Raw genomic sequence first — 57,501 nt, 5'->3', positions numbered from 1 at the left:
TCTTCATGCTTCGGGTGATTTTACTCGAAATGTGGCGTAGGGCGCGATATGGCGAAAGCTCTCTCGATGCCTTCGCCAGACGCGCGATTGAAACTTTCAGCGCCTTTTTGCAGTATAAACACAAACAGCTCCTAGAATTTTCCATCCTTTTTCGTTGAAGGAGAATCTGCCGATGCGAAGCAAACGCTTTACCGCCATCGTATTGCTTTGGGTCTTGCTCGTTTCGAATCTCGCGTTTGGGCGACAGAATTCGCCTTCGTCTGGGGCGACGCCGAAAGATCCAAACGATCCGATCGAGAGGATCAAAGATGAAGGGCTCAATCGTTCGCAGGTCATGCAGATCCTGAGCTATTTGACCGACGTGATCGGTCCGCGGCTGACTGGGTCGCCGCAGATGAAACGGGCCAACGAATGGACGCGCGATAAGCTCGCCGAATGGGGGCTGCAGAATGCGCATCTTGAGCCATGGGGACCGTTCGGGCGCGGTTGGGAGTTGAAGGATTTCTCGGTTGAGGTCATCGCGCCACAGACCATCCCGATCATCGCCTATCCCAAGGCGTGGTCGCCCGGAATCGATATCACCGCGGATGTCGTCTATGTCGATGCGAGGGATGAGAACGAACTACAAAAGTTCAAGGGGACTTTAAAGGGCAAGATCGTTTTGACTGCGCCCATGCGCGAGGTCAAGGCTCATTTCGAGCCGCTCGGCGCGCGTATGACCGAGAAGGATTTGCTCGAATTGGCCAACGCGCCGATGCCCGGACGACAGCCATCGCGGCGCTTCGATCTGAACGATCCGCGCACACGTGAGCGCATTCAGAATTCAATCTTCGCGGCAAAGAAGCTCCAATTCTTCACGGATGAAGGGGCCGCGTTGTTGATCGATCCGAGCGCGAACGGCGATGGCGGGACCCTCTTTGTCGGCGCCGCCAGCGTCCCACAGCCGCTCGATACCTCATCGCCCGCCGCCACCATGCGTAGTCTTTTCATGGGGCGCATCCGTCCATATGACAAAAACGCGCCGCCGATCATCCCTCAGATGGTTATGGCCATCGAGCATTACAACCGTCTGGCCCGCATGATCAAAGCTGGCGAGAGGGTGCGGATGAAGGTGAAGATGGACGTGCAATTTTACGATCAGGATTTGATGGCTTATAACACGATCGCAGAGATACCGGGCACGGACAAGAAGGATGAGATCGTCATGCTCGGCGCGCACATGGATTCTTGGCATGCCGGGACGGGCGCGACCGACAACGCCGCTGGCGTCGCCGTTTGCATGGAAGCGGTGCGCATCTTAAAAGCGTTGGGATTACAACCGCGGCGGACGATCCGCATCGCGCTGTGGAGCGGTGAAGAGCAGGGGCTGTTAGGATCGCGCGCCTACGTCGCGCAGCACTTCGGCAAGCTCGAGGAGTCGGAAGATAGCAGCTTCATGCGGATGGTCTCCGGTGGAAGCGGCGCGCCGCCGAAGATCATCCCAGGGCCTGAGTACGACAAGCTTTCGGTCTATTTCAATCTCGACAACGGGACCGGCAGGATCCGCGGCGTCTATTTGCAAGGCAATGAGGCGGCCCGCTCGATCTTCCGCGAATGGCTGATGCCGTTTCGCGAGATGGGGGCTGCGACTTTGACGCTGGCCAATACGGGCGGGACCGATCACTTGTCGTTCGATGCCATCGGGCTTCCGGGATTTCAGTTCATTCAGGACGAGATCGAATACGAGACGCGCACGCACCATTCGAACATGGACGTGTACGATCGCATTCAAGCCGATGACATGAAGCAGGCGGCGACGATCATGGCGGCCTTCGTCTATAACGCCGCGATGATGAACGAGCGCTTCCCGCGCAAGGCGATGCGGCAATAGGGCCGCGCGCCAGGGCGCCGAAAGGAGATGACGTCGGCGATCGGGTGGGCCGAGGGCGAAGCGCTGAGTAGAATCGCTCCTCAGCGCTTCGTTCTGATCACCTGTTCGCGGATGTATTGGCGAAGCTTGTCGCGGTTCGTCTGACGATAGCCGGCATAGTCTCTGGCGATGCCTTCATCGGCGCGCGCTAAGAGCACGTATGCTTCTATCAAGTTGGCCTTGTAAAGATTGAGGAGGTTGGCGAGCGTTGGATCAGCAGCGGCGCTCTTCCCGAGTTCGGGATCTCGGATGGCGACCTCGGCAGCCGCGCGAAGCGCCGCCGCTTCTTCGCGCAGGCTGTGGCGATAGGCTTTCTCGTTGGGGAACTCTTTGGCGAATTCGCTCTTCGCCCACGCCGCGCGCGTATCCTTGTAAGCCTTCCAATATTTGACCGATTCGTTTGCCGGCTCGACGCGCGGGTGGCCCAGTTGCGCCTGCGCTTCTTCGGCCCATTGAATCAACGCGCCCCACGTCGCGCGATTGTACGGCTCGGCGACGATCGCTTCGATGAATTTGTCGCGAGCTTCATCGAGTTTGCCTTGCGCCATGAGCGCATCGCCCCAGTAGCGATAGGCCGTTTCGCGGTCGGGATCGATCGCGATGGCGCGCCCGAACCATTCGGCGGCCTTGTCCCAGGTCTTCTTGCGATAGTGCATGTCGCCAGCGAAGAGGGCCGCTTCGTAAAGTTTCGGATCGAGTTTGAAGGCTCGCTCATAAGCTGCCAGCGCGCCATCTAGGTCGCCTTTGACGAAGGCGTCCTCGCCTTCGTGCATGGCCGCGTCGGCCTCCTTGTTCTCGGAGAATTTGGTGACCGGTTCGCTTCCATCAGGCGGGATGATCTCGATCAACTGTTCGAGCAGATCGTTTTTGACGCCCAACTGTTTCGCTCGCAGAAGCGCCGCGCGAGCTTGGAGGCGGGCTTGCCGTCGCGCCTCTTGATCGGGCAGCGTCCGCGCGTTGGCCAGTCTGGCGAAACCGAGATAGAACTGGACCTCGCCGTCAGACGGCTGGGCCAGCGCGAGTTTCTCTAAGACCTGCAGGGCTTCGGGGATGCGATTGTTTTGCAGAAGCTCGAGCGCGCGGCGGCGTTCCGTCTCATACACGCCAGCGCTTTGACTCTGTGCGGTCGGAGGCTGCGACGCTCTCTCTTGCGCGCTGGTCGTCTCAAGCAAAACGGCGCAAAGCGCAATGGCGATCAGATAGCGGGCGAGGGATTGGCTGGACATGGGTTGCTCCTTTCGATTTTCGGCACGGGGCGAAAGTTCGTTTGCGCTCGCGCCTGTCTCGAAGCGAGCATATGCCCTCCGCCGCGCGTAGTCAACTTTCCGCTCCAATCCTCTGCCCGTCTTGCTCGAGGGGGCGCGCGTAGCGAGCACGCAGTTCGACGGGTTGCGCCGCCCTCTTCCGCAGTTTGAGGTTGAGCATCTCGACGAAGACGGAGAATCCCATGGCGAAGTAGATGTAGCCTTTCGGGATGTGAAGCGCGAAACCCTCGGCGACCAGCGCGAAACCGATCAGGAGCAGGAAGCTCAGCGCGAGCATCTTGATGGTCGGATGGCGATGGACGAAATCGCTGACCGGTCCGGAGAAGATGATCATGATGATGACGGCGATGATGATCGCGGCGATCATGATGCCGATCTGATTGACCATGCCGACGGCGGTGATCACCGAATCGAGCGAGAAGACGATGTCGAGCAGCAAGATCTGGATGATGATGCTCGCGAAGGTCGAAGCGGCGCGCTGCGCCCGTAGCTCATCGCCGCCTTCCAGTTTGTCGTGGATTTCGTAAGTGCTTTTGCCGATCAGAAATAGCCCGCCCGCGAGAAGGATCAGATCGCGCCCCGAGAACTCTTGGCCCAGCAGTTCGAAGAGCGGATTCGTGAGGCGCGCGATCTGAGCGAGGAAAAAGAGCAGCGCGATGCGCGTCAGCATGGCGAGCGCCAAGCCGATCGTGCGCGCGCGCGCCTGTTGCGCAGCGGGCAACTTGCCGACGAGTATCGAGATGAAGATGACGTTGTCGATGCCGAGGACGACTTCGAGCGTCGTGAGCGTCAGCAGGCCGATCCACGCCTGCGGATCAGTCACCCAAGTCATGTGGCAGCTTCCTCCTAAAGGCGATCTGTCGAGACTTGGGCGGGGATCTTACTACGAGGTCGCGCGAGAGATGAAGCGAGCGGGTCCGCCGCCATCCCGCTTCGCTCATTCGACGGTGACCGATTTCGCCAGATTGCGCGGCTGGTCCACGTCGCAGCCGCGACGCACGGCGATGTGATAGGCGAGAAGTTGCAGCGGAATGATCGCTAAGATCGGCGAAAGCAGATCGCTCGCCGCCGGGATCTCGATCACATGATCGGAGACCTTCGATGACATCTCGTCGCCCTCGGTCAAGACTGAGATGACTATCCCTTCACGCGCTTTGACTTCGACGATGTTCGAGTGAGTCTTCTCATAGCGTAGCTCCGATGCGCGATTGCCCTGCTCGCGCGTGTTGATGACGACGACGGGGAGCCGTTCATCGATCAGCGCATTGGGGCCGTGCTTCATCTCGCCCGCCGGATAGCCTTCGGCGTGAATGTAGGAGATCTCTTTGAGTTTGAGCGCGCCCTCGAGCGCAATGGGGAAGTTGATGCCGCGTCCCAAGTAGAGGAAATCGGTCGCGCGGAAGAACTCTTTAGCCAGCTCCTCGACTCGATCGGTGTCGCTTAGAAGATGCTCGATCTTCACAGGCAGTTCGGCGAGCTGTTGCGCATGGCGGCGCGCTTCGTCGCTGCTGATGATGCCGCGCAGTTGACCCAAGTAGAGCGCGAACAGGTAGAGCGCGACCATCTGCGCGGTAAAAGCTTTGGTCGACGCGACGCCGATCTCTGGCCCAGCATGCGTCAGGATCGTGCCATCGGCTTCGCGCGTGATCATCGAGCCTTGGACGTTACAGATGGCGAGCACGCGCGCGTCGCGTTCCTTTGCCTCGCGCAGCGCGGCGATCGTGTCCGCCGTCTCGCCCGATTGCGAGATGACGATGAGCAGCGTCCGCTCATCGAGCACGGGATTGCGGTAGCGAAACTCTGACGAATAATCGACCTCGACGGGGACGCGCGCCAATTGCTCGATCATGTACTTGCCAGCTAATCCTGCGTGCCAGCTCGTGCCGCAGGCGGCGATCATCACGCGATCGAAGCGACGGAACTCCCCTTCCGTAATGTTCATCGGGTCGAGATAGACCCGCCCAGTGTCGAGCGAGATGCGCCCCTGCACGGTATCGCGCACGGCGCGCGGCTGCTCATAGATCTCTTTGAGCATGAAATGCTTGAATCCGCCCTTCTCGGCCATGATCGGATCCCATGTGATCCGCTGATGGACGGGTCGGACGGGATTGCCGTCGAAGTCCGTAACGCGCACGGCATCGCGCGTCAGCACGGCGATCTCGCCATCGCCGAGGAAGAAGACGTCGCGCGTGTGCTGCAAGATGGGCGGGATATCGCTGGCGACGAAATGCTCGCCGTCGCCGAGGCCGATGACGACCGGCGGCCCCTGTCGGACGGCGATGATCGTATCGGGTTCGTCCGATGAGATGATCGAAAGGGCGAAGATGCCGCGCAGCTCTTTGACGCTCTCGCGCACGGCCTTTTCGAGGCTATCGGTGCGCCGCAGCTTCTCCTCGATGAGATGCGCGATCACCTCGGTATCGGTTTCAGTGACGAAGCGGTGATCGCTCCGCCGCAATTGCTCTTTGAGCTGGAGATAGTTCTCGATGATGCCGTTATGGACGACGACGACGCGCCCCGTGCAATCGCGATGCGGATGCGCGTTCTCTTCCGTCGGGCGCCCATGCGTGGCCCAGCGCGTGTGCCCGATGCCATAGGTGCCATCGATCGGTTGCAGGCGAATCGCCTCTTCCAGATTGCGAAGCTTACCTTCGGCGCGCCGTATCTTCAGATTGTGGTGTTCATCCACAACGGCGATGCCAGCCGAGTCATAACCGCGATACTCGAGCTTGCGTAGACCGTCAAGGAGGACCGGCACCACCTGCTTGTTGCCAACATATCCAACGATTCCACACATGATCTTCAGTTGCACCTCGCGATTGCTAAGATTCTGCTGATCGCGCCCTCAGCCTCCACGGTAAATAAACCGTGAAAAGCGGCCACTTTCCGCGGAGACGATCGGGTGAGGCGCGCTAGACATCGCTGCTGACCGGGTTCATCTGCGGCGCCTCATCCCCTGCCGCGTTTTGATCGTCCGGCGCCGGAGCCGCTGAGCGGACATCTTTCGATTCGCTCGTCGCATAAAGATGCTTCTTGACCACTGCGGGTACGCCGGCCACGAGCGTATCGGGCGGAACGTCCCTGATGACGACCGATCCGGCGCCCGTCACCGAACGGGCGCCGACGCGCACCGGAGCGACGAGCATCGTGTCGGAGCCGATCTTCACATCATCTTCGATGATGGTCTCGTGTTTGCGCACGCCATCGTAGTTACAAGTGATCGTCCCCGCGCCGATGTTGGTTCGCTCGCCGATGGTCGCGTCGCCCAAGTAGGCGAGATGCATGGCCTTCGATTTGCGCCCCACGCGCGACTTCTTCACCTCGACGAAATTGCCGATGGCGGCGCCTTCGCCTAAATGCGCGTTCATGCGCAGATGCGCGAATGGACCGACGGAGCAGTCGTCTTCGATCTCCGATGCGACGATGATCGAGTGATCTTTCACCGTCACACGATTGCCGAGCCGCGAATCAACAATGCGCGCCCCCGGATAGATCGTGCACTCTTCGCCGATCATCGTGCGCCCCTCGATGTGCACGTTCGGGTAGATCACCGTGTCGCGCTCGATGCGCACGTCCGGCCCGATATAGGTGTTCATCGGATCGATGATCGTGACGCCATCGAGCATCAGGCGACGCAAGGTGCGCATACGAAGAATACGCTCGAACTCAGCGAGTTCGGCGCGCGTGTTGATGCCGGCGACTTCGCGCGCGTCGGTGTGAACGTAAATGCTGACATCCTCGCCTTCGGCGCGCAGTATGCCCGGAACGTCGGTCAGATAATACTCGCCTTGCGCGTTGGTCGGTCGTACTTTCTCCAATGCCCGGAAGAGGGCGCGCGTCTCGAAGCAGTAGATGCCGGCGTTGACCTCTTTGATCTGGCGCTCTTCGGGCGAGGCATCCTTCTGCTCGACGATGCGCTCGAAACGCCCATCCGCGTCGCGCACGATGCGACCGTAGCCGGTCGGATCCTCGAGCCGAACGGCCAACAAAGTGCATGTCGCTCCGTGGCCGCGATGCGTGCGATGCTGGTGGATGAGCGCGCCGAGCGTCTCGGGGCGCACCAGCGGAACATCGCCCGATAGCACCAGCAGAGTCGAGTCGGCCCCCTCCAGCTCGGCGCGCGCCGCCATCACGGCATCGCCGGTGCCGCGCTGCTCGGCTTGGAAGATGAAACGGACATCACCATCCAGCTCTTGGCGCACCGCCGCCTCTACCTCTTCGGCTTGATGACCGACGACGACGTAGATGTGGCGCGGACTGAGGGCCGCCGCGGTGCGACAGACATGGGCGATGAGCGGAAGTCCGCCGAGCTTATGCAGAACTTTAGCGGTACGCGAACGCATGCGCGTTCCGAGTCCTGCCGCCAGGATCAGAACATCGAGCGGAGCGTGCGTTTCGTTTGCCATCACCTTCGATCCCTCGTTCTCCATAACCTTCAAACCGATTGGGGCGCGTTCGCTCGTTCATAGCAGGCGATGATGACGCGAGCTAGCTTCTCCGGACTGTGGCGCACCTTTTCGCCTTCATCCAGTAGATCGGCACGGACGATCTCCGCCGCGTTATCGAGCGCCGGCCTCCATTCCTCCTCATCCAATCCGATTTGATGCGCTCCCTCGGCCGCATAGCGCGCCGCTTGTTCCTCGCTGATGGGACGATTATTGACGATGACGTAATCGAACTTGATGGCTGGCGCGTACTCGTTCACCTTCTCCAGATGTTGTCGCGCCGTGTAGCCATCGGTCTCCCCGGGTTGAGTCATCAGGTTGCAGACGAAGATCTTTATCGCGTGCGATTCGGCGATCGCTTCGGGCACGCGCGCAACCAGCAGGTTGGGGAGAATGCTCGTGTAGAGCGAGCCCGGACCGATCGTGATGATGTCTGCGGCGCGAATGGCGGCTAGGGCCTCCGGCAGAGGAAGACATTTCTCAGGTTCCAAGCGCAACCTTCTTATCGGTTTGCGCGAGGCGGTGATGTTCGTCTCCCCGCGCACGATCGTCCCATCCTCAAGTTCGGCCACCAGACGCACATCGCTCAAGGTCGCCGGATAGATGCGCCCCTTGATGGCTAAAACCTCGGATGAGAGGCGGACCGCTTCGACGAAATCGCCGGTGACCGCCGTCAATGCGGCGAGGAAGAGGTTGCCGAAGCTGTGGCCGCCTAATTCGCCATCGCCCGGAAAACGGTAACGGAAGAGCCGCGAAAGGAGCGTCGAATCTTCCGATAGCGCGACCATGCAGTTGCGTATGTCGCCCGGAGGCAAGATCTGTAACTCATCGCGCAATCGCCCAGAACTCCCACCATCATCCGATACGGTGACGATCGCCGCCAAACTCTCTAACCACGGACCGCCCTCCTCAGACGGCTTGCCGACAAACCGCTTGAGGCCGGAAAGGAGCGTCGAAAGCCCTGTGCCGCCACCGATGGCGACCAGCTTCAAACCGCGATCCGTCCTCATAGACACCTTGACTCGCTTTCAGTCATCGCCTCAGGCAGAACGATTTCCGGTCAAACCGCTCTCAGATCGACGCCGCAATCATACTGGCAAAGTGATGGGCTTTCAATCGGGAGGGCCCCTATGAAGCTCGGGTTTCAACGCGAGGCAAAGACCAGACGCTCGAAATCGGGCTCGTTCCGTAACGGGGCTAGGTCCTGATCTTGCTGGGCGCGCACGCGCAGGCTCGGTTGCAGATTGAGCGCGCGCTCAAGCGCCTCGAGCGCAGAGCTGATCGAACCGAGACGGGCCCGCGTCGCCGCAAGCCCGTAATGGATGTGCGCAGCTTCGGGCTGGCGCTTCAAAGCGCGTTCGAACATCTCTTGGGCGACTGAATAGCGCCCGCGATTCAGCTCGATGACGCCGCGATCATAAAGCGCATCCGGATCGCGCGGCAGATTGTTGTCCTTATGCAGCCGCGCCTCGGCAATGGCTAGGTAGGTGCGCGCACGCGCTGTCACCTCAGGCACGCTCGCATGTCGTTCGATCAGCGCGCGGAAGAGATCGCGCGCTTCGGCAAACCGCCCGCGAGCGAATTCCCGGTGCGCCCGCTCAAAAGCCCGGAGAGCTGCCGCCTCGGCGCTCAACGCGGAGCGGGTTTTGGTCGTTTGAACGAGCGTCGGCTTCTTGGCGCGGACAGCTTGAGTCCTCTTCCCGGCGTGCTTCATCTTGGGCTTTGCGGTCTTGGCCGCTTTCGCCCCTTTCCGCGCTGTGGAAGTCGCCTTCTTGTTAGCCTTGTTCGCTCGTCCCTTCGAGGTTGGGCTCTGCGAGCGTCGATTGGCCACCTTTCGCTCTCTCGCCGCGGCCTTGGCAGAAGCGGGACGGGGGGAGGATCGTTTGGTGCCCTTAGTGACGGTGTCGCTCATTATCGTCTCAAAGAAGCGGCCAGATAAAGGTCTACGCTTCAAGCCGATGCATGTTAACACAGGTTCAAGGCGCCGATCAATACCGGAACGCTAGTTGCATAACGAAGGAAAACAGTTGCAAAGATTATTTTATTGTGTTAAAAGGAGGGGCGGTGCTTCGCCCTTTTTCGCGAGGGTGAGGTTTTCGCACGATAGCGGACGACCTTGGCTCTCATGCCCCCGCCCTTGTCTTGTGGATTTTTCTCTAAAACCTTGTAAGAGCGGCTGGTTCTCTGATGACGGACACTCCAATCATAATGCGTGAGCAGCAGTACGAGCAGATCAACGCGGTGCTTCAGAAGCTGCGTGCGGATTCTCAGGCTCGCGTCGTCTTCCTTGTGGATAAGAACGGTCAGCCGATCGCCATTCAAGGCGAGATCGGTGGGCTCGACACGACGGGGCTCGCCAGTCTCGCGGCTGGTAATGTCGCGGCGACCGGCGGCATGGCGCGTTTGATCGGCGAAAAGGAGTTTCCGACCCTTTCGCATGAAGGCGAGCGCGAGAGCATCTACATCTCCGTTCTTGGGCGCACGCTGCTCGTCGTCGTCTTCGACGAGCGATCGAGCTTAGGGCTCGTCAAGCTGCGCGTGCGGCAAGCGTCGCAGGAACTGGCGGTGATCTTCGATGAGATCGCGCGCACCTCTGGTGAACGGCGTGCCGAAGATCTCTCGGCTTTTGCTGAGATTACGGACGAGGACATCGACAGCCTCTTCAGATAGCAAACGACGCCAGGATAGAGAATCGTTCTTCGACCATGACCTTCATTAACTACGCAGCACGTGAGATCAATTGCAAAATCGTTTACTACGGTCCCGGTCTGTGCGGCAAAACGACCAACTTGCAATACATTTACGATTCGACGGCGCCGGAGGCCAAAGGCAAGATGATCAGTTTGGCGACCGAGACCGATCGGACGCTCTTCTTCGATTTTCTGCCGCTCGATTTGGGGACGGTGCGTGGATTTCGCACGCGCTTTCATCTTTACACGGTCCCGGGGCAAGTCTTTTACGATGCATCGCGGCGGCTGATCCTGAAGGGCGTCGATGGAGTGGTCTTCGTCGCCGACAGTCAGGAAGAGCGCATGGATGCCAATATCGAATCGCTTTACAACTTGGAAGAGAACTTGCGCTCGCACGGTTACGATCTGATGAAGATCCCCTATGTCCTTCAGTTGAACAAGCGCGATCTGCCGAACATCTTGCCGGTCGAAGATCTGGTCGCTGAGCTACAGCGCAAAGGTGAACCGGTCATTGAGGCTATCGCTTCCAAGGGGATTGGCGTCTACGACACGCTCAAAGCGGTTGCTAAGCAGGTTCTGACCGAGCTACGCAAGGGCGGGACTTGAACTTCAGGGATAGGCATCGATCGGGCGATTGGATTCTGTAGAACTGAGACAACAGGCGCGCGAAAGATTCTTACATCAACGCATCGATCGGGCGATTTGATCTTGTAGGGCGAGCTGCCGGTGTTCGAACGTGAAGGCATCGAGCGTCAATCGAGCGATTTGATCATCAGTAGGCCGTCTCCCCCGTTGGAATAGTATTGCGGCAGTCTCTGAGTGACGACATAACCGAGGTTGCGATAGAGCTTTTGCGCCCCGGTATTGACGGCCCGGACTTCTAGGCGGACGGTGCGCACGCCGCGTCGGCGGAAGGCCTCTTCGATCTTTCGCATCAGGCGGAGGGCGATGCCGCGTCGGCGATGTTCGGGCGCGACGCCGACCGTCGTAATATGCCCAGTAAAATCCGGTTCGATCAATCCGATGATGAAACCGACCATCGTCCCATCGGCGGCGTTGGCCTGATAGCAGAGGGCTTCGGGCGCGGTCAGCAAGTAGTGGAAGGTCTCGCGGCTATAAGCTTCGCCGTCGGCGAAGCAGCGTTGGTCGAGTCGCCAACACTCTTCGAGTTGGGTGACGGTCAAAGGGCGGATGACGTAGGGCCATTCTGGATCGAGGGGCGGAGCAGGCGGCTCCTGTGCCTCATTCATCTGCCGCCAGCGTGAGCGTATCTTCCTCAAAACTCCCATCCTCTTCCCCTCTCGTCCCATTCCGCGCCTTTAGATTATAAGCATGCAATCGCCGTAACTGTAGAACCGATAACGCTCTTTGACGGCGTGGCGGTAGGCGGCAAGGATCAGTTCGCGCCCGGCGAAGGCGGAGACCAAAAGGAGCAGCGAGGAGCGCGGCAGGTGGAAGTTGGTCAACAGCGCGTCGACGGCGCGGAAGCGGTATCCGGGGACGATCGTCAACTGCGTCGAGCCGGCTGTTGGTTTGACGATACCGCGTTCGTCCGCGGCGCTTTCAAGCGCGCGGACGCTCGTCGTCCCGACGGCGATGATGCGTCCGCCGCTCCTACGCGCCTGCGCGATCTTCTCTGCGGCTTCCTGTCCGATCACGAAGCGTTCGGCGGCCACTCTGTGTTGTTGGACGTCTTTGACGCGCACCGGTTCGAACGTCCCATATCCGACGTGGAGCGTGATCTCCGCGATCTGCGCGCCGCGTTCGCGCAGTTCCGCGATGATGCGCGGCGTAAAGTGCAAGCCAGCGGTTGGCGCGGCGACTGCGCCGCGCTCGCGCGCGAAGATCGTTTGGTAGCGTTCGCGATCGGGCGCGTCCGCTTTGAATGGATCGCGTTTGATGTAGGGCGGAAGGGGCGTGCGCCCGATCTCATCGAGCAACTGATCGAAATTCTCCTCGCATTCGAATCGCACGAGGCGAAGACCGCCCTCGATCTCTTCGCGGATCTCGCCGCGCAAGCGCCCTTCGCCAAACGAGACGCGCGCGCCGACAGGCAGCCTCCTCGCCGGTCGGGCGAGGGCCTCCCATTCGAGCGCGCCCCGTTCGGTTAGGAGCAGCAGTTCGATCTTCCCGCCCGAAGGCTCGCGCCGCCCAATGAGGCGCGCTGGGAAGACGCGCGTATTGTTGATGACCAGAACATCGCCGGGATGGACCAGCTCTGGAAGGTCGCGGAAGGCGCAGTCTTGCCAGCAGGCGCGATGGCGATCGACGACGAGCATGCGCGAAGCGTCGCGCGGCTCAGCCGGTTGTTGCGCGATCAGTTCTTCGGGAAGATCGTAATCGAAGTCCGAGATGAGCACGGCGGAAAATGACGTTTGGAATCTCGACCCCAAGCGCCTCAATCTGCGATCCTTTCCTCAGGCTAGGGCAATCTTACTACAAGATCTTGAACATCCGCCACTTTCGCCCGAACCGTCACGGAAGGCGGATTGCGCGGATCATCCTTTGCGTGCGCGTCTGGCGATGCCGCATCGGTCTTCATCATCAACGCGTCTGGCGATGCCGCATCGGTCTTCATCATCAAGACGCTCGGGCGGCAAGGATCTGCGGCGCGATCCTTGATTCTGTATCAAAGGCGGCGAACTGCGCGCCGTGCGCTTCGTCAAACAGACTGCGGTGCGATCCTTATTCCGTATCGAAGAGGCTCGGTCTTTGCTGCGGTGGGGCGATGCCGAAATGCTTGTAAGCGAGCGGCGTCGCCATGCGTCCGCGCGGCGTGCGGTTAAGGAAGCCGATCTGGATCAAGTATGGTTCGATGATCTCTTCGATGGAGTCTTTCTCTTCGTGGATCGAGGCCGAGAGCGTGCCGAGTCCGACTGGCCCGCCGCCGAACTTCTCGATGATCGTCAAAAGCAGCTTCCGATCCATTTCGTCGAGGCCGAAGGTATCGACCTCCATGCGATTGAGCGCGTCGCGGGCGACGTCGCCTGTGATACGCCCGTCATATTCGACCTCGGCGTAATCGCGCACGCGCCGCAACAAGCGGTTGGCGATGCGCGGCGTGCCGCGCGCGCGGCGGGCGATCTCGCGCGCCCCTTCGCGATCGATCTCGACGCGCAGGATCTCCGCCGAGCGGCGCACGATCAACTCGAGTTCATCGTGGTTGTAGAACTCTAAGTGGAAGGCGATGCCGAAGCGTCCGCGAAGCGGCGCGGTGATCAAGCCGGCGCGCGTCGTCGCGCCGACGAGGGTGAACTTCGGTAGATCCAGTTTAATGGTGCGGGCGGCTGTGCCTTGCCCGATGACGATATCGAGTTGATAATCCTCCATCGCCGGGTAGAGCACTTCTTCGATGGCTGGATTCAGGCGATGTATCTCATCGATGAAGAGGATCTCGCCATCCTGCAAGTTGGTCAAAATGGCCGCGAGATCGCCGGGGCGTTCGATCGCTGGACCGGAAGTCGAACGCACGGGGGCGCCCATCTCGTTGGCGATGATGAGCGAGAGCGTCGTCTTGCCGAGCCCTGGTGGTCCAGTGAGGAGGACATGATCGAGCGCTTCGCGCCGCGCGCGCGCCGCACGGATGAAGACGGCGAGGTTGCGGGTGACGCGCTCCTGGCCGATGTACTCGGAGAGGCGCGTCGGGCGAAGCGATTTCTCGAACTCGCGCTCATCATCGTCGGCCTGTGCGTGCCGCATCTTTATCTCTTCCGTCATCTTCGCCCTTCCCTCTAGCTCGTTCATAGTAACTATGTCGCTGTTATCCTTAAGCTTTGGCGAGCAAGCGCAGGCTTCGGCGCAGGATCTCTTGGACGGTCAACTCGCCGCCATCGCGCAGCGCTTGAGCGATGGCCTTCTCTGCCGCCGCTTTGGGATAGCCCAAGTTCAAAAGCGCCGAGAGCGTGTCTTCGCGCAACGAATCTTCCGACGGCGACCCTGCGACGGGCGCTTCGGCTACCGTTTCGGCGAGCGTTGCGACCTTGTCGCGCAGCTCGATGATCAAGCGTTCAGCCGTTTTGCGTCCGACGCCGGGGACGGATGTCAAGCGCGCGAGGTTGTTGGTACGGATCGCCATGATGATCTCATCCGCTGTCAAGCTCGAGAGCATCGCGATGGCCAGTTTCGGACCGACCCCGTTGACGGAGATCAGACGAAGGAAGAGTTCGCGTTCGCGCGCCGTTTTGAAACCGTAAAGCTGCAGCGTATCTTCGCGCACGTAGGTGTAGATGCGTAAAGAGACGCGCGCGCCGGGTTCCTCCATCTCGTAGAAGGTCGAAAGCGGGATGATCACCTCGTAGCCGACTCCGCCGACGTCGAGGATCACGCTCGTCGCTTGTTTGGCCAGCAAAGTGCCGGACAGATGCGCTATCATCTCGTCAATGGCTCTTCGGCATGGTTATTAGGAGCATCGTTCGCCAATTGGGAGCCGCTTCAGGGATCATTAGGTCTTCGGGAGCGAAACCGCATTGTAGTTTATTCTCGCCGCTTCGGCAACGCGCCGCTTGAAGGCCTCATCCATAGAGCGCACGCTCTTTCAACAAACTCGGCTTGGCGTTATACTCTTGGCGGGGAACGATGAAAGCGGAGAAAGTCTCTGAGCTGACGACGAATCGGTTGAGCGTCTACCTTCGGTGCCTCAATCTGCTGGCCGAAGCGGGCGTCAAGACCATTTCGTCGCAAGCGTTGGCCGATCAATTCAACTTGAACTCGGCCCAGATTCGTAAGGATCTCGCCTATTTCGGCGAGTTCGGGGTGCGCGGCGTCGGTTACGACGTCGATGAGTTGCGCCGTCATCTGACGAAGATCCTCGGTCTGGATAGGCCGCATCGCGTCGGGATCATCGGCGCGGGCAATTTGGGGACGGCGCTTGCCAACTACACGGGGTTTGCCGCCTCGAATTTCACGGTCGTCGCGCTATTCGATAACGATCCGCAGAAGATCGGACAGCGTATCGGTCAGAATCAGATCCCGGTGTACGATGTGCGCGATTTGGCGAAGGTCGTGCGCGAGAAGGGGATCGATGTGGCGGTGATCGCCGTGCCGGCGCGCGTCGCCCAACGCGTGTTGAATCAGGTGATGGCCGCAGGGATCAAAGCCGTCTTGAACTTCGCCCCGGTCCGTCTTCATGCGCGTCTCGGCGTCAAGGTCAAGACGGTCGATTTGACGATCTCGCTCGAAAGCCTCTCCTATTTTTTGGCCCGACCGCAGGTGACATGCATTACCAATCCGCGGAGCATTCTTCCATACGAAGAGATCGCGCAACGCGAAGAACGTGAGCTAGCGAAGGAGTGAAGCCATGATGCCGATAGCGAAAAGGATCTTTCCCTTCATCGTGACGTTATTGCTCGGCCTGTTGCTTGCCGGCGCGTTCGATCTCCTGCGCTTCGCGCCGTGTGCCAAGCGCAAGGTCGCGCCGCTACCGAGCGGAACCCTCAGCGGGCTTTCATGCCCAAACGCCTCGAGGTTCGATGGGACGATGCCCGTCAGGATCCTATTCAAACCCGAACCGCGCTACACATCAAGAGCGATCGCCAATGGGACGACGGGCGTTGTGCGACTGCGCGCGCAGTTCAACGCCGATGGGACGATCTCGGATATCGAGCCGTTGGCGACTCTGCCTGATGGCTTGACCGAAGAGGCGATTCGCGCCGCACGACAGATCAAATTCCTGCCTGCGACCGAAAACGGGCGACCCGTTTCGGTCACTAAGCTCATCGAGTACAAGTTCGATCTTTATTGAGCGTTCTTCGGATGGATGAACGGACGGCGCGGCGTGAAATAGTCGAGATCGGACGCTTGCTCTACGAGCGCGGTTATGTCGTCTCGTCCGATGGCAACTTGAGCGTAAGGCTCGACGATGGGCGCATTGTGGCGACGCCGACCCAAGTGTGCAAAGGGAGAATGACTGAGGAGGCGCTCGCCATCACCGACCTAGAAGGGCGTTCGCTCAATGGTCGGCGTCCGTCGAGCGAATTGAAGATGCACCTGCTCATCTATCGTGAGCGCGAAGATGTGCGCGCCGTCTGTCACGCTCATCCGCCTCATGGGACGGCTTTTGCGGTCGCCGGTCTGCCGATCGATCAGCCGATACTCTCCGAAGTGATCCTCGCCCTCGGCTGCGTTCCGCTCGCGCCATACGGCACGCCTTCGACCGAAGAGCTGACTGAAGCGATGCGCCCATTGGTCAAGCATCACAACGCGCTCCTGATGGCCAATCACGGCGCTGTGGCTTACGGTGGCGATCTCTGGCAAGCGTTCGATCGCATGGAGACGCTCGAGCACACGGCGCGCATCGCCATCTTGGCGCGTCTTTTGGGCCGTCCGCAGCAATTGCCGCCCCGCGCCATCGAGAAGTTGATCAACATACGCGAAGCGGCGGGGTACTTGGACGAAAGGGCGCGTTGTCAGGCGTGCGGTTATCTGCACGATCTACAGATCGCTTGCCCCGTGACGAGCGAGCCGCGCCCGCCGGACGGCAAGATCAGCCTCACGCGCGAAGAGTTGATCCAACTGCTCTGCGAAGTCGCCAGCGCGTCATCGAACGGCTGAGCTGGGGGCTATGCGCCGTGCCTTCACGCGCGCGCTTCTTTCCATATCCAACCGCGCTTGATACGCGAGGCGAGCACGGGAAAGGGGACGTATTCGGCGCGCCGCCCCGCGCGCCGCAGCACTTCGACCATCCGCATCGCTCCATCGGCGTTCCGCGTGTGGACCATGATCTTGGCGGACGGTTGTAGATGAGGGTGTTCGGCGAGCCATGCCGCGACGGCATATCCTGTGCGCTCGTCATCCGGCGCGTCGCACTCGTAATGTTCGGGGAGAAGATCGTGATCGAGGAAGATCAGATCGTAAGCGTTGCTGCTGAGCAAGTCTTTGGCGGCGGCGACATCGCTGGCGATGTCGAGCGTATCGGCGTTGAATCGTCCTCTGAACCACCGATGTCGCTGCGCGTCGTCGTCGAGCAGCAGGATGCGGAGTCTCCTCCGAGACGCGCTCCCATCTATGATGCCGAATCTACCGAGTAGCCCTTTGATCAATCTCTTCATCCTAAAAGCCCTCTCCGAGACGAGGATTCGGGGGAGAAGCTGAGCGAACAATATATCATGCGGAACGCTGGCGGCGCTGGGCGGAGTCGTTCCGCCGCCCGAAAGCTAAGCGAACAATATATCATGCGGAACGGCGATCCCGCCCCATGCGCCGATCCTCCTTGCGGATTTGACTTGTGCGCATGAAGCTTTCAAACTTCTGCGTTGCTCCGCGCGGGTTTGAACTCCACTTCGACTCGGCGAGAGCCTCACAGGTTGCTTCGGGAGTCGTTTATGCGGTGTCCTTACTGCGAGAGGCCTCTGCACCGATGGGGGACCTACTGTCGAGCTTGTCGGCGCAACGTTTGGCGTTGGCCGCATCTTTTGCTGTTCGCTGTGCTGTTGGTCATCGGCCTGTTTGCGCTGTGGGAGATCTTCATCGCGCGATGACCTGGTTGCGGAGAGTCGGATGAAACAGGTCTTACAGGATCCGAAGGAGAAGCGGGTGCGCGTCGTCGATGTGCCGCCGCCGGTGGCGCAAAGAGGGCGTGTGTTGGTCCGCACCGCCGCTTCGCTGATCAGCGCCGGAACCGAGCGCATGACGGTCGAGATGGGCCAGAAGGGGCTGCTCGGCAAAGCGCGCGAGCGTCCCGATCTGGTCCGGCAAGTGATCCAGAGGGCGAAGAACGAGGGTCTGCTGAACACGCTTCGCGTCGTGCGGGCGCGGCTCAGCTCTTCGACGGCGCTCGGCTACAGCGCCGCTGGGACGGTCATCGCCGTCGGCGAGGAGGTCGCCGGAATCAGCGTCGGCGACCGCGTCGCCTGTGCCGGCGCTGGATTCGCGTCGCACGCCGAGATAATTTCGGTGCCGAAAAACTTGTGCGCGCGTGTTCCATCGGGCGTTTCGATGGAACATGCGGCCTTCGGCACGCTCGGGGCCATTGCTTTGCAGGGCGTGCGGTTGGCCGAACCGACTTTGGGAGAGGCTGTGGTCGTCATCGGGCTTGGACTGCTGGGCCAGTTGACCGTGCAACTTCTCAAAGCGAATGGATGTCGCGTCTTCGGCATCGATCTCGACGAAAGAAAGGTCGAACTAGCGCGTTCGTTGGGAGCGGACGAGGCGGCGGTGATGAACGCCGAAACGCGGCGCGCCGTGATGGACTGGTCGCGCGGGCGCGGCGCCGATGCCGTTTTGGTCACAGCAGCGACCTCATCGAACGAGCCCATTGAATTTGCCGGCGAAATTGCGCGCCTTCGCGGGCGCATCATCGCCGTCGGGCTTGTCGGCATGAACGTGCCGCGCAAGGTCTATTACGAGAAGGAGCTATCGCTCATCGTCTCGCGTTCCTATGGGCCGGGACGATACGATCCGGAGTACGAAGAACGCGGTCACGACTATCCTTTCGCTTACGTCCGTTGGACTGAGGGGCGCAATCTCGAAGCCTTTCTCGACCTCGCCGCCGAAGGGCGCGTCAAACTCGATCCGTTGATCACGCATCGATTCAAGATCGAAGAGGCCGAAGAGGCTTACCGTCTGATTACGGGCGAACGAGGCGAACCGTATCTCGGCGTTGTGCTCCTTTACGATGAAACGCGCCCGGTCGAGACGCGCATCGAAATCGCGAAGCGAAAGGTCACGACCGGAACAGGTCGCGTGCGCGTCGGATTGATCGGCGCTGGCAATTACGCCCGTTCGTTGCTCCTTCCCGCATTGAAGGCGGCTGGCGTGGAATTTCAAGCGGTGGCGACGGCGTCGGGCATTTCGGCGCGCGATGTCGCCGAAAAATATGGTTTTCGCTATTGCGTCGCAGGTGCGGATGAGATCTTGGATGACGATGATGTCGATCTGATCGTCATCGCGACGCGCCACGATCTTCATGCCGAACTGGCGAAGCGAGCTTTGGAACGCGGGCGACACGTGTTCGTCGAAAAGCCTCTGGCGCTCAGCGATGAGGAACTGGACCAGCTTCTCGCGACTGCGATGCGCAGCGCGGGAAACCTTGCGGTCGGATTCAACCGGCGCTTCTCGCCGCTGGCCCGCGAGGCTAAGGAGTTCTTCAAAGCTAGACGCGAGCCGCTTTCGATTCTTTATCGCGTCAATGCCGGACGTATCCCGCGCGAGCACTGGACGCAAGACGCGCGCGAAGGCGGCGGGCGCATCATCGGCGAGGTGTGCCATTTCATCGACTTGATGCAATTCCTGACCGGAGCGCGCCCTGTGCGCGTCTATGCCGAAGAGATCGAATCGCGCAATCACGAGATCGTCTGTGAGGATTCGATCTTCGTCACCGTTCGTTTCGCTGATGGGTCGAACGGTTGCATCGCATATCTAGCTGAAGGCGATCGCGCGCTTCCCAAGGAACGCCTCGAGATCTTCGGCGAGGGGCGCGCCTTTGTGCTCGATGATTTCCGCGCGGCGAGCGCTTATCATCGTGGACGGGAGCGGAAGATCAGACTGCGCAATCAGGATAAAGGACAGTTCGAAGAGGCCAAGGCGCTCTATGCGATGGTGGCGGAAGGAGCGCCGCCGCCCATTCCGCTCGCGGAATTGGAGGCGACGACGCGCGCGACGTTTCGCATCCGCGATTCGTTACGCTTGCGCCGCCCCATCGAGCTCTGATCGATTCGCGTGTGACTGGCACGCCTCCGATTCGAAGCGGAAAAATGGAAGCGCGCAGATCAACTCTTGCATTCCACGGAGCGAGTGCTATAATCCGCCGCGCTACCGATTCCGATCTGCTGAGTCAAAATCGAACACAGCATCGCGCGCTTCTCTCGCACGGCGCAAATTGAAACGGGCTATGTCGTCGGATAACGCCAAGATCCATCCTTTATTCTCCATCCCTGAATCGGAGGAGCGGAGTGCGGAGGTAAAAGCCCCTTCCGGCGGGAACGTCTGTCCGCACTGCTTTGGCACGGGGATGGAAGTGGTGCCGGGGAAAGGGGCACGACGTTGTCGTTGTCGGACGGAGGATCAGCAGAAGAGGTTATTCGAAGCGGCGCGAATCCCGCGCCGCTTCGCCAACTGTTCGCTGCAGAACTACTACCCGAGCAATCCCTCGCAATTCCGCGCCTTTCAATTCGCGGTCAATTTGGTTCGCGATTATCCGGCGGTGGATCGCGGACTTCTTTTCATCGGTCCTGTCGGGGTTGGCAAAACCCATCTGGCTGTGGCGATCATCCGCGGATTGATCGAGAAGGGCGTGCCGTGCCTGTTCTACGATTTCGGCACGCTGCTCAAAGAGATACAGGATTCTTACAATCCGATCTCGCAGACATCTGAATTGCGCATTCTTGCGCCCGTCTACCAAGCTGAGGTGTTGGTGCTCGATGAACTCGGCGCATCGAAACCGACCGATTGGGTGCGCGACACGATGATGCAGGTGATCGGCACGCGCTACAACGAACGAAAGTTGACCATCATCACGACGAACTACATGGACGCGCGGCGCAACCCGGTTGAAGAGACGCTTGAAGATCGCATCGGCGTTCGCCTGCGCTCGCGCCTGTACGAGATGTGCAAGGCGGTGGTGATCGAAGGCGAGGATTACCGCCGCCGCTTCGAAGTGCAGTAAGCACCCAATATCTTAAGCTGTTGGCGGCTTGAGAAAGCCTCTTTCTGTAAGGCTCATGCTTGCCGCTTCAGAGTTTCATTCGGATGTGAGGGTTTCGTACTCAAGCCTTCTTGTCGCGCCCCATCGTTTGCTTTAGCATTTTGCGCTTCGCTCGTACTTTAAATTCAGCCATTTCGAATCAGTCGCTCGCGGAACACTACACAATCGCCCGCAGCAGCATGTATAATGCCTTGAATTCTGTTTGTCGCGCTTCAATTCAATCATTCGGTTGACATTTCGCCATGCCGAAACGCACCGACATTCGCAAGATAATGATCATCGGTTCGGGCCCGATCGTCATCGGGCAAGCGTGCGAGTTCGATTATTCGGGCACGCAGGCTTGCAAAGCCCTTCGCCAAGAGGGCTACGAGGTGGTGCTGGTCAATTCCAATCCGGCGACCATCATGACCGATCCCGAGATGGCCGATCGGACCTACATCGAACCGCTCACGGTCGAATTCGTCTCCGAGATCATCGCGCGCGAGCGGCCCGACGCGCTGCTTCCGACCGTTGGCGGTCAGACCGGACTCAATCTGGCGATCGCGCTCGCTGATGAGGGCGTGCTCGACCGCTACGGCGTGGAGTTGATCGGCGCCAACCGCGACGCGATACGCATCGCCGAGGACCGCGAGCTTTTCAAGAAGGCGATGGATGAAGCCGGGTTGCCGATGCCGCGCGGCGGTTTCGCGCGTTCGTGGGAAGATGCGCAACGGATCGTCGAGCAGACGGGCTATCCGGCGATCATCCGCCCGTCCTTTACGCTCGGCGGCACGGGCGGCGGCACGGCTTTCAATCCGGAGGAGTTCGAAGAGATCGTGCGCAACGGACTCGCCGCTTCGCCCATTCACGAAGTCTTGATCGAAGAATCGATCCTCGGCTGGAAAGAGTTCGAGCTTGAGGTGATGCGCGATCTGGCCGATAACGTCGTGATCATCTGTTCGATCGAGAATTTCGATCCGATGGGCGTGCACACGGGCGATTCGATCACAGTCGCGCCGGCGCAGACTTTGACCGACGTCGAGTATCAACGCCTGCGCGACATGGCGATCCGCATCATCCGCAAAGTGGGAGTTGAGACCGGCGGCTCGAACATACAATTCGCCGTCAATCCGGAGAACGGCGATGTGCGCGTGATCGAGATGAACCCGCGCGTGTCGCGCTCTTCGGCGCTCGCCTCGAAAGCGACCGGATTCCCGATCGCCAAGATCGCCGCCAAGCTCGCCGTCGGCTACACGCTCGATGAGATCCCGAACGACATCACGAAGAAGACGCCGGCGAGTTTCGAACCGACGATCGACTACGTCGTGGTGAAGATCCCGAAGTGGAACTTCGAGAAGTTCCGCGAAGCGGAAGACGTGCTCGGCACGCAGATGAAGTCGGTCGGCGAAGTGATGGCGATCGGGCGCACTTTCAAAGAGGCGCTGTTCAAGGGCCTGCGTTCGCTTGAAGCCGTCAAGCCGCTGCGTTTGGCGAATGTGCCAGAAGATGAGTTGCAGCGGAAGCTTGCGCGCCCCAACTCGCAACGCTTCTCCTACATCACCTATGCGTTGCGAACCGGGTGGTCCATCGACGAGATCTATCGTCTGACGCGCATCGATCCGTGGTTCTTGGAGCAGATCAGAGAGGTGATGGACGTTCAAGCTCGCGTCGAAGGGCGCGCGCTCGAAGAGATCCCGGCTGATCTGTTGCGCGAGTTCAAAGAGGTCGCCCTCTCCGACCGCCGCTTGGCTTACTTGACGGGGCGATCCGAGTTGGAAGTGCGCGAGTACCGCAAGCGCTTGGGCATCATCCCCGTCTACAAACGAGTCGATACGTGCGGCGCCGAGTTCGAATCGCATACGCCTTACCTCTATTCGACCTACGAGGACGAAGATGAAGCGAATCCGACCGATCGCCCGAAGATCATGATCTTGGGCTCGGGGCCGAACCGCATCGGGCAGGGAATCGAATTCGATTACTGCTGCTGCCATGCCTCGTTCGCCCTACGCGAAGCCGGTTACGAGACGATCATGGTCAACTGCAATCCCGAAACCGTTTCAACTGACTATGACACGTCGGACCGGCTCTATTTCGAACCGCTGACGTTCGAAGACGTGATGAACATCATCGACGTCGAAAAGCCGACGGGCGTCATCGTGCAGTTCGGCGGGCAGACGCCGCTCAATCTGGCCGTGCGTTTAGCTGAAGCGGGCGCGCCGATCATCGGCACGTCGCCTGATTCGATCGATCTGGCGGAGGATCGCCAACGTTTCGGCGCGTTGCTTCGCGAGCTCGGCATCCCGCAACCCGAAAACGGCACGGCCACGTCGAGCGAGGAGGCAAAGGCGATCGCGGCCAAGATCGGCTATCCGGTGCTCGTGCGCCCGAGCTACGTTCTCGGCGGGCGCGCGATGGCGATCGTTTACGACGAGAAGAGCTTGGACGAATACATGCGAACGGCCGTCGACGCTTCGCCGGAAAAGCCCGTCTTGATCGATAAGTTTCTTGAGCGCGCAGCGGAGTTCGATGTTGATGCGATCGCCGACGAAACCGCCTGCGTCATCGCCGGGATTCAAGAGCACATCGAAGAAGCCGGGATCCATTCGGGCGATTCATCGTGCGTGCTGCCGCCCGTCAAAATTGAGCCAGAGCATCTCGAGACGATTCGCCACTACACGCGGCTGCTGGCGCGCGCGCTCGGCGTCCGCGGGTTGATGAACGTGCAGTATGCCGTCAAGGATGATCGCGTCTATGTGCTTGAGGTCAATCCGCGCGCGTCGCGCACCGTGCCCTTCGTCTCGAAAGCGACGGGCGTGCCGCTAGCGCGCATCGCGGCGCTCGTGATGGCCGGAAAGCCGCTCAAGGAGTTCGGGCTACCGGATGACTTAACGGTTAATCGTTTCTTCATCAAATCGCCCGTCTTCCCGTTCAACAAATTCCCGGGCGTCGATCCGATCCTCGGGCCGGAGATGCATTCGACGGGCGAGGTGATGGGCATCGGGCAGACGTTCGGCGAGGCTTACGCGAAAGCGATGCTCGCCACGGGACTGAAGCTGCCGATCGGCGGCACCGCCTTTATCAGCGTCAACGATGCGGACAAAGGGCAAGCCGTCGTGCTCGCGCGCAGGCTGAAACGCTTGGGCTTCGATTTGCTGGCGACCGTTGGAACGGCGGCCCGTTTGCGCGAAGTCGGACTCGAAGTCGAAACGGTCTTCAAAGTCAACGAGGGCCGCCCGAACATCGTCGATTACATCAAGCGCGGCGCGATCGCGCTCATCATCAATACGCCGCTCGGGCGCGCTTCGCACTACGACGAGCAAGCGATTCGGCGCGCCGCGTTGCAGTACAACGTCCCGTGCGTGACGACGATGACCGGCGCGCAAGCGCTCATCGAAGCTATCGCGGCGCGTGGGCGCGAGAAGACATCGGTCATCTCTTTGCAAGAGCTTCATGCTCAGATCGCGCAGTCGGTTCACGTGCATTCGAACTGAGCGGTTGGCGGATCTTGAAGAGCTTTGCTTGATCTGAACCGCAAAGAAGATGAGTCTTGAGATCAACAGCCCCGAAGCGATCGAACGGATTCTCATGGAATGTCGGACGATAGCGGTCGTCGGCTTATCATCGAACCCTTGGCGCCCATCGCACGGCGTCGCCAATTACATGCGGCGTCAAGGCTATCGCGTCATCCCGGTCAATCCGAACGAACGCGAGGTTTTAGGCGAACGCGCCTATCCATCATTGCTCGATGTTCCCGAAGCGGTCGATCTCGTCGATGTGTTTCGTCGATCGGAAGAGGCCGGGAAAGCGGTCGACGAGGCGATCAGGATCGGCGCCAAGGCCGTCTGGTTGCAGGAGGGCGTGATCGACTATGCGGCGGCGGAGCGCGCTCGTGCCGCCGGATTGCTCGTCGTCATGGATCGTTGTTGGCTCAAGGAGCACGCAAAATGGAAAGGAAGATGAATTCAACGGCACGCTCGAACGAGGAAGAGGTCTCGCGAGTATGACTGTGGCAACGACGCCAGCCGAACAGCGCGTGGTTTTGCGCAACGTCAGTTGGGAGGCGTATGAGAGGTTGCTGCGCGATCATGCCGAAGCGAGCAGTCCTCGTCTCTTCTATGACCGCGGAACGTTGGAGATCATGAGTCCATCGGCCAAGCACGAGCAGTTGAAAGATGCCGTCACCATGTTGGTCGCTGTGGTCGCGGAAGAGTTCGGGTTGAACCACCGCAGTTTCGGCTCGACGACCTTCCGCCGCGAAGATCTAGCGCGCGGTTTCGAGCCGGATGCCTGCTTCTACTTCGCCAACGAGCCGCGCGTGCGCGGCAAAGAAGAGATCGATCTAGCGATAGATCCGCCGCCCGATCTGGTGATCGAGATCGACATCACGCGCTCATCCATCGACAAGATGGCGACGTTCGCCGTGTTGGAAGTCCCCGAGGTCTGGCGCTACGATGGCGAGCGCGCGCAGTTCTTCTCGCTTCACGGGCGAGAATATGTGGAGATCGCCGAGAGCGCGACGTTGTCCGGATTGACGTCCAAAGCAGTCGAAGGTTTTCTGGCCGAAAGCGAGAGGATGGAACGGCTCGTTTGGTTACGGATGCTGCGTGAGTGGGCGCGTTCTCGCAGACCATGAGAACGCATCCGGTCGGCGAATCGGCTTTGATCACGCAACGAGGAAACGCCCGCAAAAGCGGAGGCCAAGATGAAATCGGTAATAACTTCGGCCGAACAGCGCGTTGTTCTTCATGGCGTTAGCTGGGAAGCATACGAACGTCTGATGGCCGATCATGCGGAGGCGAGCGGCCCTCGTTTCTTTTATGATCGCGGAACATTGGAGATCATGAGTCCATCGGCAGAGCACGAAGAGGCGAATCGAACGCTTTCCCTGTTGGTCGAAGTGATCGCCGAAGAGTTCGGCATAGAGGTGAGAAATCTTGGTTCGACGACCTTCAAGCGAGCGGATTTAGCGCGCGGTTTCGAGCCCGATTCGTGCTTCTACATCGCGAACTTATCGAAGGTGAAAGGTAAAAAAGAGATCGATCTGGCGATAGATCCGCCGCCCGATCTGGTGATCGAGATCGACATCACGCGCTCATCCGTCGACAAGATGGCGACGTTTGCGGCGTTGGAAGTCCCCGAGGTCTGGCGCTACGATGGCGAGCGTCTGACGATCTTCGGGCTGCGAACAGGCGAGTACCGAGAGCAGCCGGAGAGCCGGGCGCTGCCTGGCGCGACTTCAGCAGATATCACGCGATTTCTCGCCGAGAGCGAACGGTTGGGCCGGCTCGATTGGTTGAGGAAGCTACGCGAGTGGGCGCGTACACGAAAAGGAGTTTGAGTCGATGGAGATACGTGCTGCGGTGATCACGGTCAGCGATGCCTGTTCACGCGGAGAGCGCGTTGATGAGTCGGGCGAAGCGCTGGTCCAGTCGCTCAGCGAACTGGGGGCCGAGATCGTCGTTCGCGAGATTCTTTCAGATGACCTTGATCCATTGCGGGAACGGCTGCGCGAACTTGCCGATCGCCCGGATATCAACCTCATTGTGACCACGGGCGGAACGGGTGTCGCTCCGCGCGACAACACGCCGGAAGCGACGCGCGCTGTCATCGAACGTGAAGTGCCCGGACTCGCCGAAGCGATGCGCATGGAGACGTTGAAGCAGACGCCGACGGCGGCGCTTTCGCGCGGGGTGTGCGGCATACGTTCCGGCACGCTCATCGTCAATCTGCCCGGCTCGCCCAAAGGTGTGCGCGAATGTTTCGCTGTCATCAAGCCTCTGCTTCCTCATGCGCTCGCTCTGATCGCCGGTCTTCCGCACGATCGCGCCAATCCGGCTGTGCGCATCGCGGAAAGCGAACGCTAGTTCTTGGCGGAGCTCGACCTCGCTGTCTTAATGGACCGTTTTTCGCGGACCTCGATCGGGCGAATTGCAAGCTTTCGACCGTAGAGCGACGAATATGCGGCTTTGGCGAAGAACTGCCCTCTCGCTTCTCATCGCGCGTCTCCTCCTTTTGACCGTTTCAGCGCAAGAAGAGAGCTTCTTCCCCGTCGCCGTGTGGTACGGCGGTGGGCGAGCGCGCGCCCCCATGCTCGAGGCGCGCGTGGATCGTGACCGTTGGCGTCAAGACCTCAAGCAGATAAAAAGCCTCGGGTTTAACGCGATCCGCTGTTGGGTCGATTGGGCCACCGCGGAGCCCGTGGAAGGTAAGTACGATTTCGCGGCGCTCGATGCGTTGCTCGATCTGGCAGAGGAACTGGACCTCAAGGTGATCGTTCAGGTCTACGTCGATTCGGCTCCGGATTGGGTTGGCAAAAAATATCGCGAGGCGGAGTTCGTCTCGATCAGCGGCGACCGCATCCGGTCGGAGTCGGCGCCCGGTTACTGTTTCGATCATCCGGGCGTGCGCCGCGCTGTGCTCGACTTTTACGCTGCGCTCGCTACGCACCTGAAAGGCAAGCGCGCCTTCTACGGCTGGGACTTGTGGAGCGAACCGCACGTCATCAACTGGGCACAGGCGACTTATCTCGTCGGCCCGGAATTCTGCTTCTGCCCCTACTCGGTCGCGCGCTATCGCGAGTGGTTGAAGAAAAAATATGGCTCGCTCGATGCGCTGAATCACGCTTGGTATCGGCGCTTTGCCGACTGGAGCGAAGTCGAGCCGAACCGTTTGAGCACGATCCTTTCATACACCGACTACATCGATTGGCGCTTCTTCATCATCGATAAGCTCGCCGAAGATTTGCGCGCGCGTCGCGAAGCGGTCAAACGCATCCTCCCCGATCGCGTGGCGACGAGTCATGCGGCGGCTCCATCGCTCTTCACCAGCCCTTTGAGCGGAGACGGCAGTCCGGATGATTGGCTGATGGCCGAGCAGGTGGATTTCTGGGGCACGTCCTTCTATCCGAAACACTCTTTCCCGGTCGGGCGCGATGTCGCGTGGCGCGGCGCGTTGCTCGATTTCGCTCGTTCGGCGAGCGGCGAGCGCGGCTTCTGGGTCGGGGAGTTGCAGGGCGGATTCGGAACGGTCGCGCTGCGCATCAGTTCGACCGTGACGCCCGAAGATATACGCATCTGGACGTGGAGCGCGGTTGCGCGCGGCGCGAAAGCCATAAACTTCTACGCTTGGTATCCGATGAGTTCGGGCTATGAATCTGGCGGCTTCGGTCTCATCAACCTGGATGGCACCGTCACCGAGAGGGCGCGCGAAGCGGGGCGGATAGCGCAAACGATCGATCGCCACCGCGCCCTCTTCCTTCGGGCGCATCCGGCGCGTGCGGAGATCGCCATCGTTTATAATCCGCTCTCCTACATGGTCGGCGGTCGCCGCCCTTTACAAGCGGCTGGTCCGCAGGGCGAATTCGTCAACATCGAGCGCAACTCGATGCTCGGCATCTACCGCGCGCTCTTTCCCGCCAACGTGCCCGTCGATTTCTTGCACGTTGACCGGATCGCGCGCGGCGAAGCGCGGCGCTACAAGCTCATCTTCTTGCCCTATCCCTTGATGCTCTCCGAAGCGGCGTCGCGCGCGTTGATCGAGTATGTAAAACAAGGCGGCGCGCTCGTCGCGGAAGCGCGTCTTGCGTGGAACGACGAACGGGGGCGCGCCAAAGAGATCATCCCCGGTTTCGGCTTGCATGAAGTCTGCGGATGTCGCGAAACTGCTGTGCAACAGACGGCGAGCGGAAAGACAGAGATCGAAGTCGCTGCGGCTGGTGCGAGCTTGCCATTGCTAAAACCAGGCGATCGTTTGCGCGGGCTCGGCTACGAGGAGACGCTGACGCCGATCTCGCCGAACGCGCGCGTCGTTGCGCGTTTCAGCGACGGTTCTCCGGCCATCGTCGCTTCAACTTTCGGTCGCGGCAAGATGATCGCCATCGGAACTTTTCTGGGCGCGGCTTATGAAGCGGAGCGGGATCCGAATCTCGCGAGATTCTTCCTCGGGCTGCTCGACTGGGCCGGGATCGCGCGCGAAGCGGAAGTTGTCAGTGCGAACGGGGCCTCTTCGGTCGAGATCAAGCTGATGTCGGTTGACGCCGACCAGAAGATATTGTTCGTTTTCAATCATGGAGAGGCTCCGGTTGAAGCGACCGTTAGCGTCAAAGGGAGCTTCCAGCGGGCGATCGAGTTGACGACCGGGAAGGATTTGGAATTGCGCGAAGGGGAAGGCGCGGTTGGATTGACAAAGGGGTTGGCGCCCAAAGAGGTTTGGATCGTCCATCTTCGCCCTTGAAGGCGATCCCTTGCGTGCGCGCCCAGTCGGCGCACTTCAGTTTGGATCGTTCATCTTCGCCCTTGAAGGCGCTTTCTGTCGCGGCCTCGTCCGTAGCGATGATCCGCGATGGTTTGGCGATCGCTGGCGGCAGCTCAAAGGAAGCGCCTAGCTTGACCCGGAGCTTCGCCTGAAAGTATCATTCTAGCTTCGATTAATGGGCAAATTTTCGAAAAGCGAGGAAATAATGAAGAAGGGCATTCATCCTGATTATCATGAGATAACGGTCACTTGCGCATGTGGCGTCAGTTTTAAGACGCGGTCGACGCGCAAAGGCGATCTTCATGTCGAAATCTGCTCGAACTGTCATCCGTTCTTTACGGGCAAACAGAAACTGGTCGATACTGCGGGGCGCGTCGATCGCTTCAATAAACGCTACACGCGCAAAGGGCAAGCCGCCGAAGTCGCGCAATAGGGCGATTGGTCGATCGAGTGCGCGCGATGAGTCTTTTGATGAGAAGATCGATCCCGTCATACTAGCCTCTCGATTGGGAGCGCCGGCGCGATTGGCGGTTCTATGGGGCCGCCAGCGTCGGCGTTAGTCTATTCTGTGCCGATCTCGAAAGGGAGCGATAGATGTTAGAGAAACTGGATCAGATCGAGGCGCGTTACGAAGAGCTCACCGAACAGCTCTCTTCTCCCGAAGCGCTCTCTGACCCGGTGAGCTATGGGAAGCTCGTCAAACAGCATCGTCAGTTGGGCGAGATAGTCGAGAAGTATCGCACGTGGAAGAGCCTCAAGCGTGAGCTCGAAGGTGCGCGCGAGATGCTGGCGGAAGGCGACGACGATGAGTTGCGCGAATTGGCGCGCAGCGAGATCCATTCCCTGGAGGAGCGCATCCGTTCTTGCGAAAACGAATTGCGTGTGCTCCTGTTGCCGCGCGATCCGAATGATGAGAAGAACGTCATCCTCGAAGTGCGTGCCGGAACGGGCGGCGATGAAGCGACGCTCTTCGCCGCGGAGATCTTGCGCATGTACCAACGTTATGCGGAACGACAGGGATGGCGATTCGAGTTGCTCGATGTCTCGGAATCGGATATCGGCGGGATAAAAGAGGCGATCGCCGTGATCGAGGGCGAAGGCGTCTACTCCCGGCTCAAACATGAATCAGGGGTCCATCGGGTCCAGCGCGTGCCGCAGACCGAAAGCGCCGGGCGGATACACACTTCCGCCGTGACGGTCGCCGTTCTGCCCGAAGCGGAAGAGGTCGAAGTCAAGATCGATCCGAAAGATATACGCATCGACACCTTCTGCTCATCGGGTCCGGGAGGGCAGTCGGTCAACACGACTTACTCGGCAGTGCGCATCACGCATCTGCCGACGGGGATCGTCGTCTCGATCCAAGACGAGAAATCTCAGATCAAGAACCGCGAAAAAGCGCTGCGCATTCTGCGCGCGCGTCTGCAGGAGATGGAAGAGCGCAAGCGGCATGAAGAGCTAGCCAGCGAACGCCGTTCGATGGTCGGGAGCGGCGATCGTTCGGAGAAGATTCGCACTTACAATTTTAAAGAGAATCGCGTGACCGATCATCGCATCGGTCTGACGCTTCATCAACTCGACCTCGTAATGGATGGCGAGTTGGATGAATTGATTCAAGCGCTCATCACTCATTACCAAACCGAGAAGTTGAAAGCGGAGGCGGCTATCGCCGGTTGAGGCCCGGTCGAGGCGAGCTTCGCGACGGGGCTGCCGCCGCGTAGCGATCGATTCGCCAGATGATCGCTGCGTGATCTTCGCTGGACCGATATCGCGTTGAGGGAGAGCCATTAACGGATGCGTCGGTACGGTTTCCTCTTCGCCTTGTGCGCGATCTTTGGGTTGTCGGCTTCGGCTCAAGACGGACTGCATGAGATCATCGCGGCTGGTGGGAAACTCGAAAAGGTCGCTTGCTGTTTCAAGTTCACCGAGGGCCCCGCGTGGCATCCTCGCGGTTTCCTGATCTTCAGCGATATCCCCGCCGATACCATCTACAAGTGGGATCCGCGTACCGGGCGGACCGAAGTCTTTCGGCGTCCTTCGGGGCACGCCAACGGCAACCTCTTCGATCTGCAGGGCCGACTCGTCACGTGCGAGCACGACAGGCGAGTGTCGCGCACCGAGCGCGATGGTTCCATCGTCACGCTTGCCGCGCGCTATCAGGGGAAGCGCCTCAATAGTCCGAACGATCTGGCGATCCGCTCCGATGGCAGCATCTACTTCACAGACCCTCCCTATGGCATCAGTAAAGAGCAAGAGGAATTGGGCTTTTACGGCGTCTATCGGTTGACGCCGCGCGGCGAATTGAGTCTACTCGATCGAAGCTTCAAACGACCGAACGGCATCGCGTTCTCGCCCGATGAGCGGAGGTTGTATGTCTCCGACTCGGCGGAAGGCACCATCAGCGTTTTCGACGTGCTTCCGGATGGGTCCATTGCTAACAAGCGCGTCTTTGCGACGCTCGAAGGGAGCGGAGAGGCCGGCGTGCCCGATGGGATGAAGGTCGATGAACGAGGCAACATCTATTGCACTGGGTCACATGGCGTCTGGATCTTCGCGCCGGATGGCCGAAAGCTTGGCATCATCGAGACACCCGAGGTCCCGGCCAACTTGGCTTGGGGAGATGCGGATCGTCGAACGCTTTACATCACGGCGCGGACCAGCGTGTACCGGCTGCGCATGCGAGCGGCTGGGCCAAACTTGGGTCCGGCTGCGCACAAGTGACTTCGGCGACGTTTGAGGGCGCATAAGCGCTTTCGGACGTGGGCAGCGTCGTTTTGCGACCGCTGGTCCATTTGAGCATCCATGTCTGGGCGCCGTGTGCGAAACTGGGCTCTTCGATCACAGATGGAGGGCGATTGATGAACAAGCGCGTGACTCTTCCCTTCATTCTCCTCTTCATCCTGAGCGGAGTCGGTGCGGCTCAGGAGAGGCTTTTGACGCTAGATGACATCTACGATCCGGTCAAGCGCATAAATTTCAACGGTTCGCCGCCGCTCAATCTGATGTGGTTGAGCGACGGCGAGCACTATCTGCAAAGCAAGACTTCCGATGGCCGCACGCAATTGATGAAAGTCGAGGCGACGACAGGCGCGGCTGTGCCGTTCTTCGACAGCGCGAGGATGGAAGCGGCGTTGCGCCGTCTTCCCGGATTCAGCGAAGAGGATGCGCGCCGTCTGTCGAATCAAGCCTCTTATAACTTCAATCCGGCGCGAACAGCCGTCTTGCTCAACCATGCCAACGACCTCTTCTACTATGAACTCGGGAGCGATCGGGTCGTTCGGTTGACTTCCACGCCCGAAGAAGAGACCGATGCGACGTTCAGTCCCGACGGGCGATCGATCGCGTTCGTGCGCGCCGGGAACCTCTACGTCATCGATTTAGCTACGGGGCGGGAACGCGCGTTGACCAGCGATGGCAGCGATGAGCTGTTGAACGGGCGGCTCGATTGGGTCTATGAGGAAGAGCTTTACGGTCGCGGCAACACGCGCGGCTATTGGTGGAGCCCGGATTCGAAGCGCATCGCCTATCTGCAATTGAACGAAAAGAGCGTCCATCGTTTCGCGGTCGTCGATCACGTCCCTCGGCTTCAAGAGCTGGAGCAGACGCACTATCCGCTCGCCGGTGATCCGAATCCGCTCGTGAGACTCGGGATCGTGAGCATCGTCGGCGGTCCGACGCGCTGGGTCGATCTAGAGGCTTATGTGCCGACCGATCTGCTGATCTCGCGCGTGGCGTGGACTCCGGACGCGAAGCGCGTCGTCTTTCAGGCGCAGAATCGCGAACAGACCTTTCTCGATCTGAACGCGGCTGATGTGGAGACGGGGCGTGTGACGACCCTGTTTCGCGAGACCACGCGCGCGTGGGTCGAAGCGGTGGACAACCCACACTGGTTGCGCGACGGCTCTTTTCTGTGGCGCAGCGAGCGAAACGGTTGGATGCACCTTTATCACTACGCGCCCGATGGGAAGTTGATCCGCCAGGTGACGAATGGCGAATGGGAGGTTCGCGATCTTTACGGCGTCGATGAAACGAACGGTTGGATCTATTTCAGCGCGACCGAACATAGTCCCATCGCGGAACATGTTTATCGGATCAAGCTCGACGGCAGTCAATTGACGCGCTTGACGCAAATAGAGGGCACGCATCGCGCCTCTTTCAATCCGCAGTTCACGCGCTTCATAGATTATTGGAGCGATGTCAGAACTCCGCCGCAGGTTCGCCTGTTCGATGCGGAAGGGCGATTGGTGCGCGTCATAGACGAGAACCGCGTCGAAGCGCTTCGCCAGTTCAAATTGGGTACGCCCGAATTCTTGCAGGTCAAGGCGCGCGACGGCTTCATCATGGAAGCGATGATGATCAAACCGCCCGATTTCGACCCCACCAAGAAGTATCCGGTGATGAGTTACACCTACTCCGGTCCGCACGCTCCTTCCGTCCGGAACGCTTGGGGCGGACCGACCTATATGTGGCATCAGATGTTGGCCCAGCGCGGTTACATCATCTGGATCTGCGACAATCGCACGGCGAGCGGCAAAGGGGCGCAATCGGCGTGGGCGGCGTATGGCAATTTCGGGGAGCTGGAATTGCGCGATCTGGAGGACGGCATCGCATACCTGCGCAGCTTGCCTTATGTCGACGCTTCGCGCATCGGTCTGTGGGGATGGAGCTTCGGCGGCTATATGACGAGTTACGCCTTGACGCATAGCCAGAGCTTCCGCCTCGGGATCGCTGGCGCGCCCGTGACCGACTGGCACCTCTATGACTCGATTTACACGGAACGCTACATGCGCTTGCCGCAGAATAATCCTGAAGGTTATCGGCGTAGCTCAGTCATACGCGCGGCTTCGAATCTTCACGGCAAACTCCTCCTGATCCACGGGACGATCGATGATAACGTTCATCTACAGAACAGCATCCAGCTCATCTACGAGCTGCAGAAGGCGGGCAAGCAGTTTCAACTGATGCTTTACCCGAAGTCGCGCCATGGCGTCAGCGATCCGCTTCTGGTCAAGCACTTGCGCCAGATGATGACCGATTTCATCCTCAACAACTTGTGAGCGCGAGTTCGTCAACCCCAATCATTAGGACGATGAATGATGACGATCTATTTCTGGACCATCGTTGCGTATCTGATCTTCCTTGTCGGCATCGGCGCGATTCGCAGTCGCGGCGTTGAACGACAGGAGGATTTCTCGGTCGCCGGGCGTCAGCTTGGCACCTTCGTCCTTTTCGGGACGATGCTTGCGACATGGATCGGCACAGGGTCGATCTTCGGCAATGCCGGCAAAGTCTACGAAGTCGGCATCGCGGCTTGGATCTTGCCGCTCGGCGCGCTCGCCGGCATCGCCGCGCTCTCCTTCTTGGCTGCCCGCGCGCGCCGTTTCGAGGCGATCACCGTGCAGGACATCCTCGAGAGGCGTTATAACAAATGGGCCCGGCTCCTCGGCGTCATCACGCTCGTGATGACGGCGGTGACGATCGTCTCTTATCAATACCGTGCCGCCGCCGCCGTCATCAATTTGACGATGCCGACCTTAGACTTTCATCTCGCCGTCATCATCGTCACCGCGTTCATCATCATCTACACGGCGCTCGCTGGAATGTTCTCGGTCGCGTATACGGATGTGGCGATGGGGATCACGATGATCATCGGCATCCTCATTACGCTCCCGTATCTTTGGTTCACCGCCGGCGGGTACGAAGGCATCGCGACCCGTTTGCCCGCCGATCACCTGAAACCCTTTGGACCGATCGGCTGGGTGCAAGCCATCGGTTATATCTTGCCGCCCGGTTTGTTGGTGCTCGGCGATGCGAATATGTATCAGCGTTTCTTCTCGGCGCAGACGGAAGGGAAAGCGCGCGCGGCGACGTTGTGGCTGCTTCTCGGCGTCGCTTACATGGAATGGATGATAATCTTAACGGCATGGGTCGCCTCGGCGCTCGAGTGGCAAGATGGGAAGCTGGTCCAGCCGGGGCGCGTCATCGCTTATGTCGCGCGCGATCATCTGCCCGTCTGGCTCGGCGCGGTGGTCATGACGACGATCATGGCGATCATCATGTCAACGGCGATCTCTTATCTGTTAGTGCCGGCGACGGCGCTGGTGCGCGATGTCTACCAGCGCTTCATCAACCCACAGGCCAGCGAGAGGAGTTTGGTCTGGTTGTTGCGCGCGACCGTCATCGTTTTGGGAGTGATCGCCTACGTCATCTCCACTTATTCGGAGAAGTTCCTCGAAGTCGCTTTGCGCGCCTATACGATTTACGGCACGGGCGTGACGCCTTCGCTCGTCGCCGCTTTCATCTGGCCGCGCGCGACGGCCGTCGGCGCGGTGACTTCGATCATCACGGGCGTCGTCGTCACGCTCGTCTGGGAGTTCGGCGGGTTCGGGGCGATGACCGGCGTAGATCCGGTGATACCGGCGATCGCGCTTTCGGTCATCGCGTTGATCGTCGTCTCTTTGATCTCGTCCCGCCAGCGAAGCTGAATTGAAACCCACTTGCGCCCGATTCGGTGATCTTATCCGGGGAAAGGTCGGGTAACGGGGAGCATGGCGAGACTCGGTTTGGCCGGAGAAACCGCCGGGATCAAGTTCGGCTCGAAGCCTACCTTCGCCACGACAATAGAATGCCCGTCGAGCCTTCACCGCTTCCAGCGTGGGCCCTCCCGCGCTACGACAACAGAATGCCCGTCGAGACACATTTTCCGACACTCAGCCTGATCTTTTCGTATATCGAGCGGCGGTTCGGTCGGCGGACTTGGCCTCGCCGATCCACCATGTGAGCGGGAAAAGATTGGGATAAGATTGTTTTTCGATGAAGATCTTCTAGCTCAGCTTCCGTCGAAACGTTTGGCACGGGACTTTCCTCTCGATCGAAGAGGGTCATGAGGAGGGAAGAGCGATGAAGAGAGGCGTAAAAAGCTATCGGTTCATAGCCATCGTTTTGACGCTTGGCCTTGTCGCTTCCACGCCGGATGGTTGGGCGCAGACGCGATTGAGGCCGGGATTCAATCTCTTCTCCATTCGCGATGACGTGGAGATCGGGCGGCGTTCGGCGGCGCAGGTCGAGCGACAGTATCACACCTACGACGATCCGCGCGTGACTCGCATCGGCAAACGTCTCGCCGCTCGATCATCGATGCCGGGCTTGCCATGGCGTTTTCGCGTCATAGATCGTTCGGATGTGAACGCTTTCGCGCTTCCCGGCGGTTACGTCTATGTGACGAGCGGGATGTTACGGGCCGTGCGCAACGATGATGAGCTTGCTGGAGTGCTCGCGCATGAGATCACGCATGTGACGTTGCGACATGGGACGAATCAAGCCTCAAAGGCTTTGATCGCGCAGATGCCGCTGGAGGTCCTCAGCGGCCAATTGGGCGGCGGCTTAGGCGCGAATCTCGCCCGCCTCGGCATCGGTTTCGGGCTCAATTCGCTATTTTTGCGCTATAGCCGCGAAGCCGAAACGCAGGCCGATGTGGGAGCGGTCCAGTTGATGCGCCGTGCTGGCTATAATCCTTATGGCTTGGCGAGTTTTATGAGGCGCATGCGTGGCGGCGGCGGTTTCTTCTCCGATCATCCGAGCCCGACCAATCGTGTGGAGCGCATTGAAAGGGAGATCAGATCGACGGGCGGATGATTCGCGCGCTTCGACCGTCGCGTTGGGAAAATCGCTCGCGGGTCGGCGATTCGATCGCGCGCAGCGCTCTACGCGCTCGCGTCGTGATACGGCGGATCATCGGAAGGCTCGGTCAGCGTCGCCAGCGGAGATCCGGCTGGTGTTTATGAGAATGACTGATCTTGGATGATGCGATAGAGGGCTGAAGTGATATCGGGATCGACGACGACGCCCGCCAGGACCAACTCTGTGTCACCCGCGGCGACGAAAAGATGCGCGCGCAGCGCGCCGCCTTCGGTTTCGAACAGCACTTTGACGACTTTGTCGAGATCGACGTAAGCGCTGCCCTCCTTGCTTGCCACAGGAACCCACTGCATCTTCGATCTCCTCCACGATTAAGTCGCGGCCTTCCCTTTTCTCGCGAAGAGTTCGCGAAGAGCGACCCTGTTCATCTTACCTTGGCCGAAGATGAGCTGTAACTTTGCGAGTTTCCCTTCGACTGGTCCGATCGTCCAACAATCCCCGGCGGGCAATCCTTCGAGCGGTTGGCCTCGATCGTTGAGCGGGCAGATATCGCGCAGCTCGACCAGTTCACCATCTTCTAGCTCTTCGAGCCAGCGGAGCGGCAGTCCCTGTGTGCGGCAGACATACGGGCGATGCTCATAGATACGACATGAGCCGTCCTCGGCGAGGAAAGCGCAGGCGCCGACCGGATGGGGCTCGCCTTGCTCCAAAAGATCCCTGTGATGGCGGCGTATGAGTTCGGCTTCTATTTCGAACACGGTCAAACCGTCGATGCAGCAAGCGTGACATCCGCGCGCGCATCGCAATTCATGCTTTCGCGCAAGGCGCCTCGCGGCGCGCGCGACCCGTTCGTGTAATTCGGCGAGCGCATGCAAGGCGCCTTCTCGATCATGAGGTGTTGATTGTGTGCGGCGCATGGCATCAATCGAGCGCGCATGCTCCAGGGCCGCGCGGATCGCCGCACGTAGTGCATGGCCCTGCGGGTAGTTCATCCTTAAAAGAGTCGGTCGTTCGGGAAGCGACGGCGAAGGTCGAAAGCTGTTTCTCCAATCTCTCGCTTCGACAATTCGGACATTCGACGTTCGCCTTCGCCATCATGATCTTCTCGAAACGATGTCCGCACTGCTGGCAAACATACTCAAAGATCGGCATCGCTTTGATCACTCCTCCTCGATTAGGAATTCGCGTGTCGCGCGCGATTCAGTGGCCCGAGCGAGCTCCGACCTGATACGCGCGTGGTTCGCTCTCGGAAACTCAACGGAAAGGAAGCGCGTTCGCCCAAGCGTTCGGCTGGATCTTTAACGGTCGAGGCCATCTGTGGGGCGACTGAGGCAAGCGCGCCGGAAGAGCCTGCTGTCGCGCGTTTGACGCTGGCGCTTATTGCCTCGGGAGCTTCGCGGCCCATTTTGGCGCGTGCGCGCGCGATGAAGGCTTCTATTTCAGGGATGGAGCGCGGCACAGCGGCGGAGAGGTTTTTGAACCCATTTTCGGTAACGAGCACATCGTCTTCGATGCGCACGCCGATCCCGCGATACTTCTCGAAAGCTTGACGGATGGCCTGCTTGAATCTCTGATATTCCGGGGTGTTCGGCAGATTGTCGAGCGCATCTTCGCGCACATATATGCCGGGTTCGACTGTGAAGACCATCCCGGGCGCGAGCTTCGCTCCCGGCTGACTCAGATCGTGCACGTTAAGACCGATCATGTGTGACGTGCCATGCATGAACCAGATTCTATACTGATCCGAATCCTTGTCCGTTATCAAGCCTAAACGGAAGAGGCCGTCTTTGATCTTCGCGAGCGCGGCGTTGTGGACTTCAGTCAGCGTCGCCCCTGGGCGCACGGCGCGCATCGCCGCTTCTTGCGCTTCGAAGACGATGTTGTAGATATCGGCTTGCTCTTGGCTGAACTTGCCGCTTACCGGAAAGGTGCGGGTGATATCTGCTGAGTAGTGGCCATATTCTGCGCCGACATCCATCAACAGAAGATCGCCCGCGCGAATCGGGCCTTGTGCATCTTCATAGTGGAGCGTCGTCGCGTTCGGTCCGCAGCCGACGATCGACGGGTATCCCCAGAAGGCATTTCGTCGGCGAAAGATGTACTCGACTTCGGCTTTCAGCTCATACTCCCATTTCGCGCTTGCGGCGAGCGCCATCGCGCGTTCCAAGGCTTCGGTCGTGATGTCGATCGCGTGTTGTAGAAGTTGCAATTCGATTGGCGATTTCACCATGCGCATTTCCGCGAAGATCGGCCATGCGCTGCGGATGGCATAGCCGTTAGCCCCTTGCGCCCACTGTGCCGCGAAGCGCTGTTCTTGACGGAATTCGCGACTTTCGCTTCCGTCGCGCACTTCGCGGTCCGGCGGGAGCAGCAGATAGATGGCCGCCTCATTGTCTCGCGCAGCAGCGAAGAGCGTGTCGTAACCGGTCAAGCTGGCGTTCGACAGGTTTATCGAAACGTTGGACGCGAACGAGGGGCGCCCATCCGCCGACGAGGCTTTTCGACTCTGACCATCGGTCGCGTTCGCATGGAAGGCGCGGCTCAGCAGGATCCCGTCATCTTTGGGGCGGTAAGGTTGGCGCAATCGCAGAGCGCGCATGAAGGGTTCGAATTCACGCGCATCCCAGATCTCACCGATGCCGGAGATGCGTTGTGCATCTTCTGGGCTGTACATGCGCCCGGTCCACGTTTCGAGGCGCGGATCGCGACGCGGCAAGAAGAGTATCTCTGGGAGCTGTGAATTGCCGGGCATCAGAACCAACTTGATGCCTTGCTGATTCAAATTCGTCAGGTAGAACAGATTGTTCTCTTGCCTGTATTCGTAATCGACATCGTTCGAATAGACGCGCGGTTCGGCTCCGAACAGCACGAGGACAGCGCGCGGTCCGATCTTCTCCGCGACGCGCGCGCGTCTTCGCGCGAGTTCGGCGCGGCGCGCCTCGTCTTCGATGACAGGCGCGGGCGGCGCTTGACGGATGATCGAAGTATCATCGCGCAGTCGCGCGCCATGCAGAATCAGCGTCGAATTGAGCGGAACGGTTAGGATGAGAGCGAGAACGAGGCGTAGCCACAGAAAACGTCTCATGGATGATGTTCTCCGAGATCTCTAATCTTGAGATGGCAGTATGCTTCGAACGCTAAAAGCATAGCGCGTTTGTTAGCGGAAGACTAGCGCGCTCGGGCGTTGTCGGATTCAAGCGCGGCCACACGCGCTCGTTAAAAGCTTTGGCGTTCAAGTGGATTGATTGGCGGCGTGTTTGAGCGCCTCGCGCAAGAAATTCTCGAAGATGATGCGCCCATCGCGCGATTCGTTCGGGTGCTCCCAGCGAGTCGGATTCTTGCGCCAGTCCTCGAAAGATTTTTCGAGATGGAATTGCACGGCGTAGATCAACTGGCCCGCTTCGCGACGCACCATCATCTGATTGCGGCAGAGGTATGAAGTCGCAAGCAGCTTGAAGCCTTCGGGCACGCGGTCAAGTTGCAGCCCGTGATTCTGCCAGACGCGCAGGATGCGCGCTTCGAGCGTGTAATCTTGCCAAATGCCTGACGCGCGGTCATGTATGCCGGCGAAGATGGGATCGGTCGGATCCGTGATGCGCACGAATCTGTACTGATACTCGTAAGGACGATTGACGCGCCGCTCATGAGGTTCGCGGTTATCCAATGTGACGACGCGCGCGCCGAAGCTCCAGCCGATCAACTGATGACCACCGCAGATGCCGAGCACGGCGATTCTGGTCGCGCGAATGAAGTCTCTAAAACGCGCGAGAAGCTGCGGGTTGTAGTAGTCAAAATCGCTGAGCGTGCCGCTCAGGACGATCGCCTCGGGCCGGAAAGCTTCCGCCGCTTCGATGAGCTCCGATAGATGCGCGACCTTCGTCTCGGGCCGGCGCACGAGCCGCTCGACGTTGTTTAGGATATTTTCGATGGCGAGCGCGGCGATCTCGCGTTCGCGTTGAAGGTGCGCGCGCAGTTTTGGTCCCCATTCGGCGCGCGCCAGTTCCGAAACATCGCCCTCTTCGCGCAGCAGGTTATCTACGACGAGCACGCGCGCGGCTTCGATGCGCTTTTCGATCGGCTCGTAGCGGCAGAAGGTCCGTTGGTTGTACGGGAAGGGGAGCGGTTCTGCCGACGCGATGACCTCTTTTCGATCCTGTCCCATTTGCCTGTTTACGCGCGTCGTTGGCGCGTGTTCTGGTTGAACTGCGGGATCGCTGGTCCGGGCCCGATCTCTTCTATCTCGCGGCGCGCATCATGCAGAAGGCGCGCGCGCACCCGCCGATGAAAACCTTTCCCGCGCCCTTCGGACGCATGTTCCGCCAGAAGCATCATGCGATAGAAGGCGGACTCCAGATCGTCGGCAAGACGCGAGATCCGCGTGATATCATACGGGACGGCGACCGATTTGCAACCCAGCCGCGCGAAGGTCGCTAGATATCGAGCCGTCGCCAGATCGGGACAGAGCAGGCGACGGCGGCCCACCTTGAGTTCAATGCCGAGCAACGTGTGTTGGATCTCAATGCGCGCGTTGCGCGAGGTGGCGGGAAGAGAGTAGGCGCGCGTGCGCTCAGCGCGGACGCGCTCACGGTAGATGCGCGGCGGCCACATTTCGCCCAAAGAGTCTTTGATCTCGGCCACCGTCGCTTCCACCGACGCCGCACGCTGTTTCTGCGAGGTGCGCGCGCGCGTTTCCATCCCCATCGCTCGTTGCGCTCAGTCCTTCACGTGCCGAGCAATCGGCTGATGACCGAAGGCGATGCTTGAAAAACTTCGATGACGCGCCCGGGGAAGATGCCCAGATAGAAGATGCCGACCACCGTCAAGGCGAGCGCGATGGCCATGCTTGCCGGAACGAGCGGCGCGTTCCACGCCCCGCTCCGCTCGCGGAAGAACATGACGACGATCAGCCGCAAGTAATAGTAGGCCGAAACCACCGTGTTGAGCACGGCGACGACGACCAGCCCGACGTAGCCCTGATCGAGCGCCGCGCTGAAGACCATCACCTTGCCCATGAAGCCCGCCGTCAGCGGCACGCCCAGCAGGCTGAGGAGCGAAACGGAGAAGGCGAAGGCGAGCCACGGCGAATCGAATCCGATGCCGTTATAATCTTCGATCTCGGTACGTCGGTCGCCGCTACGGGCCAAGATGGTCACCACGGCAAACGCGCCGAGCGTCATGATCGAATAGACGAGCAGATAGAAGACCACAGCCGCGATGGCTTCGTTGCGTTGCCCGAGATCCGATGCTGCGCCCGCCGCCACCAACCCGACGAGCACGTAGCCCGCGTGCGCGATCGATGAGTAGGCGAGCATCCGCTTGACGTTGGATTGCAGGATGGCTGCCGTGTTCCCAACCGTCATCGTGATGACGGCCAAAACGACCAGCACCGCGATCCAGGCCGAATGGAGGCGTTGCGCCGTGCCAGCGGCGACGACGAAGGGAAAACCGAACAGGAAGACGCGCATGAACGAAGCGAAACCGGCAGCTTTCGGTCCAGCCGCCATGAAGGCCGTCACTGGAGTCGGCGCGCCTTCGTACACATCAGGCGTCCAGACGTGAAACGGCGCGGTGGCGACCTTGAAACCAAAGCCGATCAGGAGCATCGCCGCGCCGGCAAAAAGGAGCGGCGGATAGAGCGCCGTATCGAGCCTTTGCGCTATCTCGCGAATGTTGGTCGTGCCCGGCGTGCCGTTGGCCATCGCCGTCGCGCCATAGACGAGCGCTGTGCCGTAAAGGAGAAAGGCCGACGAGAACGAGCCGAGGATGAAATACTTCATCGAAGCTTCGTTCGAGCGCACGTCGGTGCGACGAAAGCCAGCCATGACGTAGGTCGAGATGGAGAGCAGCTCCAGCCCGAGGAAGATCATCACCAGATCGCCGCCCGAAGCCATCAGCATCATGCCAGCGGTCGCGAAGAGAAGGAGCGCGTGAAATTCGCCCGCCGGCAAGCGCTCCCACTCGACCCAGATCATCGACAGGAGCACGCTCAAAGCTGAGACGACCAGAAAGACGAGCGTGAAGGAAAGACGCAACCGGTCGAGCACGATCATGCCGAAGAAGGCTTCAGTCGGCCCCGTCCAACTGGTCCACAGCCACACGCACGAGACGGCGGCGGCGACCAGTCCGATGAGCGAAATGCCGCCCGTAAGCCAGCGTTGATCGAGCCGTTTGGTGAAAGCATCGACGAGCATGACGAGCACGCCCGCACTGGCCACGATCAACTCCGGCATGAGAAGCCATAGGTTGACATCGGCAAATTGCTGCGTCGCGGTCTGTAATCCGAAGTAGATGTTCATGGCTGTCGCTGTTCGCTTCTTTCAGGCTTTCTGCCCTCGCCGAGCGTTTTTCAGGTCCTCTGGAACTTCCCTGTAGTCACAGCAAGAGCGGGATGTGCCGCACAATAGTTGACACCGCCTTGAACTTTCTTGTAGTCCCAACAAGAGAGCGATGGGTAAGTAGACCGTATGCGCTCTCATGGCTTTATATCCTCATTCAGCAGTTCATTCAACCGGCGTCGAATGATCTCTTTGTAAGCTTCGGGCGTCGTCATGCCGACGTGCGGTTTGCCCGCTACTTTGCCCTCGCGGTCGAGAAAGACGACGAGCGGCATGCGCGTGCGCGCCGAGAAGCGGCTGTAAACGGCGCGCTTCGGATCGCGCAGGACCGGAATGGTCAAACGATTGTCGCGCGCAAAGCTCCGCAACGTCCAATCGGATCGTTCCTCTTCCGTCTCGATGCTCACCCAAAGAAACTCGACGGGCTCGCCAGCATACTCGCGCTTCAGATCTTCGAGCGCCTCGAGTTCGGCGATGCACGGCGCGCACCACGTCGCGCCAAAGGAGATGAGAACGATCTTGCCGCGCAACTTCGCCGCGTCGTATGTTTTACCGTCTATGCCGCGAAGTCTAAAATCCAGCGCCGCGTCGTCGCTTCCAGCGAGAGCGATCTGCGCAAACGTCAAGACGAAAGCCGCGACGAAGATGCGCGCCGAGAACGTCGCGCATCTTCGCGCGCGGTTCATCCGTTCTTGGCTGAACAGGGCGCCGTTCGATCTTCGGGTTCCGCTCATAATCAAACCTTTTACCCTTCAGCCGCTCTTCTTAACGATCAGCGGACCATCTCGCTCCGGTCGCCTCCTTGTGTCGGACTGGCAGCCAGCGACCCACCGCCGGTCGCCGTCATGACCCGCTCGCGCACTTCGAGCACGCTATCGCGCGACCTGCTCAAGAAGAATTTCGGATAGACGCCCATGATGAGCATGAGCGCAAGAAGCGGCACGAGCAGCCCCTTTTCGCGTCCATTCAAGTCTTGTAGATGCGCGTTCTCTTCGTTGGTCACGGGACCGAAGACGACGCGCTGCAGCATCCAGAGCAGATAGACGGCGGCGAAGATGACGCCCGTCGCCGCCAGCATCGTCGCGATCCAAGGATGGCGGATCGAATCCGACAGCCACGTGCCGAGCAGCACGAGGAATTCGCCGACGAAGCCGTTCAACGCCGGAAGCCCGATCGAAGAGAGCGAGGCGATGACGAAAAAGGTCGAAAACCACGGCATCGGGTGGGCCAGCCCGCCGAACTCCGCGATCAGGCGCGTGTGTCGTCGTTCGTAGATCATGCCGACGATCAAGAAGAGCGCGCCGGTCGAAACGCCGTGATTGAGCATTTGATAGAGCGCGCCTTGCATGCCTTGCTCGGTGAACGAGAACAGCCCGAGGATGACGAAGCCCATGTGGCTGACGGATGAATAGGCGACGAGTCGCTTCACATCGGGCTGGACCATCGCGACGAGCGCGCCGTAGATGATGCCGATGACGGCGAGCGTCACCATCATCGGCGCAAACTCACGCGCCGCATCGGGGAAGAGGGTCAGATTGTAGCGGAGCAGCCCGTAGGTTCCCATCTTCAACAGGATGCCGGCCAGAATCACCGACCCAGCGGTCGGCGCTTCCGTGTGCGCGTCCGGCAACCACGTGTGCAACGGGAAGACTGGGACTTTGATGGCGAACGCCAGCGCGAAGGCGAGGAAGAGCCAGAATTCAGCCCGCGCCGAAAGCGTCACGGTCCCGGCCCGCATCGCATCGAGGATCGATGGGTAGTCGAACGTCCCGAAGAAGTAGTAGAGCGCGATGATGCCGACGAGCATCAAGAGGCTCCCAACCGCCGTGTAGAGAAAGAACTTGATCGCCGCGTAGATCCTTCGCTCGCCGCTTCCCCACACGCCGATCAGGAAGAACATCGGCACGAGCGACGCTTCGAAGAAGAGATAGAAGACGAGCAGATCGAGCGAGACGAAGACGCCGATCATCGCGCTTTCAAGGAGCAGCATGAACATGAAGAAGGCGAGCGGGCGCTTCTCGATGTTCCAACTGGCGAGGACCGAGATCGGCACGAGAAGCGTCGTCAGGATCACCAGCCACAGGCTGATCCCATCGACGCCGACGTGGTAGCGCGCGCTGATCGATTCGATCCACGCGCGGTTCTCCTCAAAGAAGAAGCCGCTCAACACGCTCGGCTCGCCGCCGCGAATGAGAAAGAGCGAAAGCGCAAAGGTGGCCAGCGAGAAACCGAGCGCGATCCAACGGTAGTGCGTCGGCTTTCTGTACGGCGCAAAACCGTGCGCGGCCGTGGCCAGCGCGCCGATGAACGGCAGAAGGATCAGAACGGAGATCAGATTCTGTTGAAGCATCTTCGATCAACCTTGAGCGTCCTTGGAATTCGCTGCAGTTGAAAGCTTCGCTTTTTACGAAGTTCGGCTAACAGCCGAAGAGCATGCCTGCTCTCGGTCTATTGACGGATGAGCAACAGCACGCCGTAATAAGCGAAGTACCCGATCAAGATGAGCGCGCCGACGAGCATGATCGCCGCATAAGTGCGGACGAACCCTGGTTGCAGGCGACGCGCGAGCGATCCGATGCTCGACACGCCCGAAGCGATGGCGTGAAGCGTGCCGTCGATGACTCCGAGATCGAACAGCTTCCATAAGCCCTCGGTCGCGCCGCGGACGATGGGCCGGACGATGGTCGCGTCGTATATTTCGTCAACGTAGTACTTGTTCTCGAGCAAGCGCGGCATCTGAAGCAACGGGCGTTTGCTGAAGACGCTCCAGCCGATGCCGATGCCGACGAGCGCGACGATGACCGAAATGGCGCTGAAGATGCGCTCGGAGCGCACCTCTTCGGGCGAATGGGCTGCATGCTCCGCCGTCTCGTGTTTGGTTTCGTGCGCCGCCGGTTGTGCCGCAGGCGCTTCGGCTCCTCTGCGCGCCACCGTTTGCGCGATGCGCTTTTCGATGTTGGCCGCTTCTTCGTGCGTCGGCGCGTGTGCGACGATGGGTTCGAGCGTCTTTTCGAAGTAGTTCGGGATCGCGCCGCCGCTCAGCGCATAGGGCACGCCGACCAGCCCGCCGAAAGTGGAAAGCACGGCGAGGACGACGAGCGGAATGGTCATCACCGGAGGCGATTCGTGCGGCGTCACCGGGCCGTGGTGGTGATGCGCGCCCGCGTGTTCGCCATGCGCGTGGCTGCCGGCGGAAGCGTGAACGGCGGCGTGCGGCTTAGCCTCTGCGTCGTGCGCGTGCGCTTCGCGGAAGCGCTCTTCGCCCCAGAAGGTCATGACCATTAGGCGCGTCATATAGACGGCGGTCAACAGGGCCGTGATCGCGCCGATGGTCCAGAGCGCGCGGCTTGCGCCGTGCGGGATGGCGAAAGCTTCCGTGCTCCACGTCTTCCACAGGATTTCGTCTTTCGAGAAGAAGCCGGCGAAGATCGGGATGCCGCAGATCGCCAACCAGCCCGTGATCATGGTGGCGAAGGTGATCGGCATGTACTTGCGCAAACCGCCCATCCGGCGCATGTCCTGTTCATGGTGCATGGCGTGGATGACGCTTCCCGATCCCAGAAAGAGCAGCGCTTTGAAGAAAGCGTGCGTCATCACGTGGAAGATGGCGGCGACGAACGCGCCGACGCCGCAAGCGAGCATCATGTAACCGATCTGCGAGATGGTCGAATAAGCCAAAACCTTCTTGATGTCGTTCTGCGCTAGACCGATGGTCGCCGCAAACAGAGCCGTCACGGCGCCGATCACGGCGACGATGAACATCGCCGTCGGCGCGTGCGCGTAGATCGGCGAGCAACGGACGATCATGTAGACGCCGGCGGTGACCATGGTCGCCGCGTGGATCAGGGCGGAGACGGGCGTTGGACCGGCCATCGCGTCGGGCAACCAGACGTAGAGCGGAATCTGCGCCGATTTGCCGGTCGCGCCGATGAAGAGCAGGATAGCGGCTGAAGTGATGCCGCCGGCAAAGAGCGCGCTCCACGCGAACGGTTCGATCGGCATCTCGCCGATGATGCGCAGCGCGCTCGGCAGATCCGGCTTGTCGAAGAAACTGATCGAGCCGGTCAAGAAGAAGATGAGCATCACGCCGAGGATCACGCCCCAGTCGCCGACGCGGTTGGCGACGAACGCCTTCTTCGCCGCCACGCGCGCTTCGTCGCGGTCGAGGTAGTAGCCGATCAGCAAGTACGAGCAGAGACCGACGCCTTCCCACCCGACGAACATGAGCAACAGATTATCGCCGAGCACGAGCACGAGCATCATGAACATGAAGAGGTTCATGTAGGAGAAGAAGCGGTAGAAACCGCCGTCGCCGTGCATGTAGCCCGTGGCGAAGATGTGGATGAGAAGGCCGACGCCCGTGATGAAGAGCGCGTAGATGCCGCTCAGCCGGTCCATCGCCAACGCGAAATCGGCGCGGAAAGTTCCGACCTCGATCCACGTCCAAAGATGTTCGAGGATGGGAGCTTCCGCTCGCAGCGCGCCCGTCTCGGGCCGAAAGGCCGCGATGAAGGCGAAGACGGTCGAAATCCCGACCGCTGTGCAGGCGACCGTGCCGATGAAGGCTTCGCTGCGCAGGCGGCGTCCGATGAGCCAGTTGATGGCCGCACCGACGAGCGGCGCGAAGATGATGATGCTCAGGATGTGTTGGTTGATGAAATCTAGCATGGCAGCATCCAGAAGGTTCGAACTGCGGCGCAGCGTTCAGCCCAGCTTAAACGTCATGGCGAACGGCGCGCGCCGTAGATGTAGCGAAAGCGACTCGAAAGCCGTCGAGAACTTTGAATCAATATTTGAGCACGCTCGCATCGTCGACATCGAGCGACAGGCGATTGCGGAAGATGGCGATGATGATGCCGAGTCCCACCGCCGCTTCCGCCGCTGCGACCGTCATCACGATGAAGACGAAGAGCTGGCCCGTCACGTCGCGAAAGAAGCTCGAAAAGGCGACGAACGTGATGTTGGTCGCGTTGAGCATCAGTTCGATGCACATGAACATCGCGATCGCATTGCGCTTGATGATGACGCCCGCCGCGCCGATGGTAAAGAGCACGGCGGAAAGAGCCAGATACCAGGATAGCGGAACCATCTTTTCAATACCTCTCGAACGCGAGGTGGACCGATTCGATCTCCTCTCCGTTTGCTGGGACAAAGGTCCCGAGCCGTAAGAGCGTTAATCGGCGGCGCTCGGCTTTTCGCTTTCAGTTGTCGCCGCTTGCATCCTCCTGCCGCCCACTTCGAGCGCGGGGACGCGCCGCGCCAAAGTGATGGCGCCGACGATCGCCATCAGGATCAAAAGCGACGTGATCTCGAACGGCAAAAGGTATTTCGTGAAAAGCCCCGTGCCGACCGAAGCCGTCAGCCCGACGTTTGACTGCGTCGCTGGCGGCGGGTTGTATGCCGAAGTTTCGATGAAGTAAATGATGAAGGCCGTTTCGGCAAAGAGCAGCGCGGCGAGAAAGACGCCGAGCGGGATCAAATAGCGCAAGCGGATCGGGCGGCGCACCTCCTCTTCGACGTTCAGAAGCATGATGACGAAGACGACGAGCACCATGATCGCGCCCGCATAGACGATCACCTGAATCGCCGCGATGAACGGCGCGGCCAGCGTCACGTAGATTCCAGCCATGCCGAGAAAGACGCCGATCAGGGCGATGGCGCTGTAGAGCGGATTACGTTGCGCCACCATCGCGATGGCGCAGCCTACGGTCAGCGCGGCAAGCAGCAGAAAGATCAGAATCGTCATCGTTTAATCGAAGTTCAAGCTTTCCTTCATTCGAGCTGAAGATCGAACCGCTCAGCTTTCATCACAACACGCCCAGCCAGACGAGCGTCGCCGTCAGCACGACGTTGAGCAGCGCGACCGGCAGCAGGAACTTCCACCCGAAACTCATCAACTGATCGAACCGGAAGCGCGGCAGCGTCCCGCGCAGCCAGATGTAAAGGAAGAGGAAAAAGAAGACCTTGACGAAGAAGCCGATGACGCTGAAAACGGCGAAAGGAATCGACCCCGGAGAGAACAGCAGCGCAAGTCCGGGCACGTTCCAGCCGCCCAGAAAGAGCGTCGTCGCCAAGACCGAGACGGTGAACATGTTGATATACTCGGCCATGAAGAAGAGCGCAAATTTGAGCGCGCTATACTCCGTATGGAATCCGGCGACCAGTTCGGTCTCGGCTTCCGGTAGATCGAATGGCACGCGGTTGGTCTCGGCAATCGCCGACGTCAAATAGACGACGAAGCCGATGAACTGCGGGAAGATGTTCCACTTGAATCCATACCAGCCGGATTGCTGCTCGACGATCTCGTATAGATCGAGCGTCCCGCTCATCAAGATGACGCCGACGAGCGATAGCCCTAACGAAAGCTCATAAGAGATCATCTGCGCCGAAGAGCGCAGACCGCCCATCAAGCTGTACTTGCTGTTCGAAGCCCAACCGGCAAGCGCGATGCCGTAAACGCCGATCGAGGTGACGGCTAGAACGTAAAGGAGCGCGATGTCGAACCGCGCGATCACCAATTCGACTTGCCCGAAGTAGGGAAGCGTGACGCGCGGGCCGAACGGATAGACGATCAGCGTCATCATCGCCGCCGTCACCGCAATAAGCGGCGCGAGGAAATAGACGAAGCGCGTCGATTTATCGGGCACGATCTCCTCTTTGAAGATGAACTTCAGGAGATCGGCGAACGGTTGCAATACGCCGCCCGGCCCGACGCGATTCGGCCCCAAACGTCCTTGGATGAAGCCGAGAATGCGCCGCTCAGCCAAGACCGTGTAGGCGACGATCATCAAGACGACGTTGAAAGTGATGAAGATGGCCAGAAACTGCAGCGCGGCTTGGATGTAAGGGTTGCTCAAGTCCATGGCGAACCTACCGGATCGGTGACAGAAAAACGAGTTATGGTACTAATCGGGACTTGCGCGCGCAAGCGAGCGAAAGCCAAACAACGCCGTAAGATCGGCATCGCCATCGCTCGGAACTCCTTTAAACCGAGCCATGCGCCGCTTCCGCGTTGAGGAGGCCGATCTCCTCGCGCGATGCTCATGTGTTTATCTTTCGCGGCGCGGGGCCGTCTGCCTCGCGCAAACAAAACCTTCGCAGAGGCGCGAAACCGCACGCTTTTTCAACGCCTCGCTCGCACCGCCCCGGGAGGCATCGCCGCAAGCTTCAATCGAGGATGCGCCCGATCTTCAATCGCCAGCTAGGGCCATTTCTTGCCTTTGTCTGCGCAGCGCCGCGTCGATCGTCAACTGCACGAGCGGCGACGAAGCGAGCGTGTTCTCCGGCTTCGGATTGCCCGCCGCCAGATAATGGAATTGCGGCAGCTTCTCGGTTAACGTGCCGAGCTTGAACAGTTCGTGTCCGACGGGCGGCGTCTCCGTGATCTTCGCCGCCGTTTCATCTGCCTGCGCGATCGTCGCGCGCAGCGTTTCGATCTCGCCGCTGATGTCGCGCCGTTGGGCGATCTCGTGTTTGACCTGAACTGGGCGCGATTCATCCTTGAGCAACGGATACCGCAAGCCCTGATAGGCCGGAACGTTGGCCGCGATGTCGCGGAAGATAGCGCTCGCCGATAGTTCGATGCCGAATCGAGCGCCCATCGCTTCGGCCACCGAAGCGACGATCAGCCAATCGGGTTTCGATAGATGAACGGGCGGAATCGCTTGGCGCACGCGCTGGACCTGTCCGGCGTTGTTCGTGAACGTGCCATCGACTTCGGCGAACGAAGCCGCCGGCAGCACGACGTCGGCATACTCGGTCGTCGCGGTCTCGAAGAGTTCTTGGACGACGAGAAGGTCGAGCTTGCTGAGCGCCTCTTCGCGCCCCTTCAAGTGTTGCTGCAGGAAGCTCCCGGCGACGTACAGAGCGCGGACACCTTTGCCTGCGGCGTCGAGCATCTCGGTGGCCGTCATCGCGCCGCTCATCAACCCCATGTCGTGGACGCCGACGCTGTTGTTGAAAAGAGGCAGCGGGTGGAACAAGAAGCGACGGCGGTCATCCGCGTAGATGTATGGCAGCTGCGCCACGATCTTCTGCGCAGCGGGGCTCAACTCGCCGAACGCGATCACGACGGTGCCTTGCGCTTCGCTGAGCGCGCGGCGGACCTGTTCGATCTCGCTCGTTTCGACGCCCATCTTGCGCGCGGCGAATTCGACGCTGTCGGCGTCGGCAAGCGCTAGGAGCGCCGCCTCTTCGGTTCCGGGACGAACGTGGACGAACTGCGCGGCGTTCTTCTTCAAGCGGATCGGCACGCTGTTGATCAGAATGAAGCGCGCGCCGCCGTTGCGCACGGCTTGGCGGATCTGTTTGCCGGTCAGCGGTTGCAGTTCTTCGGGTTCGCCGCCGATCAGCAGGATGGTCTGCGCGTAACGTATGTCGCGGTGCGTGGCGAGCGGCGCGCCCATGTTCTCGAAGAAGGGGACGAGCGAGAAAGCATCGGTCGCCGTGTAGTGCTCCGTTCCGATGACATCGCGCGCGAAGCGCAACAGCGTGTAGTTCGCTTCGTTGGTCAAGCGCGGGCTGCCGACGATGCCGATCGCTTGTGGCCCGTGCTCTTCCTTGATGGCGGAGAGGCGTTGCGCGACGAACTCGATGGCTTGATCCCACGTGGCCGGGACGAGTTTGCCGCCCTTGCGGTAGCGGATCATCGGCGTGCGCAGGCGCGCTTCGTGATTGACGAACGGGTGCGAAGCGAAACGCCCTTTGACGCACAGGAACTCGCCGTTGATGCCGTTGACGTAGCGGTCGCGCGCCACCGTGCGCAGCACCTCTTCGCCGCGCGCGCCGAGCGCCAATTGACATCCGTCGGAGCAGAAGGTGCAGGTTGAAACCGTGCGCACAAGCTCCCACGGGCGCGCTTGATGGCGATAGGTCGCATCGAGCAGCGTGCCGGTCGGGCAGACCTCGATGCAGTTGCCGCACTGCGAGCAGTTGAGCCAGTCACCATAGGCGCTGATGATGGTCGCCACGCCGCGCCCGCCCGCTTCGATCGCCTCTTCGCCCATCCACTCATCGCAAACGCGCGTGCAGCGTTTGCAGAGGATGCAGCGTTGCGGATCGTTGGCGACCATCGGCGACAGATAGCGTTCGGGCTGATAGTTCTTCGGTTCGATGAAGCGTTCCTCGAGATTGCCCCAATCGAACGTCAGTTCTTGCAACTCGCACTCGCCGCCGCGATCGCAAACCGGACAATCGAGCGGGTGGTTGGCGAGCAAGAATTCGAGCATGCCGCGCCGCGCCTTTTCGATCTCCTCAGACTCGGTGGTGACGACCATGCCGTCGGTGACGGTGACGGTGCAGGAAGTTTGCAGCTTCGGCATCTTCTCGATGCGCACCAGACACATGCGACACGAAGCTTGCAGCGCAAGGTCTGCGTAGTAGCAGAACGACGGCACGGCATGCCCCTTCTCGCGGCACACGTCGATCAACAACCGGCCTTTTTCGACCTCGTAAACTTCGCCGTTGATGGTGACTTTGACTAGTTCCGCCATGATCTCTCTATTTGATTGACTGTGGTTCGCTGCACGGTGGCATTCTCACTGAAAAAACTCTCGCCCTTTGGGTGCCTCGCACGTCGCTCTATTTCAGGCGACGGCTGGAACGCGCTCTTGTTCAGCCAGCGGGAGCAGGTGACGCTTGAAATCTTCGGGAAATCGCTTGATCGCCGACTGAATCGGCCACGCCGCCGCGTCGCCCAACGGACAGAAGGATTTACCTTCGATGTTGTCGCAAAGGTCAAGCAGCAGTTGAGCGTCTTCGGGGCGCCCTTCGCCGCGCGCGATGCGTTTGAAGGCTTTGACCAGCCAGTCGGTCCCCTCGCGGCATGGCGTACACCAGCCGCACGATTCGTGCTTGTAGAACTCGATCAGATTCTTAGTCGATTCGAAGATGTCAACCGTATCGTCCATGACGATAAAGCCGCCCGAGCCGACCATCGAGCCAGCGGCAACCAGCCCTTCGTAGTCCATACGCACGTCTTTGCCGATGATGTCTTCGGCGCGCATGATGTAGACGCTCGAGCCGCCAGGGATGACGGCCTTGAGCTTGCGCCCGTTCGGGATGCCGCCGCAATCCTCCATGATGAACTTCTCCATGTCGTCGTATCCCATCGGCAGTTCGTAAACGCCCGGATACTTGACATGGCCCGAGACGGACCAGAGCTTGGTTCCGCCGCTCTTCTCGGTACCCAAGCTGCGGTAAGCGTCGCCGCCGTGCATGATGATCCACGGGACGGCGCAGAGCGTCTCGACGTTGTTGACCACGGTCGGACACCCGTAAAGCCCCGCGACCGCTGGAAAAGGCGGCTTCATGCGCGGATGTCCGCGCAGACCTTCGAGCGAGTTCAAAAGCGCCGTCTCTTCGCCGCAGATGTAAGCGCCCGCGCCCGTGTGCGTGTAGACTTCGCAGGAGAAGTCGGTGCCGAGGATGCGCTCGCCGACCAATCCGGCGGCGCGCGCCTCTTCGATCGCCTGGTCCATGATGTCGATCAAGTACTTGTACTCGCCGCGCGTGTAGCAGTAGGCGGTGCGCGCGCCGAGCGCGTAAGCGGCGATCAACATGCCTTCGATCAGCATGTGCGGATCGCGCTCCATCAAGTAGCGATCTTTGAACGTGCCCGGTTCGGATTCGTCCGCGTTGCAGACGACGTATTTCGGTTTGGGCGAATCTTTCGGAACGAAGCTCCACTTCGTGCCCGTCGGGAAACCTGCGCCGCCGCGCCCACGAAGGGCCGACTTCTTGACTTCGTTGATCACGTCGTCGGGCGACATCGTGGTCAGAGCTTTGCGCAGCGCTTCGTAGCCGCCGTGTCGCCGGTAGGTTTCGAGCGAACGCGAGTTTTCGAGATTGAACCGCGCCAGCAGAAGCGGTTCGCAACCGATAGCTTCGATACGCATAACTTCTCAGCGGGGCGACTGGCGATGGGTGGTAGGGCCAGGGGATTTAAGTCCGTGGTCCGTCGGTTCGAGGTTGCCCTTATGAAGGGCGACCCTGTGCATCGCTGTCACCTGCCACTCATCACCGTTCACCCGATCTACTCCTTCAACGAATCCAGAATCTCATCGACTCTCTCCGGCGTCAGGTTCTCGTAGTAGTCGAACCCGATCTGCATCGCCGGAGCCGTGCCGCATGAACCCAAGCATTCGACCCACGAGAGCGTGAAGCGCCCATCGGGGGTCGTTTCGCCCGGCTTGATGCCGAGCCTCTTCGAGATGTGCTCGACGATCTTTTCAGCGCCAAGCAGTTGGCACGAGAGCGTGCGGCAGACCTGAATGTGATACTTGCCGACCGGCTTCAGATTGATCATCGTGTAGAAAGTGGCGACTTCCCACACGTCCGTGATCGTCAAATCCAACCGGCGCGCGATGTAGGCGATGCCTGCCGCATCCAGATAGCCGCGCTCGCGCTGGACGATGAACATGATCGGCAAGATGGCCGACCGCTTGACCGGATACTTGGCGATGTGCCGATCTATTTCGGCCTCGACTTCCGGCGAAAAGCTTTGAATCTCCTCTTCGATCTCTTTCGGTAACGGGTTCATGATTCACCAGGGAAGTTCACGAAGATTCGATCTCCCAAATGCCCATCATCTATCGATCTCTCCGAGCACGATGTCGATCGAACCGATCACGGCGACCACATCGGCGATCATCTCGCCTTGGACCATATGCGGCAGCGCCGAAAGGTTCACAAAGCTCGGCGCGCGCACGTGCACGCGGGCCGGGCGCGGTCCACCGTCCGATTTGATGTAAAAGCCGAGCTCCCCTTTAGAGCCTTCGATCGCGTGGTAGACCTCGCCGGGCGGCACGTTGAAGCCTTCGGCGATGATCAGGAAGTGATGGATGAGCGCATCCATGTGCGTCTTCATCGCTTCGCGCTCGGGCAAGACCACCTTCGGCGCATCCGCTTTGACCGGACCGGGACGCAGGCGGTCGAGCGCTTGGCGGATGATCTTCAACGATTCTTCGAGTTCGCGCATCCGCACCAGGTAGCGCGACCAGACATCGCCGCCGGTTTCGACCGGGATCTCGAAGTCGTAGGTCTCGTAACCCGAATACGGGTTCGTTTTGCGCACGTCGATCTTGACGCCGCTTCCGCGAAGCGATGGGCCGGTGACGCCCCAGTCGATGGCATCTTCGGCGGAGATGACGCCGATCCCTTGCGTGCGCTTTTGGAAGATCTTGTTTTCAGTCAACAGCGTGTGAAAATCGTCGAGCGCTTTGGGGAAAGTATCGAGAAATTGGCGCACGCGCCGCTCGAACCCCGGCGGTAGATCCATCATCAAGCCGCCGACGCGGAAGTATGACGGCGTCAAACGCCCGCCCGACGCCGCTTCGATCAAGTTCAGGATCTTCTCGCGTTCGCGGAAAGCGTAGAAGAAGACCGACATCGCGCCGAGATCGAGCGCGTGCGTTCCCAACCAGACCATGTGCGAGGCGATGCGCTGCAGCTCGCACATCATCACGCGGATGATCTGCGCGCGTTCGGGGATCTCCAGTTGCAGAAGCTTTTCGATCGCCATCACGTAGCCCAAGTTGTTGCCGAGCGGATTCAAGTAATCCATCCGGTCCGTGATGACGATGCCTTGTTGGTATTTCTTGTACTCGAACAGCTTCTCCATCCCCGTGTGGAGATAGCCGATGTCGGGCACGCATTTGACGACCATCTCGCCGTCGAGCACCAACTCCAGGCGCAACACGCCGTGCGTCGAAGGGTGCTGCGGACCCATCGAAAGGGTCATCTGCGTCTCGAGCGGACGATCGATGACTTCAAACTGCGGCGGAATGTTCCGAACGGTCGTGCTCATCGTTTGCTCACAGAGAACTTGAAGATCTTCGCCACCGGCAGACTGAAACCGGGCAGCAAAGGCGATGTCACCTGCTCGCCTACGTCGCGCGTTTCGGCGAGCTTCAACCCTTCCGGTCCGAGACGGTAAACTTCCACGCGCAGGGCGAGCTGGTCCACGATCCAGCACTCCTTCACGCCGTGCGCGGCGTAGAGCTTGCGCTTCAACTCGCGATCGCGCCGCGCGTTCTGTTTGTCCGGCGAAAGTATCTCGATCACCAGATCCGGCGCGGCGATCAGCTCGCCATCTGGAGAGACGGCTTCATCGAACCGCTCCGCCGAGATGAGGACGATGTCGGGCTGCACCGCATCGTGTTCGCCGAAGATGACGCCCGGCTCCGGAATGACCACGCCGATCGGGTTCTCTTCGAGAAAGACGAAAAGTGGCCCGAGGATGTTTTTTAGCGACAGTTGATGGAAAAGGCGTGGCGCGCGCGACACGAATAGTTCGCCTCCGATCAGCTTATACCTGTTGCCGTCTTCCGGCAGAGCTTCGAGATCGGCGACCGTGAACGATTGCGTCAGTTGCGTTGCCATCGGCGTCCTCTCCGAAACGCCCTATCGCGCCTACTTCAAGCTGTACGGTTCATAGCCGCGCAGCGGGAAATCCTTTCTCAACGGATGTCCTTGCCAATCTTCCGGCAAGAGGATGCGCCGCAGATCGGGGTGCCCATCGAAGATGATGCCGAACATGTCGTAGGTTTCGCGCTCGTGCCAGTTGGCCGTGCGCCACACTACCGTCGCCGTCGGCACATGCACGTCGTCTTCGTTGAGCAAAACTTTCAGACGCAACCGGTGATAGCTCACCGTCGAGAAGAGATGGTAGTTGACCTCGAAGCGCGGTTCTTCTTCCGGCCCGCGATCGACGCCGCAGATGTCAACCAGCATGTTGAAGTCATATCCGGGCGTCGTCTTCAGGTAGCGGCAGAGTTCGATCAGGTGTTCGCGCGGGACGATGATGGTCGTCTCGCCAAGCGCTTCGCGCACTTCGCTGATCCATTCGGGATGCTCACGCTTGAGCGCCGCTACCAGCTGCGCGAGCGGCAGCGGCGCGACTTTCTGCGCACTCTTCTGCTCTTCGGCCATTGATCACCCGTTCGTTCAAATCTTATGAAGAGCGTCGCCGTTCATGGCGCGACGCGATCGTGTACGGGCGCGACTCCGGCACGACGTTGGCCTCGCGCGTCGTCTGGTCCGTGACGGGCAGCGTGCCCGGCAAAACGGCGTGGCGCGATTCTTCTTCGGGTGCGTCCTTGCGGTCGCGCAACGATTCTTTCGCCACCTTCTCCTGCAACATCATAATGGCGTGCACGAGCATTTCAGGGCGCGGCGGACAACCCGGAATGTAGACGTCAACGGGCACGATCTTGTCCACGCCCTGCACGATGGCGTAGTTGTCGAAGACGCCGCCCGACGTGGCGCACGCGCCCATCGAGATGACCCACTTCGGCTCCGGCATCTGGTCGTAGATGCGGCGCAGCACGGGAGCCATCTTGCGCGAGACGCGC

53 protein-coding genes (2 of these 53 running past the window's edge) are annotated in these 57,501 nt (G+C 60.1%); 21 read left to right on the top strand and 32 right to left on the bottom strand.

The genetic code is table 11. The features are described 5' to 3' along the window. A protein-coding gene (locus PYK22_RS02390) for an SDR family oxidoreductase (protein ID WP_060635244.1) crosses the window boundary here: on the bottom strand, positions 1–7 show its 5' portion. 1,058 nt of this gene lie to the left of the window's left edge; 7 of the gene's 1,065 nt are visible here — the first part of the coding sequence; the start codon lies at positions 5–7; its stop codon lies off the left edge, out of view. Between the two features lie 165 nt (positions 8–172). Between PYK22_RS02390 and PYK22_RS02385 the strand changes: the two genes are divergently transcribed. Beyond that, positions 173–1,870 (top strand): M20/M25/M40 family metallo-hydrolase, encoded by a 1,698-nt coding sequence (locus PYK22_RS02385; RefSeq protein WP_041973963.1) that lies wholly within the window; start codon positions 173–175, stop codon positions 1,868–1,870. Between the two features lie 80 nt (positions 1,871–1,950). Here PYK22_RS02385 and PYK22_RS02380 read toward each other — a convergent pair whose 3' ends face one another. The 6 genes from PYK22_RS02380 to PYK22_RS02355 all read right to left on the bottom strand — a co-directional run bounded on the left by PYK22_RS02380 (position 1,951) and on the right by PYK22_RS02355 (position 9,333). Next, a complete protein-coding gene (locus PYK22_RS02380) occupies positions 1,951–3,135 on the bottom strand; it encodes a tetratricopeptide repeat protein (RefSeq protein ID WP_041973961.1) in 1,185 nt (394 codons plus the stop codon). A 91-nt stretch (positions 3,136–3,226) separates the two neighbouring features. After that, the gene (locus PYK22_RS02375; RefSeq protein ID WP_041973958.1) at positions 3,227–4,006 is read right to left on the bottom strand and encodes a TerC family protein; all 780 of its coding nucleotides are present in this window, start codon (positions 4,004–4,006) and stop codon (positions 3,227–3,229) included. Between the two features lie 105 nt (positions 4,007–4,111). Continuing rightward, positions 4,112–5,971 (bottom strand): glutamine--fructose-6-phosphate transaminase (isomerizing), encoded by a 1,860-nt coding sequence (gene glmS, locus PYK22_RS02370; protein ID WP_041974438.1) that lies wholly within the window; start codon positions 5,969–5,971, stop codon positions 4,112–4,114. 115 nt (positions 5,972–6,086) lie between these two features. Then, complete coding sequence (gene glmU, locus PYK22_RS02365; protein WP_083437572.1) at positions 6,087–7,580, bottom strand: bifunctional UDP-N-acetylglucosamine diphosphorylase/glucosamine-1-phosphate N-acetyltransferase GlmU; 1,494 nt, start codon at positions 7,578–7,580, stop codon at positions 6,087–6,089. A gap of 29 nt (positions 7,581–7,609) precedes the next feature. Next, positions 7,610–8,629, bottom strand: coding sequence for a gluconeogenesis factor YvcK family protein (locus PYK22_RS02360; RefSeq protein ID WP_041973955.1), 1,020 nt, complete (start codon positions 8,627–8,629; stop codon positions 7,610–7,612). Between the two features lie 134 nt (positions 8,630–8,763). Beyond that, entirely contained in the window at positions 8,764–9,333 is a 570-nt protein-coding gene (locus tag PYK22_RS02355) for a TPR end-of-group domain-containing protein (protein WP_157770626.1), read from the bottom strand. A gap of 473 nt (positions 9,334–9,806) precedes the next feature. On the opposite strand from PYK22_RS02355, the gene PYK22_RS02350 reads away from it, so the two are divergent. Together PYK22_RS02350 and PYK22_RS02345 are read left to right on the top strand one after the other, a co-directional pair. After that, positions 9,807–10,289, top strand: coding sequence for a roadblock/LC7 domain-containing protein (locus PYK22_RS02350; protein ID WP_041973950.1), 483 nt, complete (start codon positions 9,807–9,809; stop codon positions 10,287–10,289). 35 nt (positions 10,290–10,324) lie between these two features. Continuing rightward, positions 10,325–10,915, top strand: coding sequence for a GTP-binding protein (locus tag PYK22_RS02345; protein ID WP_041973948.1), 591 nt, complete (start codon positions 10,325–10,327; stop codon positions 10,913–10,915). A gap of 146 nt (positions 10,916–11,061) precedes the next feature. On the opposite strand, the gene rimI is transcribed toward PYK22_RS02345, so the two are convergent. The 4 genes from rimI to ruvA form a co-directional block, all read right to left on the bottom strand. Then, positions 11,062–11,598, bottom strand: coding sequence for a ribosomal protein S18-alanine N-acetyltransferase (gene rimI / locus PYK22_RS16245; protein ID WP_157770625.1), 537 nt, complete (start codon positions 11,596–11,598; stop codon positions 11,062–11,064). A 30-nt stretch (positions 11,599–11,628) separates the two neighbouring features. Further along, positions 11,629–12,702 (bottom strand): tRNA preQ1(34) S-adenosylmethionine ribosyltransferase-isomerase QueA, encoded by a 1,074-nt coding sequence (queA, locus tag PYK22_RS02335; RefSeq protein ID WP_211197590.1) that lies wholly within the window; start codon positions 12,700–12,702, stop codon positions 11,629–11,631. 292 nt (positions 12,703–12,994) lie between these two features. Then, a complete protein-coding gene (gene ruvB / locus PYK22_RS02330; protein ID WP_041974429.1) occupies positions 12,995–14,026 on the bottom strand; it encodes a Holliday junction branch migration DNA helicase RuvB in 1,032 nt (343 codons plus the stop codon). 49 nt (positions 14,027–14,075) lie between these two features. After that, the gene (gene ruvA / locus PYK22_RS02325; RefSeq protein ID WP_041973946.1) at positions 14,076–14,681 is read right to left on the bottom strand and encodes a Holliday junction branch migration protein RuvA; all 606 of its coding nucleotides are present in this window, start codon (positions 14,679–14,681) and stop codon (positions 14,076–14,078) included. Between the two features lie 203 nt (positions 14,682–14,884). Here ruvA and PYK22_RS02320 point away from each other — a divergent pair, with 203 nt between their 5' ends. From PYK22_RS02320 to PYK22_RS02310, 3 genes are read left to right on the top strand one after another with little or no spacing between them, the layout of a single operon-like run. Beyond that, positions 14,885–15,601: a redox-sensing transcriptional repressor Rex gene (locus tag PYK22_RS02320; RefSeq protein ID WP_083437536.1), complete on the top strand. Its 717-nt coding sequence runs from the start codon at positions 14,885–14,887 to the stop codon at positions 15,599–15,601. A 4-nt stretch (positions 15,602–15,605) separates the two neighbouring features. Beyond that, positions 15,606–16,049, top strand: a complete 444-nt coding sequence (locus PYK22_RS16240) for an energy transducer TonB (RefSeq protein WP_060635242.1) — start codon at positions 15,606–15,608, stop codon at positions 16,047–16,049. 11 nt (positions 16,050–16,060) lie between these two features. Continuing rightward, positions 16,061–16,858 (top strand): class II aldolase/adducin family protein, encoded by a 798-nt coding sequence (locus PYK22_RS02310; RefSeq protein ID WP_060635241.1) that lies wholly within the window; start codon positions 16,061–16,063, stop codon positions 16,856–16,858. Between the two features lie 23 nt (positions 16,859–16,881). On the opposite strand, the gene PYK22_RS02305 is transcribed toward PYK22_RS02310, so the two are convergent. Further along, positions 16,882–17,355 (bottom strand): cyclic-phosphate processing receiver domain-containing protein, encoded by a 474-nt coding sequence (locus PYK22_RS02305; RefSeq protein ID WP_041973944.1) that lies wholly within the window; start codon positions 17,353–17,355, stop codon positions 16,882–16,884. A 273-nt stretch (positions 17,356–17,628) separates the two neighbouring features. Here PYK22_RS02305 and PYK22_RS17460 point away from each other — a divergent pair, with 273 nt between their 5' ends. The 15 genes from PYK22_RS17460 (at position 17,629) to PYK22_RS02235 (ending at position 36,812) form a co-directional block, all read left to right on the top strand. Continuing rightward, entirely contained in the window at positions 17,629–17,784 is a 156-nt protein-coding gene (locus tag PYK22_RS17460) for a hypothetical protein (RefSeq protein ID WP_157770624.1), read from the top strand. Positions 17,785–17,803: 19 nt separating this feature from the next. After that, a complete protein-coding gene (locus PYK22_RS02300; RefSeq protein WP_041973942.1) occupies positions 17,804–19,954 on the top strand; it encodes a bi-domain-containing oxidoreductase in 2,151 nt (716 codons plus the stop codon). Positions 19,955–20,135: 181 nt separating this feature from the next. Continuing rightward, on the top strand, positions 20,136–20,909 hold the full coding sequence (locus tag PYK22_RS02295) for an ATP-binding protein (protein WP_083437535.1): 774 nt from the start codon (positions 20,136–20,138) through the stop codon (positions 20,907–20,909). Positions 20,910–21,190: 281 nt separating this feature from the next. Further along, entirely contained in the window at positions 21,191–24,418 is a 3,228-nt protein-coding gene (gene carB, locus PYK22_RS02290; RefSeq protein WP_041973937.1) for a carbamoyl-phosphate synthase large subunit, read from the top strand. A gap of 49 nt (positions 24,419–24,467) precedes the next feature. Beyond that, a complete protein-coding gene (locus PYK22_RS02285) occupies positions 24,468–24,887 on the top strand; it encodes a CoA-binding protein (RefSeq protein WP_041973935.1) in 420 nt (139 codons plus the stop codon). Positions 24,888–24,927: 40 nt separating this feature from the next. Then, positions 24,928–25,560 (top strand): Uma2 family endonuclease, encoded by a 633-nt coding sequence (locus PYK22_RS02280; protein ID WP_041973933.1) that lies wholly within the window; start codon positions 24,928–24,930, stop codon positions 25,558–25,560. Positions 25,561–25,629: 69 nt separating this feature from the next. After that, on the top strand, positions 25,630–26,265 hold the full coding sequence (locus PYK22_RS02275; RefSeq protein WP_041973932.1) for a Uma2 family endonuclease: 636 nt from the start codon (positions 25,630–25,632) through the stop codon (positions 26,263–26,265). A 4-nt stretch (positions 26,266–26,269) separates the two neighbouring features. After that, positions 26,270–26,791, top strand: coding sequence for a MogA/MoaB family molybdenum cofactor biosynthesis protein (locus PYK22_RS02270; protein WP_041973931.1), 522 nt, complete (start codon positions 26,270–26,272; stop codon positions 26,789–26,791). A 94-nt stretch (positions 26,792–26,885) separates the two neighbouring features. Then, positions 26,886–29,159, top strand: coding sequence for a beta-galactosidase (locus tag PYK22_RS02265; RefSeq protein ID WP_041973928.1), 2,274 nt, complete (start codon positions 26,886–26,888; stop codon positions 29,157–29,159). Between the two features lie 226 nt (positions 29,160–29,385). Further along, positions 29,386–29,613, top strand: a complete 228-nt coding sequence (rpmE, locus tag PYK22_RS02260) for a 50S ribosomal protein L31 (protein ID WP_041974420.1) — start codon at positions 29,386–29,388, stop codon at positions 29,611–29,613. Positions 29,614–29,774: 161 nt separating this feature from the next. Beyond that, positions 29,775–30,854: a peptide chain release factor 1 gene (gene prfA, locus PYK22_RS02255; protein ID WP_041973925.1), complete on the top strand. Its 1,080-nt coding sequence runs from the start codon at positions 29,775–29,777 to the stop codon at positions 30,852–30,854. Between the two features lie 117 nt (positions 30,855–30,971). Beyond that, positions 30,972–31,898: an SMP-30/gluconolactonase/LRE family protein gene (locus tag PYK22_RS02250; protein ID WP_041973923.1), complete on the top strand. Its 927-nt coding sequence runs from the start codon at positions 30,972–30,974 to the stop codon at positions 31,896–31,898. Between the two features lie 137 nt (positions 31,899–32,035). Further along, positions 32,036–34,234, top strand: coding sequence for a S9 family peptidase (locus PYK22_RS02245; RefSeq protein ID WP_157770623.1), 2,199 nt, complete (start codon positions 32,036–32,038; stop codon positions 34,232–34,234). Positions 34,235–34,273: 39 nt separating this feature from the next. Next, the gene (locus PYK22_RS02240) at positions 34,274–35,662 is read left to right on the top strand and encodes a sodium:solute symporter family protein (RefSeq protein ID WP_162199775.1); all 1,389 of its coding nucleotides are present in this window, start codon (positions 34,274–34,276) and stop codon (positions 35,660–35,662) included. Positions 35,663–36,077: 415 nt separating this feature from the next. After that, positions 36,078–36,812 carry a M48 family metallopeptidase gene (locus tag PYK22_RS02235; protein ID WP_060635239.1) on the top strand — a complete coding sequence of 245 codons (735 nt, stop codon included), beginning with the start codon at positions 36,078–36,080 and terminating at the stop codon, positions 36,810–36,812. A 143-nt stretch (positions 36,813–36,955) separates the two neighbouring features. Here the strand turns inward: PYK22_RS02235 and PYK22_RS02230 are convergent, their stop codons facing one another. From PYK22_RS02230 to PYK22_RS02135, 20 genes are all read right to left on the bottom strand, one after another. Then, positions 36,956–37,168, bottom strand: coding sequence for a hypothetical protein (locus tag PYK22_RS02230; protein WP_157770622.1), 213 nt, complete (start codon positions 37,166–37,168; stop codon positions 36,956–36,958). A gap of 18 nt (positions 37,169–37,186) precedes the next feature. Further along, on the bottom strand, positions 37,187–37,690 hold the full coding sequence (locus PYK22_RS17140; protein ID WP_157770621.1) for a YkgJ family cysteine cluster protein: 504 nt from the start codon (positions 37,688–37,690) through the stop codon (positions 37,187–37,189). 46 nt (positions 37,691–37,736) lie between these two features. After that, complete coding sequence (locus PYK22_RS02220) at positions 37,737–37,967, bottom strand: FmdB family zinc ribbon protein (RefSeq protein ID WP_041974415.1); 231 nt, start codon at positions 37,965–37,967, stop codon at positions 37,737–37,739. Positions 37,968–37,989: 22 nt separating this feature from the next. Continuing rightward, positions 37,990–39,900 (bottom strand): aminopeptidase P family protein, encoded by a 1,911-nt coding sequence (locus tag PYK22_RS16235; protein WP_060635238.1) that lies wholly within the window; start codon positions 39,898–39,900, stop codon positions 37,990–37,992. A gap of 147 nt (positions 39,901–40,047) precedes the next feature. Beyond that, positions 40,048–40,977 carry a type 1 glutamine amidotransferase gene (locus tag PYK22_RS02210; RefSeq protein ID WP_041973915.1) on the bottom strand — a complete coding sequence of 310 codons (930 nt, stop codon included), beginning with the start codon at positions 40,975–40,977 and terminating at the stop codon, positions 40,048–40,050. Positions 40,978–40,985: 8 nt separating this feature from the next. Then, positions 40,986–41,516, bottom strand: a complete 531-nt coding sequence (locus PYK22_RS02205) for a hypothetical protein (protein WP_041973913.1) — start codon at positions 41,514–41,516, stop codon at positions 40,986–40,988. A 20-nt stretch (positions 41,517–41,536) separates the two neighbouring features. After that, on the bottom strand, positions 41,537–43,111 hold the full coding sequence (locus tag PYK22_RS02200) for an NADH-quinone oxidoreductase subunit N (protein ID WP_041973910.1): 1,575 nt from the start codon (positions 43,109–43,111) through the stop codon (positions 41,537–41,539). Positions 43,112–43,287: 176 nt separating this feature from the next. Continuing rightward, positions 43,288–43,884, bottom strand: coding sequence for a TlpA family protein disulfide reductase (locus tag PYK22_RS16230; protein WP_083437533.1), 597 nt, complete (start codon positions 43,882–43,884; stop codon positions 43,288–43,290). Positions 43,885–43,922: 38 nt separating this feature from the next. After that, a complete protein-coding gene (locus PYK22_RS02190) occupies positions 43,923–45,500 on the bottom strand; it encodes a complex I subunit 4 family protein (RefSeq protein ID WP_041973908.1) in 1,578 nt (525 codons plus the stop codon). Positions 45,501–45,598: 98 nt separating this feature from the next. After that, a complete protein-coding gene (gene nuoL / locus PYK22_RS02185; protein ID WP_060635236.1) occupies positions 45,599–47,818 on the bottom strand; it encodes an NADH-quinone oxidoreductase subunit L in 2,220 nt (739 codons plus the stop codon). Positions 47,819–47,936: 118 nt separating this feature from the next. Next, the gene (gene nuoK / locus PYK22_RS02180; protein WP_041973906.1) at positions 47,937–48,239 is read right to left on the bottom strand and encodes an NADH-quinone oxidoreductase subunit NuoK; all 303 of its coding nucleotides are present in this window, start codon (positions 48,237–48,239) and stop codon (positions 47,937–47,939) included. 84 nt (positions 48,240–48,323) lie between these two features. Next, on the bottom strand, positions 48,324–48,896 hold the full coding sequence (locus PYK22_RS02175) for an NADH-quinone oxidoreductase subunit J family protein (RefSeq protein ID WP_060635235.1): 573 nt from the start codon (positions 48,894–48,896) through the stop codon (positions 48,324–48,326). A gap of 61 nt (positions 48,897–48,957) precedes the next feature. Then, entirely contained in the window at positions 48,958–50,013 is a 1,056-nt protein-coding gene (gene nuoH / locus PYK22_RS02170) for an NADH-quinone oxidoreductase subunit NuoH (RefSeq protein WP_083437532.1), read from the bottom strand. A gap of 327 nt (positions 50,014–50,340) precedes the next feature. Then, positions 50,341–52,641 carry a molybdopterin-dependent oxidoreductase gene (locus PYK22_RS02165; protein WP_060635234.1) on the bottom strand — a complete coding sequence of 767 codons (2,301 nt, stop codon included), beginning with the start codon at positions 52,639–52,641 and terminating at the stop codon, positions 50,341–50,343. A gap of 93 nt (positions 52,642–52,734) precedes the next feature. Next, entirely contained in the window at positions 52,735–54,045 is a 1,311-nt protein-coding gene (nuoF, locus tag PYK22_RS02160; protein WP_041973903.1) for an NADH-quinone oxidoreductase subunit NuoF, read from the bottom strand. A 137-nt stretch (positions 54,046–54,182) separates the two neighbouring features. Beyond that, positions 54,183–54,689: an NADH-quinone oxidoreductase subunit NuoE gene (gene nuoE / locus PYK22_RS02155; protein WP_083437531.1), complete on the bottom strand. Its 507-nt coding sequence runs from the start codon at positions 54,687–54,689 to the stop codon at positions 54,183–54,185. A gap of 45 nt (positions 54,690–54,734) precedes the next feature. Further along, complete coding sequence (nuoD, locus tag PYK22_RS02150; RefSeq protein ID WP_041974400.1) at positions 54,735–55,889, bottom strand: NADH dehydrogenase (quinone) subunit D; 1,155 nt, start codon at positions 55,887–55,889, stop codon at positions 54,735–54,737. Positions 55,890–55,951: 62 nt separating this feature from the next. Beyond that, positions 55,952–56,530 (bottom strand): Uma2 family endonuclease, encoded by a 579-nt coding sequence (locus PYK22_RS02145; RefSeq protein ID WP_041973900.1) that lies wholly within the window; start codon positions 56,528–56,530, stop codon positions 55,952–55,954. A 30-nt stretch (positions 56,531–56,560) separates the two neighbouring features. Beyond that, positions 56,561–57,079, bottom strand: a complete 519-nt coding sequence (locus tag PYK22_RS02140; RefSeq protein ID WP_060635233.1) for an NADH-quinone oxidoreductase subunit C — start codon at positions 57,077–57,079, stop codon at positions 56,561–56,563. A gap of 22 nt (positions 57,080–57,101) precedes the next feature. Continuing rightward, a protein-coding gene (locus tag PYK22_RS02135; RefSeq protein ID WP_083437529.1) for an NADH-quinone oxidoreductase subunit B crosses the window boundary here: on the bottom strand, positions 57,102–57,501 show its 3' portion. The gene runs 230 nt beyond the window's last position; 400 of the gene's 630 nt are visible here — the last part of the coding sequence; its start codon lies beyond the right edge, outside the window; its stop codon occupies positions 57,102–57,104.

This window comes from Pyrinomonas methylaliphatogenes (genome assembly GCF_000820845.2).
GTDB classification, from domain to species: Bacteria; Acidobacteriota; Blastocatellia; order Pyrinomonadales; family Pyrinomonadaceae; genus Pyrinomonas; species Pyrinomonas methylaliphatogenes.
The sequence above is the reverse complement of the archived record's forward strand: the minus strand, read 5'-3'. Positions and strand labels throughout refer to the sequence as shown.

Bases quoted from the DNA above. Each gene is read 5' to 3' on its own strand.
- rpmE (WP_041974420.1), top strand. From the start codon at position 29,386: ATGAAGAAGGGCATTCATCCTGATTATCATGAGATAACGGTCACTTGC.
- PYK22_RS02220 (WP_041974415.1), bottom strand. From the start codon at position 37,967: ATGCCGATCTTTGAGTATGTTTGCCAGCAGTGCGGACATCGTTTCGAG.
- PYK22_RS02385 (WP_041973963.1), top strand. From the start codon at position 173: ATGCGAAGCAAACGCTTTACCGCCATCGTATTGCTTTGGGTCTTGCTC.
- ruvA (WP_041973946.1), bottom strand. From the start codon at position 14,681: ATGATAGCGCATCTGTCCGGCACTTTGCTGGCCAAACAAGCGACGAGC.
- nuoF (WP_041973903.1), bottom strand. From the start codon at position 54,045: ATGCGTATCGAAGCTATCGGTTGCGAACCGCTTCTGCTGGCGCGGTTC.
- PYK22_RS02360 (WP_041973955.1), bottom strand. From the start codon at position 8,629: ATGAGGACGGATCGCGGTTTGAAGCTGGTCGCCATCGGTGGCGGCACA.
- PYK22_RS02175 (WP_060635235.1), bottom strand. From the start codon at position 48,896: ATGACGATTCTGATCTTTCTGCTGCTTGCCGCGCTGACCGTAGGCTGC.
- nuoH (WP_083437532.1), bottom strand. From the start codon at position 50,013: ATGGACTTGAGCAACCCTTACATCCAAGCCGCGCTGCAGTTTCTGGCC.
- PYK22_RS02305 (WP_041973944.1), bottom strand. From the start codon at position 17,355: ATGAAGAGATTGATCAAAGGGCTACTCGGTAGATTCGGCATCATAGAT.
- PYK22_RS02300 (WP_041973942.1), top strand. From the start codon at position 17,804: ATGAAACAGGTCTTACAGGATCCGAAGGAGAAGCGGGTGCGCGTCGTC.
- PYK22_RS02295 (WP_083437535.1), top strand. From the start codon at position 20,136: ATGTCGTCGGATAACGCCAAGATCCATCCTTTATTCTCCATCCCTGAA.
- PYK22_RS02165 (WP_060635234.1), bottom strand. From the start codon at position 52,641: ATGGCGGAACTAGTCAAAGTCACCATCAACGGCGAAGTTTACGAGGTC.
- PYK22_RS02350 (WP_041973950.1), top strand. From the start codon at position 9,807: ATGACGGACACTCCAATCATAATGCGTGAGCAGCAGTACGAGCAGATC.
- glmU (WP_083437572.1), bottom strand. From the start codon at position 7,580: ATGGCAAACGAAACGCACGCTCCGCTCGATGTTCTGATCCTGGCGGCA.
- PYK22_RS02280 (WP_041973933.1), top strand. From the start codon at position 24,928: ATGACTGTGGCAACGACGCCAGCCGAACAGCGCGTGGTTTTGCGCAAC.
- PYK22_RS02310 (WP_060635241.1), top strand. From the start codon at position 16,061: ATGGATGAACGGACGGCGCGGCGTGAAATAGTCGAGATCGGACGCTTG.
- PYK22_RS02245 (WP_157770623.1), top strand. From the start codon at position 32,036: ATGAACAAGCGCGTGACTCTTCCCTTCATTCTCCTCTTCATCCTGAGC.
- PYK22_RS02235 (WP_060635239.1), top strand. From the start codon at position 36,078: ATGAAGAGAGGCGTAAAAAGCTATCGGTTCATAGCCATCGTTTTGACG.
- nuoK (WP_041973906.1), bottom strand. From the start codon at position 48,239: ATGGTTCCGCTATCCTGGTATCTGGCTCTTTCCGCCGTGCTCTTTACC.
- PYK22_RS02355 (WP_157770626.1), bottom strand. From the start codon at position 9,333: ATGAAGCACGCCGGGAAGAGGACTCAAGCTGTCCGCGCCAAGAAGCCG.
- PYK22_RS02345 (WP_041973948.1), top strand. From the start codon at position 10,325: ATGACCTTCATTAACTACGCAGCACGTGAGATCAATTGCAAAATCGTT.
- PYK22_RS02200 (WP_041973910.1), bottom strand. From the start codon at position 43,111: ATGAACATCTACTTCGGATTACAGACCGCGACGCAGCAATTTGCCGAT.
- PYK22_RS02140 (WP_060635233.1), bottom strand. From the start codon at position 57,079: ATGGCCGAAGAGCAGAAGAGTGCGCAGAAAGTCGCGCCGCTGCCGCTC.
- PYK22_RS02205 (WP_041973913.1), bottom strand. From the start codon at position 41,516: ATGGGGATGGAAACGCGCGCGCGCACCTCGCAGAAACAGCGTGCGGCG.
- PYK22_RS02230 (WP_157770622.1), bottom strand. From the start codon at position 37,168: ATGCAGTGGGTTCCTGTGGCAAGCAAGGAGGGCAGCGCTTACGTCGAT.
- PYK22_RS02210 (WP_041973915.1), bottom strand. From the start codon at position 40,977: ATGGGACAGGATCGAAAAGAGGTCATCGCGTCGGCAGAACCGCTCCCC.
- PYK22_RS02145 (WP_041973900.1), bottom strand. From the start codon at position 56,530: ATGGCAACGCAACTGACGCAATCGTTCACGGTCGCCGATCTCGAAGCT.
- PYK22_RS02250 (WP_041973923.1), top strand. From the start codon at position 30,972: ATGCGTCGGTACGGTTTCCTCTTCGCCTTGTGCGCGATCTTTGGGTTG.
- nuoD (WP_041974400.1), bottom strand. From the start codon at position 55,889: ATGACCCTTTCGATGGGTCCGCAGCACCCTTCGACGCACGGCGTGTTG.
- PYK22_RS02275 (WP_041973932.1), top strand. From the start codon at position 25,630: ATGAAATCGGTAATAACTTCGGCCGAACAGCGCGTTGTTCTTCATGGC.
- PYK22_RS02320 (WP_083437536.1), top strand. From the start codon at position 14,885: ATGAAAGCGGAGAAAGTCTCTGAGCTGACGACGAATCGGTTGAGCGTC.
- PYK22_RS17460 (WP_157770624.1), top strand. From the start codon at position 17,629: ATGCGGTGTCCTTACTGCGAGAGGCCTCTGCACCGATGGGGGACCTAC.
- PYK22_RS16235 (WP_060635238.1), bottom strand. From the start codon at position 39,900: ATGAGACGTTTTCTGTGGCTACGCCTCGTTCTCGCTCTCATCCTAACC.
- PYK22_RS02285 (WP_041973935.1), top strand. From the start codon at position 24,468: ATGAGTCTTGAGATCAACAGCCCCGAAGCGATCGAACGGATTCTCATG.
- PYK22_RS02190 (WP_041973908.1), bottom strand. From the start codon at position 45,500: ATGCTTCAACAGAATCTGATCTCCGTTCTGATCCTTCTGCCGTTCATC.
- PYK22_RS02380 (WP_041973961.1), bottom strand. From the start codon at position 3,135: ATGTCCAGCCAATCCCTCGCCCGCTATCTGATCGCCATTGCGCTTTGC.
- PYK22_RS16230 (WP_083437533.1), bottom strand. From the start codon at position 43,884: ATGAGCGGAACCCGAAGATCGAACGGCGCCCTGTTCAGCCAAGAACGG.
- ruvB (WP_041974429.1), bottom strand. From the start codon at position 14,026: ATGACGGAAGAGATAAAGATGCGGCACGCACAGGCCGACGATGATGAG.
- PYK22_RS02265 (WP_041973928.1), top strand. From the start codon at position 26,886: ATGCGGCTTTGGCGAAGAACTGCCCTCTCGCTTCTCATCGCGCGTCTC.
- PYK22_RS02270 (WP_041973931.1), top strand. From the start codon at position 26,270: ATGGAGATACGTGCTGCGGTGATCACGGTCAGCGATGCCTGTTCACGC.
- glmS (WP_041974438.1), bottom strand. From the start codon at position 5,971: ATGTGTGGAATCGTTGGATATGTTGGCAACAAGCAGGTGGTGCCGGTC.
- nuoE (WP_083437531.1), bottom strand. From the start codon at position 54,689: ATGAACCCGTTACCGAAAGAGATCGAAGAGGAGATTCAAAGCTTTTCG.
- PYK22_RS02240 (WP_162199775.1), top strand. From the start codon at position 34,274: ATGACGATCTATTTCTGGACCATCGTTGCGTATCTGATCTTCCTTGTC.
- nuoL (WP_060635236.1), bottom strand. From the start codon at position 47,818: ATGCTAGATTTCATCAACCAACACATCCTGAGCATCATCATCTTCGCG.
- PYK22_RS16240 (WP_060635242.1), top strand. From the start codon at position 15,606: ATGATGCCGATAGCGAAAAGGATCTTTCCCTTCATCGTGACGTTATTG.
- carB (WP_041973937.1), top strand. From the start codon at position 21,191: ATGCCGAAACGCACCGACATTCGCAAGATAATGATCATCGGTTCGGGC.
- rimI (WP_157770625.1), bottom strand. From the start codon at position 11,598: ATGGGAGTTTTGAGGAAGATACGCTCACGCTGGCGGCAGATGAATGAG.
- PYK22_RS02375 (WP_041973958.1), bottom strand. From the start codon at position 4,006: ATGACTTGGGTGACTGATCCGCAGGCGTGGATCGGCCTGCTGACGCTC.
- prfA (WP_041973925.1), top strand. From the start codon at position 29,775: ATGTTAGAGAAACTGGATCAGATCGAGGCGCGTTACGAAGAGCTCACC.